At 69.5% G+C, this 50,878-nt stretch carries 54 protein-coding genes (1 of these 54 only partly in view); 9 read left to right on the top strand and 45 right to left on the bottom strand.

The window, feature by feature from the left end:
* Positions 1 to 362 precede the first annotated feature (362 nt).
* The 3 genes from AB0M95_RS21665 to AB0M95_RS21655 form a co-directional block, all read right to left on the bottom strand.
* Positions 363 to 1,640 (bottom strand): IS256 family transposase, encoded by a 1,278-nt coding sequence (locus AB0M95_RS21665; RefSeq protein ID WP_363767325.1) that lies wholly within the window; start codon positions 1,638 to 1,640, stop codon positions 363 to 365.
* A 382-nt stretch (positions 1,641 to 2,022) separates the two neighbouring features.
* Positions 2,023 to 2,370 carry a hypothetical protein gene (locus tag AB0M95_RS21660; RefSeq protein WP_363767313.1) on the bottom strand — a complete coding sequence of 116 codons (348 nt, stop codon included), beginning with the start codon at positions 2,368 to 2,370 and terminating at the stop codon, positions 2,023 to 2,025.
* Positions 2,367 to 2,825 carry a hypothetical protein gene (locus AB0M95_RS21655; protein WP_363767310.1) on the bottom strand — a complete coding sequence of 153 codons (459 nt, stop codon included), beginning with the start codon at positions 2,823 to 2,825 and terminating at the stop codon, positions 2,367 to 2,369. Before AB0M95_RS21655 ends, AB0M95_RS21660 begins: the two co-directional genes overlap by 4 nt.
* A 266-nt stretch (positions 2,826 to 3,091) precedes the next feature.
* Between AB0M95_RS21655 and AB0M95_RS21650 the strand changes: the two genes are divergently transcribed.
* Both AB0M95_RS21650 and AB0M95_RS21645 read left to right on the top strand, forming a co-directional pair.
* Positions 3,092 to 4,438 (top strand): transcriptional regulator, encoded by a 1,347-nt coding sequence (locus AB0M95_RS21650; RefSeq protein WP_363767307.1) that lies wholly within the window; start codon positions 3,092 to 3,094, stop codon positions 4,436 to 4,438.
* 42 nt (positions 4,439 to 4,480) lie between these two features.
* Positions 4,481 to 5,005 (top strand): NUDIX hydrolase, encoded by a 525-nt coding sequence (locus AB0M95_RS21645; protein WP_363767304.1) that lies wholly within the window; start codon positions 4,481 to 4,483, stop codon positions 5,003 to 5,005.
* 270 nt (positions 5,006 to 5,275) lie between these two features.
* Here the strand turns inward: AB0M95_RS21645 and AB0M95_RS21640 are convergent, their stop codons facing one another.
* The 4 genes from AB0M95_RS21640 to AB0M95_RS21625 form a co-directional block, all read right to left on the bottom strand.
* A complete protein-coding gene (locus AB0M95_RS21640) occupies positions 5,276 to 5,827 on the bottom strand; it encodes a PIN domain-containing protein (protein ID WP_363767301.1) in 552 nt (183 codons plus the stop codon).
* Positions 5,828 to 5,829: 2 nt separating this feature from the next.
* On the bottom strand, positions 5,830 to 6,294 hold the full coding sequence (locus AB0M95_RS21635; RefSeq protein WP_363767298.1) for an excisionase family DNA-binding protein: 465 nt from the start codon (positions 6,292 to 6,294) through the stop codon (positions 5,830 to 5,832).
* Positions 6,295 to 6,437: 143 nt separating this feature from the next.
* Positions 6,438 to 6,566 (bottom strand): hypothetical protein, encoded by a 129-nt coding sequence (locus AB0M95_RS21630; protein WP_363767295.1) that lies wholly within the window; start codon positions 6,564 to 6,566, stop codon positions 6,438 to 6,440.
* A gap of 68 nt (positions 6,567 to 6,634) precedes the next feature.
* Entirely contained in the window at positions 6,635 to 7,297 is a 663-nt protein-coding gene (locus AB0M95_RS21625) for a hypothetical protein (protein ID WP_363767292.1), read from the bottom strand.
* 62 nt (positions 7,298 to 7,359) lie between these two features.
* Between AB0M95_RS21625 and AB0M95_RS21620 the strand changes: the two genes are divergently transcribed.
* On the top strand, positions 7,360 to 8,085 hold the full coding sequence (locus AB0M95_RS21620; protein WP_363767289.1) for a MerR family transcriptional regulator: 726 nt from the start codon (positions 7,360 to 7,362) through the stop codon (positions 8,083 to 8,085).
* Between the two features lie 275 nt (positions 8,086 to 8,360).
* On the opposite strand, the gene AB0M95_RS21615 is transcribed toward AB0M95_RS21620, so the two are convergent.
* The 4 genes from AB0M95_RS21615 to msrA form a co-directional block, all read right to left on the bottom strand.
* Positions 8,361 to 8,777: a PIN domain-containing protein gene (locus AB0M95_RS21615; protein ID WP_363767286.1), complete on the bottom strand. Its 417-nt coding sequence runs from the start codon at positions 8,775 to 8,777 to the stop codon at positions 8,361 to 8,363.
* On the bottom strand, positions 8,753 to 9,064 hold the full coding sequence (locus AB0M95_RS21610; RefSeq protein WP_363767283.1) for a hypothetical protein: 312 nt from the start codon (positions 9,062 to 9,064) through the stop codon (positions 8,753 to 8,755). The genes AB0M95_RS21615 and AB0M95_RS21610 overlap by 25 nt, the downstream gene beginning before the upstream one ends.
* Positions 9,065 to 9,450: 386 nt before the next feature.
* The gene (locus AB0M95_RS21605) at positions 9,451 to 9,750 is read right to left on the bottom strand and encodes a hypothetical protein (RefSeq protein ID WP_363767280.1); all 300 of its coding nucleotides are present in this window, start codon (positions 9,748 to 9,750) and stop codon (positions 9,451 to 9,453) included.
* Between the two features lie 26 nt (positions 9,751 to 9,776).
* Entirely contained in the window at positions 9,777 to 10,439 is a 663-nt protein-coding gene (gene msrA, locus AB0M95_RS21600) for a peptide-methionine (S)-S-oxide reductase MsrA (protein ID WP_363767277.1), read from the bottom strand.
* 139 nt (positions 10,440 to 10,578) lie between these two features.
* On the opposite strand from msrA, the gene rarD reads away from it, so the two are divergent.
* Complete coding sequence (rarD, locus tag AB0M95_RS21595) at positions 10,579 to 11,499, top strand: EamA family transporter RarD (RefSeq protein WP_363767274.1); 921 nt, start codon at positions 10,579 to 10,581, stop codon at positions 11,497 to 11,499.
* A 98-nt stretch (positions 11,500 to 11,597) separates the two neighbouring features.
* Here rarD and AB0M95_RS21590 read toward each other — a convergent pair whose 3' ends face one another.
* The 17 genes from AB0M95_RS21590 to AB0M95_RS21510 all read right to left on the bottom strand — a co-directional run bounded on the left by AB0M95_RS21590 (position 11,598) and on the right by AB0M95_RS21510 (position 30,260).
* Positions 11,598 to 12,593, bottom strand: a complete 996-nt coding sequence (locus AB0M95_RS21590) for a polyprenyl synthetase family protein (RefSeq protein ID WP_363767271.1) — start codon at positions 12,591 to 12,593, stop codon at positions 11,598 to 11,600.
* Between the two features lie 13 nt (positions 12,594 to 12,606).
* The gene (gene nuoN / locus AB0M95_RS21585) at positions 12,607 to 14,166 is read right to left on the bottom strand and encodes an NADH-quinone oxidoreductase subunit NuoN (protein WP_363767268.1); all 1,560 of its coding nucleotides are present in this window, start codon (positions 14,164 to 14,166) and stop codon (positions 12,607 to 12,609) included.
* Positions 14,163 to 15,692, bottom strand: a complete 1,530-nt coding sequence (locus tag AB0M95_RS21580) for an NADH-quinone oxidoreductase subunit M (RefSeq protein ID WP_358517087.1) — start codon at positions 15,690 to 15,692, stop codon at positions 14,163 to 14,165. The genes nuoN and AB0M95_RS21580 overlap by 4 nt, the downstream gene beginning before the upstream one ends.
* Positions 15,692 to 17,611 (bottom strand): NADH-quinone oxidoreductase subunit L, encoded by a 1,920-nt coding sequence (gene nuoL / locus AB0M95_RS21575; RefSeq protein WP_363767264.1) that lies wholly within the window; start codon positions 17,609 to 17,611, stop codon positions 15,692 to 15,694. The genes AB0M95_RS21580 and nuoL overlap by 1 nt, the downstream gene beginning before the upstream one ends.
* Before the next feature lie 9 nt (positions 17,612 to 17,620).
* The gene (gene nuoK / locus AB0M95_RS21570) at positions 17,621 to 17,917 is read right to left on the bottom strand and encodes an NADH-quinone oxidoreductase subunit NuoK (RefSeq protein ID WP_114029756.1); all 297 of its coding nucleotides are present in this window, start codon (positions 17,915 to 17,917) and stop codon (positions 17,621 to 17,623) included.
* Entirely contained in the window at positions 17,914 to 18,813 is a 900-nt protein-coding gene (locus tag AB0M95_RS21565; RefSeq protein WP_358517091.1) for an NADH-quinone oxidoreductase subunit J, read from the bottom strand. The genes nuoK and AB0M95_RS21565 overlap by 4 nt, the downstream gene beginning before the upstream one ends.
* Complete coding sequence (gene nuoI, locus AB0M95_RS21560; protein WP_363767259.1) at positions 18,806 to 19,321, bottom strand: NADH-quinone oxidoreductase subunit NuoI; 516 nt, start codon at positions 19,319 to 19,321, stop codon at positions 18,806 to 18,808. The genes AB0M95_RS21565 and nuoI overlap by 8 nt, the downstream gene beginning before the upstream one ends.
* Positions 19,308 to 20,663 (bottom strand): NADH-quinone oxidoreductase subunit NuoH, encoded by a 1,356-nt coding sequence (gene nuoH / locus AB0M95_RS21555; RefSeq protein WP_358517095.1) that lies wholly within the window; start codon positions 20,661 to 20,663, stop codon positions 19,308 to 19,310. The genes nuoI and nuoH overlap by 14 nt, the downstream gene beginning before the upstream one ends.
* Positions 20,660 to 23,089, bottom strand: a complete 2,430-nt coding sequence (locus AB0M95_RS21550) for an NADH-quinone oxidoreductase subunit G (RefSeq protein ID WP_363767256.1) — start codon at positions 23,087 to 23,089, stop codon at positions 20,660 to 20,662. The genes nuoH and AB0M95_RS21550 overlap by 4 nt, the downstream gene beginning before the upstream one ends.
* Positions 23,086 to 24,375, bottom strand: coding sequence for an NADH-quinone oxidoreductase subunit NuoF (gene nuoF / locus AB0M95_RS21545; protein WP_358517099.1), 1,290 nt, complete (start codon positions 24,373 to 24,375; stop codon positions 23,086 to 23,088). Before nuoF ends, AB0M95_RS21550 begins: the two co-directional genes overlap by 4 nt.
* Positions 24,372 to 25,049 (bottom strand): NADH-quinone oxidoreductase subunit NuoE, encoded by a 678-nt coding sequence (gene nuoE / locus AB0M95_RS21540; protein WP_363767253.1) that lies wholly within the window; start codon positions 25,047 to 25,049, stop codon positions 24,372 to 24,374. The genes nuoF and nuoE overlap by 4 nt, the downstream gene beginning before the upstream one ends.
* Entirely contained in the window at positions 25,046 to 26,395 is a 1,350-nt protein-coding gene (locus tag AB0M95_RS21535; protein WP_363767250.1) for an NADH-quinone oxidoreductase subunit D, read from the bottom strand. Before AB0M95_RS21535 ends, nuoE begins: the two co-directional genes overlap by 4 nt.
* The gene (locus AB0M95_RS21530; RefSeq protein WP_363767247.1) at positions 26,392 to 27,081 is read right to left on the bottom strand and encodes an NADH-quinone oxidoreductase subunit C; all 690 of its coding nucleotides are present in this window, start codon (positions 27,079 to 27,081) and stop codon (positions 26,392 to 26,394) included. The genes AB0M95_RS21535 and AB0M95_RS21530 overlap by 4 nt, the downstream gene beginning before the upstream one ends.
* Positions 27,078 to 27,629: an NADH-quinone oxidoreductase subunit B gene (locus AB0M95_RS21525; RefSeq protein WP_114029748.1), complete on the bottom strand. Its 552-nt coding sequence runs from the start codon at positions 27,627 to 27,629 to the stop codon at positions 27,078 to 27,080. The genes AB0M95_RS21530 and AB0M95_RS21525 overlap by 4 nt, the downstream gene beginning before the upstream one ends.
* A gap of 39 nt (positions 27,630 to 27,668) precedes the next feature.
* Positions 27,669 to 28,028, bottom strand: a complete 360-nt coding sequence (locus AB0M95_RS21520) for an NADH-quinone oxidoreductase subunit A (RefSeq protein ID WP_203993453.1) — start codon at positions 28,026 to 28,028, stop codon at positions 27,669 to 27,671.
* A 92-nt stretch (positions 28,029 to 28,120) separates the two neighbouring features.
* Entirely contained in the window at positions 28,121 to 29,398 is a 1,278-nt protein-coding gene (locus AB0M95_RS21515; RefSeq protein WP_363767243.1) for a geranylgeranyl reductase family protein, read from the bottom strand.
* A gap of 127 nt (positions 29,399 to 29,525) precedes the next feature.
* Entirely contained in the window at positions 29,526 to 30,260 is a 735-nt protein-coding gene (locus AB0M95_RS21510; RefSeq protein ID WP_358517109.1) for a demethylmenaquinone methyltransferase, read from the bottom strand.
* Between the two features lie 78 nt (positions 30,261 to 30,338).
* On the opposite strand from AB0M95_RS21510, the gene AB0M95_RS21505 reads away from it, so the two are divergent.
* Complete coding sequence (locus AB0M95_RS21505) at positions 30,339 to 31,667, top strand: delta-60 repeat domain-containing protein (RefSeq protein WP_363767240.1); 1,329 nt, start codon at positions 30,339 to 30,341, stop codon at positions 31,665 to 31,667.
* Here the strand turns inward: AB0M95_RS21505 and AB0M95_RS21500 are convergent.
* Positions 31,664 to 31,864, bottom strand: a complete 201-nt coding sequence (locus tag AB0M95_RS21500) for a DUF4229 domain-containing protein (RefSeq protein WP_363767237.1) — start codon at positions 31,862 to 31,864, stop codon at positions 31,664 to 31,666. The two genes, AB0M95_RS21505 and AB0M95_RS21500, sit on opposite strands and share 4 nt — an antisense overlap.
* A gap of 284 nt (positions 31,865 to 32,148) precedes the next feature.
* Here AB0M95_RS21500 and AB0M95_RS21495 point away from each other — a divergent pair, with 284 nt between their 5' ends.
* Entirely contained in the window at positions 32,149 to 32,394 is a 246-nt protein-coding gene (locus tag AB0M95_RS21495; RefSeq protein WP_358517115.1) for a BldC family transcriptional regulator, read from the top strand.
* A 307-nt stretch (positions 32,395 to 32,701) separates the two neighbouring features.
* Here AB0M95_RS21495 and AB0M95_RS21490 read toward each other — a convergent pair whose 3' ends face one another.
* Together AB0M95_RS21490 and AB0M95_RS21485 are read right to left on the bottom strand one after the other, a co-directional pair.
* Positions 32,702 to 32,950, bottom strand: a complete 249-nt coding sequence (locus tag AB0M95_RS21490; RefSeq protein WP_358517117.1) for a hypothetical protein — start codon at positions 32,948 to 32,950, stop codon at positions 32,702 to 32,704.
* A gap of 10 nt (positions 32,951 to 32,960) precedes the next feature.
* The gene (locus tag AB0M95_RS21485) at positions 32,961 to 33,977 is read right to left on the bottom strand and encodes a hypothetical protein (RefSeq protein ID WP_363767233.1); all 1,017 of its coding nucleotides are present in this window, start codon (positions 33,975 to 33,977) and stop codon (positions 32,961 to 32,963) included.
* Positions 33,978 to 34,215: 238 nt separating this feature from the next.
* On the opposite strand from AB0M95_RS21485, the gene AB0M95_RS21480 reads away from it, so the two are divergent.
* Positions 34,216 to 34,521: a PLDc N-terminal domain-containing protein gene (locus AB0M95_RS21480; RefSeq protein WP_363767230.1), complete on the top strand. Its 306-nt coding sequence runs from the start codon at positions 34,216 to 34,218 to the stop codon at positions 34,519 to 34,521.
* A 58-nt stretch (positions 34,522 to 34,579) separates the two neighbouring features.
* Here the strand turns inward: AB0M95_RS21480 and ccsB are convergent, their stop codons facing one another.
* The 13 genes from ccsB to AB0M95_RS21415 all read right to left on the bottom strand — a co-directional run bounded on the left by ccsB (position 34,580) and on the right by AB0M95_RS21415 (position 48,022).
* Positions 34,580 to 35,533, bottom strand: coding sequence for a c-type cytochrome biogenesis protein CcsB (ccsB, locus tag AB0M95_RS21475; RefSeq protein ID WP_363767227.1), 954 nt, complete (start codon positions 35,531 to 35,533; stop codon positions 34,580 to 34,582).
* On the bottom strand, positions 35,523 to 37,106 hold the full coding sequence (locus tag AB0M95_RS21470) for a cytochrome c biogenesis protein ResB (RefSeq protein ID WP_363767224.1): 1,584 nt from the start codon (positions 37,104 to 37,106) through the stop codon (positions 35,523 to 35,525). Before AB0M95_RS21470 ends, ccsB begins: the two co-directional genes overlap by 11 nt.
* Positions 37,106 to 37,837, bottom strand: coding sequence for a cytochrome c biogenesis protein CcdA (locus AB0M95_RS21465; protein ID WP_363767221.1), 732 nt, complete (start codon positions 37,835 to 37,837; stop codon positions 37,106 to 37,108). The genes AB0M95_RS21470 and AB0M95_RS21465 overlap by 1 nt, the downstream gene beginning before the upstream one ends.
* 45 nt (positions 37,838 to 37,882) lie before the next feature.
* Positions 37,883 to 38,461 (bottom strand): TlpA disulfide reductase family protein, encoded by a 579-nt coding sequence (locus AB0M95_RS21460; RefSeq protein ID WP_363767218.1) that lies wholly within the window; start codon positions 38,459 to 38,461, stop codon positions 37,883 to 37,885.
* A 113-nt stretch (positions 38,462 to 38,574) separates the two neighbouring features.
* Entirely contained in the window at positions 38,575 to 39,216 is a 642-nt protein-coding gene (locus tag AB0M95_RS21455) for a histidine phosphatase family protein (RefSeq protein ID WP_363767215.1), read from the bottom strand.
* Positions 39,217 to 39,229: 13 nt separating this feature from the next.
* Positions 39,230 to 40,159, bottom strand: coding sequence for a LysR family transcriptional regulator (locus AB0M95_RS21450; RefSeq protein ID WP_363767212.1), 930 nt, complete (start codon positions 40,157 to 40,159; stop codon positions 39,230 to 39,232).
* Between the two features lie 50 nt (positions 40,160 to 40,209).
* Positions 40,210 to 41,526, bottom strand: a complete 1,317-nt coding sequence (hemL, locus tag AB0M95_RS21445; protein ID WP_358517134.1) for a glutamate-1-semialdehyde 2,1-aminomutase — start codon at positions 41,524 to 41,526, stop codon at positions 40,210 to 40,212.
* 59 nt (positions 41,527 to 41,585) lie between these two features.
* Positions 41,586 to 42,239 carry a bifunctional DNA primase/polymerase gene (locus AB0M95_RS21440; RefSeq protein ID WP_358517136.1) on the bottom strand — a complete coding sequence of 218 codons (654 nt, stop codon included), beginning with the start codon at positions 42,237 to 42,239 and terminating at the stop codon, positions 41,586 to 41,588.
* A 94-nt stretch (positions 42,240 to 42,333) separates the two neighbouring features.
* Complete coding sequence (gene hemB / locus AB0M95_RS21435; protein ID WP_363767209.1) at positions 42,334 to 43,320, bottom strand: porphobilinogen synthase; 987 nt, start codon at positions 43,318 to 43,320, stop codon at positions 42,334 to 42,336.
* A 76-nt stretch (positions 43,321 to 43,396) separates the two neighbouring features.
* Entirely contained in the window at positions 43,397 to 44,929 is a 1,533-nt protein-coding gene (locus tag AB0M95_RS21430; protein WP_363767322.1) for a uroporphyrinogen-III synthase, read from the bottom strand.
* Positions 44,930 to 45,054: 125 nt separating this feature from the next.
* Positions 45,055 to 45,990 carry a hydroxymethylbilane synthase gene (gene hemC / locus AB0M95_RS21425; protein ID WP_363767206.1) on the bottom strand — a complete coding sequence of 312 codons (936 nt, stop codon included), beginning with the start codon at positions 45,988 to 45,990 and terminating at the stop codon, positions 45,055 to 45,057.
* On the bottom strand, positions 45,987 to 47,330 hold the full coding sequence (locus tag AB0M95_RS21420) for a glutamyl-tRNA reductase (RefSeq protein ID WP_363767203.1): 1,344 nt from the start codon (positions 47,328 to 47,330) through the stop codon (positions 45,987 to 45,989). Before AB0M95_RS21420 ends, hemC begins: the two co-directional genes overlap by 4 nt.
* Positions 47,327 to 48,022, bottom strand: a complete 696-nt coding sequence (locus AB0M95_RS21415) for a redox-sensing transcriptional repressor Rex (RefSeq protein WP_358517144.1) — start codon at positions 48,020 to 48,022, stop codon at positions 47,327 to 47,329. The genes AB0M95_RS21420 and AB0M95_RS21415 overlap by 4 nt, the downstream gene beginning before the upstream one ends.
* A gap of 278 nt (positions 48,023 to 48,300) precedes the next feature.
* Here AB0M95_RS21415 and AB0M95_RS21410 point away from each other — a divergent pair, with 278 nt between their 5' ends.
* Complete coding sequence (locus AB0M95_RS21410) at positions 48,301 to 48,549, top strand: glutaredoxin family protein (protein WP_358517145.1); 249 nt, start codon at positions 48,301 to 48,303, stop codon at positions 48,547 to 48,549.
* A 7-nt stretch (positions 48,550 to 48,556) separates the two neighbouring features.
* Here AB0M95_RS21410 and AB0M95_RS21405 read toward each other — a convergent pair whose 3' ends face one another.
* Positions 48,557 to 50,218, bottom strand: a complete 1,662-nt coding sequence (locus AB0M95_RS21405; RefSeq protein WP_363767198.1) for an antibiotic biosynthesis monooxygenase — start codon at positions 50,216 to 50,218, stop codon at positions 48,557 to 48,559.
* A gap of 229 nt (positions 50,219 to 50,447) precedes the next feature.
* Here AB0M95_RS21405 and AB0M95_RS21400 point away from each other — a divergent pair, with 229 nt between their 5' ends.
* Positions 50,448 to 50,878, top strand: partial view of a sigma-70 family RNA polymerase sigma factor gene (locus AB0M95_RS21400; RefSeq protein ID WP_363767196.1) — the 5' portion only. The gene runs 169 nt beyond the window's last position; only the first 431 of its 600 coding nucleotides appear in the window; its start codon is at positions 50,448 to 50,450; the stop codon falls past the right edge of the window.

Genomic DNA, 50,878 nt, shown 5'->3' with positions numbered 1-50,878 from the left:
GCCGCGACCTTCTCGACCACGATGCCGCCTTCGCTGTCTACAACATCTGATCACGGGACGGATCGAGACAGAACAATTCCACGCCGGGGCCCTGGGAGTTGTAGCGATCCTTGGCGGCGCCGATCCCTTGTGTGCCGAACTCACTTCTCGGTACGCGATGGCACTCGGCGAGCCCATAGGGATTCCCGGTCGAGGCCAAGGCAGCGGATCGCTTTTCGATCGCCTTAATGTTGTTCAGAGGGGAAGCCGCGGCTCCGGCCGGTGGCTGTATCGAAGACTGAGGCGCCGAGATAGGGGTGATCATATCCGCTTGGAGCGCGGGGGTCTGTCCAGCCAACGGTGTAACTCGATGTTGATTGTTTCTATCGGGTGGTCGGGGTCATGCGGCCGTCGAAGGTGATGGCGAAGGCGTTGAGGGCGGCCTTCCACCGGGTGATCCAGCGTTTGCGGCCCTTGCCGGTCGGGTCCAGGCTCATGATCGCCATGTAGACGCACTTGAGCGCGGCCTGCTCGTTGGGGAAGTGGCCGCGGGCCTTGACCGCCCGGCGGATCCGGGCGTTCACCGACTCGATGGCGTTGGTGGAGCAGATCACCCGGCGGATCTCGACATCGAAGGACAGAAACGGCACGAACTCCGCCCAGGCGTCCTCCCACAGCTTCACGATCGCCGGGTACCTGCCGCCCCACGCCTCGGCGAACTCCATGAAGCGCTCCAGCGCGGCGGCCTCGGTGGGGGCGGTGTACACCGGCCGCAGCGCCTTGGCGATGGCATCCCAGTGCTGGCGGCCGGCGTACCGGAACGAGGCGCGCAGCAGGTGAACGATGCAGGTCTGCACGACCGTCCGGGGCCAGACCTGCTCGATCGCCTGCGGCAGCCCCTTGAGGCCGTCACAGACCATCATCAGCACGTCCCCGACACCACGGTTCTTGATCTCGGTCAGCACGTGCAGCCAGAACTTGGCGCCCTCACCGCCGTCGCCCGCCCACAGACCGAGGATGTCGCGCTCGCCGTCGACGGTGACCGCCAGGGCCACGTAGATGGGCCGGTTGGCGACCTGGCCGTCGCGCAGCTTGACGTGGATGGCATCGATGAAGATCACCGGGTAGACCGGGTCCAGGGGCCGGTTCTGCCACTCGGCCATGCCCTCCAGCACCTTGTCGGTGATGGTGGAGATGGTCTGCTTGGAGACCTCGGCCCCGTACACCTCGGCCAGGTGAGCGGAGATCTCTCCGGTGGTCAGCCCCTTGGCGGCCAGCGAGATGACCATCTCATCCACGCCCGACAGGCGCCGCTGCCGTTTGGCCACGATCTTCGGCTCGAAGCTGCCGTCGCGGTCCCGTGGCACGCTGAGCTCCACCGGGCCGACGTCGGTCAGCACGGTCTTGGAGCGCTTGCCGTTACGGGAGTTGCCGCTGCCATGGCCGGCCGGGTCGTGCTTGTCGTAGCCGAGATGGTCGGTGATCTCGCCTTCCAGCGCCGACTCCAGCACCAGCTTGGTCAACCGGCCCAGCAGCCCATTCTCACCGACCAGCTCCAGCCCTTCGGCGCGGGCCTGATCGACCAGCTTGGCCACCAGCTCCCGATCCGTGGGCTTGGGCTTGGTGTCCTTACCTGCCACCGCGGCGTCCTCCAGGTCCATCGCTGCCGATGCCTGGATCACAGTACTCATCAGAGGTGTTCTCCTTGATCAGGAGTTACACCGAAGACCGTACAGTCCCCCGCCTGGACTTCAAACCGCCCTGACATAACACCAGCCTTTGAAACTCTCTAGGCCCACCGAGCCCAACCGGTCGACCAGCACGGCGTCTCGTGCACCACTGGCCCGCCGTCGAGTTGCACGGTCCGGCGAATGAACGCCCGCCCGCCGCCCCGGCGCAGCTCATACACCGTTGCCCGGCAAAAGCTGGTCCACAAGATCGGACGCCCTCGCTCGTTCACGTGATGGGAAGCCGACCCGTCGAGCACTGCGTGACCGTGCTGATCTATGGCCACGTGTGGACCTACACACTCCGCGGGATCGCTCATAACGCGCGCCTTGGAGGCTGCGTTGGCTGCCGCTCGTGAAGACGGGTGCAGTGGAAGACGACGCGCCGCGCGGTGCGCTCCGTCTGGCCGACCTGCTGTGTGCCGTAGATCGGCCGACGTCGCTGGGCATCCCAGCCCGCGCACCACCAGAAGCGCTGCCCGTCGCACCACACGATCGCGGGACCGACCATCAGGAGTGCCAGCCCGTATCCCCCGTAGACCCTGGCGCCGATCCCGTGATGAGCGAGAGTCAGCCGCAGTTGTTCGGCAGCGCGTACCGCCGGAGTGTCCGGGAGCCGCAGCATGGCAGTGATCACGGGTGGCCGGTGCTGCTGTCCGATCATGGCGACGCCGGCGTCGTAGCTCGCGTGATCAAAGCCGCGACCCTTTCCGCTTCGTGTACCCTCACCGGCTCGGAGTCGTGGCTACCGTGCAGGACCAGCAGGTACCGGCCCGAACGTCGCTCGATGGTGACCGTGGCCGTGTGCTGGCCCTTGGCATCGGTCACGACCAATTCGGGCGGGTATTGCCTCGTCCACGACCAAGGGATCGTACGGTCTGGCCAAGCGGCGTCGTCGATCCGATGGGCGAACAACCCGAGACTGATCCTGTGATCGCGGCGGGAACCGATACCCCGCTCCTTGAGAAGCCGCTGCACCACGGCCAGGGCCCTGTCCTGCTTTTCCACCGCGGCCTCGGTGACCGCCCTGTCGTCGGTCGCGGGTCGGGCGGTGGGAGTGCTCATCTGAGGCTTGTCGGGTTCGTGTCGCTCGTCGTGGCCGGCTTTAAGGTTGTCCACGGATCGCACCTCCAGCGTGCGGTTGAGGACCCGTCGAACGAGTCGCGTCGCTTCGGCGGGTCCGCCTATTGTGCGGGTGCGGCCAGTGGAATGCCCGACGGCGTGGCGGCATAAGGGCGTGAGCAGCCCAGGCTGTGGGACTCGGTTCACACCCCGTGTGAAAGCGATCCAGTCGTGATGGACCACGCGGACGCGACGACCTGCCTCGTGCGTGACATTCTGATTACACTCCGTGGAGAGGTGGACGCCGACGTGGAGGCAGGCCGATGGGCGAGCCGAACATCCTGCTTGACGCGCTGCTCGCCGAAGCGGCGATATCGCACGCTGGGCTCGCCACTCGCATCAACGCGGCTACGGCCACCGCCCGGCGCCCGACACGCTACGACCACACCGCCATCGCCCGATGGATCAGGGACAGGGCCATCCCCCGCGGCAACGTGCCGGAGATCATTTGCCAGATCATCGGGAGTAAGGTCGGGAGGACTCTGACGCTCTCGGACATTGGCATGACTCGTAATCGGATCGAGCCGGACGAGCCAGGGTTGCCTCAGGCCATTGACCAGGCGGTCGCGTTGTGGCGCGGAGACCTCGTCGACAAGGCCTTCCTGGCGAGTGCCACGATGATCGAAGGACCGGCGGCCATCGCGCCCGTCTTCGAATGGGAGAACCCGCCTCATGAGCTGGACATCTCGCGCCGAGGACCGTACCCAGTAGGCAGGGACGACGTGCAGGTGCTCAAGGACGCGCGCGCTCGCTACGAGCAGATGTACCGCCGAGTCGGCGGTGTGCCCGTACGCCCGCGCATCGTGGCATTTCTCAACGCCAACGTGACACCGCTGCTCAAGGGCAGCCATGACGATCAAGCAGGACGAGAGCTGTTCCGGGCAGCCGGTGGCTTGGTCGCGCTCGCGGGCGTCTGCGCCTACGACTCCGACCGTCAGGCGCTCTCCCAGCGTTACCTGTTCCATGCTCTGCGCATGGCCAAGGCATCCGGCAGCCTGGCGTTCGGCGGCTACGTGGTCGCTCTGCTGGCCAACCAGGCCATGTCGCAGGCGAGGCACCGGTATGTGATCCAGTACGCCGAGACCGCGTTGCGGACAGCTCGCGATCATCTAAGTCCCGCTCTGGTGACCGACCTTCACATACTCCAGGCCAAGGCATACGCACGGGTCGGAGACCGGGCGAGCTGTCATGCGCACATGCGGCGATCGGAGACCACAGCGGCTCAGATCCGACAAGCGGAGGAACCACCCGAGACGGGCTACGTTCAACCGGGTCTGCTGGAATGCCAGCACGCCGAAGCGCTGCGGCGACTCGGTGATCTCATGGCGGCTCAGACCTACGCCGAGGAAGCGCTCAGGCACGCTGGCACCTGCCACCTACGCGGCCAGACACACCGGCTCGCCACCCTCGCCCTCGTCTTGGCCGAGCGTCGCGAACTGGACCGGGCCGTCGCCACCGCCGAGACCATGCTGGAGCGCGCGCAAGGCATGGAGTCCCAGCGCATCGCCGAACGAGTCGCCACCGTGGCCGACGCGCTACGCCCCTTCGACGCCCGTGTGGTCCAAGGCTTTCTGACACGGGTACGCCAGCAGGCACGCGTGCCCTTGTAGCGTGGGACCCCAGATCGGGCAACCACGCTGGGAGTACGCCGCATGCGCTGGCAGGTCAACTCCGAAGAGCCTCTCTACACCGACCCGTGGCTCGACATCCGGGTTGCGGATGTGGAGCTGCCCGACGGCAGGCATCTGGACCACCGGTTGATCCGCACTGCGCCCGGAGCCGGAGCTGTGGTCACCGACGAACGGCGCCGGGTGCTACTGATCTGGCGGCACCGCTTCATCACCGATTCTTGGGGATGGGAGATTCCCATCGGGAAGATCGAAGACGGGGAGGACCCGGCCAGCGCCGCGGCGCGCGAAGTCGAGGAGGAGACCGGCTGGCGGCCCGGGGTGCTGCGCCCATTGGTGAAAGTCCAGCCGACCAACGGCATCTCCGACTCCGTCCACCACATCTTCCATGCCAGCAGCGCCACCTACATCGGCCCGCCCACCGAGGGCTGGGAGGCCGAGCGCGTCGAATGGGTACCGCTGAGCGACGTGCCCCGGCTGGTCGGCAAGGGCGAACTCGTGAGTGGCACCAGCATGGCCGCGCTGCTCTACGCCCTCACCGAGATATAGGAGTCGGCCAAAGTCCGGAACGAGCCGACCCGGCAGGCGATTTGCGGATCAGGGCCAGGCAGCAGGTCGGCTCACGCCCAGGGGTTGAGCGCGAGCCGTACAGCGAGACCTGTGGAACTACTCCTCGGTCGAGACCAGGCCCGTCTGGCAGGCGCCCCACTCGGATGGGTCACCTAGCTTGACGTTGGTACGCAGTTCAGCGTGGCCCGACGGCGGCTCTGGTTGACTACAGTCCCGAACACTTGAAGGCCTGGTTCAGGTCGGACGCACTCAACCGAATCGCAACGCGGCAGCGCTCTCTACCAACCCGCCACGCTCAAGTTGCCTCAACACTTCATCCAGAGTCTCGGGTGGGTTGATCCGCTGGTCAACTATTTGCTGCACACAGGAGAAGACAACCCTGTCGGCGATGTCGATAAGGTCGAGAAGAAACTCGTCTGGAGACTTGGCGACGATACCCCATGAACTGAGCACCTCAGCGGGAAAGTCCTGGAGGTTAGACGTGACGATGATCTCCGCTCCAGTCTTGATCGCCGCGGCCAGCACGTGCCTGTCATCCGGATCCGGCAGCTTAAGACCGTCGATCAAGGGTTCGAAGTCGGTGACGAGACAGTCGGCCACCGCCTGGAGCATCAGCGTCCGCAGTCGTTGACGCTTAGCGTCCGTCGCGGCCGGCCGCTTCGCCAATGCACGGTCGAGCTCATCAAGGATCTGATACGTCCATCTGGGCTGCACGAGACGTGCCCGGCCAACTCGAATGAGCAAGTCCCGCACGGTGTTGCCGTACAGCGCACATGCATCGTAGACAACCACCGGAACCATGATCAGTCGTCACCAAGTTCCTGACCGAGCCGCGACAGCTCGTCCACGACACTTTTGCGCTTGAGATCGTCGTGACGCATGTACTCCATCACAGCATCGAACCGGATCCGCCTGTGGCGACCGACGCGTCGATAGTCGATCTCACCACGTTCGAGCAAACCAATGAGATAAGGACGGGAGACGTTGAGGAGATCTGCGGCTTGCTGCGTCGTGAGTTCAGCGTTGAGTGGGAGGATCTGGACGCCTTGCCCCCGAGCCATCGCACCGAGGATGTAGGCGAACATCTCCACCGCCTGGCGAGGCAACACCAAAGCCTGGTCACCGCCGCCTTCCACAAGGATCTCGAACTCATCGGTGTCACTTGCGCTATGGACCAGATAGTCATTGATACGGCGCAGTGCTCTCGCTGCTTTCTCCGGGTCCACGGCTCCAGGTGATACCGAGCCGACCTGCGTGATGGGAGTCACAGTCATCCACCTCCTATCGCAGTATCCGCAATATTCGACGAGGACGCAACCGTTGATCCTACTCCCCAACAGCGAGCAAGCGCATGGGAAGAGTCAATCACCGGCTTTGATCACCTGACCAGCTCCCCGCGCCACCATGCCTGCTACCCCCTCAGGGCCGCCGCGGCGAGCGCGTTGCGAAAGCCGGTCACCTCCCCACCCAACGGGTAGCCGGCCTCGGGGTTCTCCAACAGCAGGGGGATCTTCTTCGCCCAACCGGCTGGAGAGGTCACCTGGCTCGCGGTCGGTGCCTCGCTCGGAGCCGCCCAGGCAGAAGGGCGTACAGGTTCACGGGCGCCAGTCACCGATTACGCAGGTACCGCAAGCCCAGCGCCCCGTACCAAATCATGATCGGCAGGTGGAGGGCGTACCCGAGCTGTTCCAGCGCCACCGTCGGCCCATCGGTCCCGGTCGTCCACGGAAGCGCGACCGCGGCCAAACCTGAGATCGCGGCGACCGCACCGGCGATGCGGAGCCCTGTCGGCATCGGGACGCCGACCGCTGCGGCGGCGGTGGCGGCGACCCACAGCAGCCCGGCCAGGTTGACCGCCCACTTGGCGGTGAGCAGTACCACCCAGGCCACGGTGACGACCGCCGGGGCGGTGGGGTCGGCGGCCAACTGGGTCAGCGCCAGGTTCCCGGCGTCATGAAGCAGGCCTGCCAGCCCGGCGGCGGCCAGCAGTCCGCCGGCCAGCGTCACCAGGTGCGGTCCGGGGGCCTGGGCGGAGCGAGCGGACATCACGAGCCCGGCCGCGGTCAGTGCCAGCCAGCCCAGCACGTCGAAGGTCAACTCGGTCAGATGCAGCCCGAACTGCTCACCCACCGCGGCCAGCACAGCATCGGGGCCGGCTGAATTCAGGGTCAACCCCGATGGCACCACGATGGCCGCACCGGCGATCATGGCCACCAACGAGGTCAACAGCAGGACACCGGTAAGCCGGGTCCGAGGGTTCGAATCGGTCATGGACGGTGACGGTAGGACCTTGCCGCAGGGACAAAGTCAACATGCCGGGGAGAGGAGCCAGGGTGTGGCGGATCGGGCAACTGGCGCGCATGGTCGGCGTATCCGAACGGACCCTGCGCCATTACGACAAGATCGGACTGCTGCCTCCTGCCACGGTAGACCGATCCACCGGCTATCGCCGGTACGCTGTGGCCGAGCTGTCACGATTGGAACGCATCCGCGGCTTGCAACGCCTCGGCCTGCCGTTACGCCAGATCGCCGATCTGCTGGACGCTCCTGAGGCACAGCTGCGGCAGGCCCTGGCCGAGATCGTGACAGGCATCAAGCATGACATCGCCGCCCTTGCCGCCGCCGCGGCTCACGCCGAGGACCGCCTTGCCACACCGATGTCGATCCTGCCCCAGGAAACTACATTGGGCTCTCGCCGCCTACGCGTACGCCGTTTGCGCCTCGATCATCCATCCGAGCTCGCCGCCCTATGCCCGGCACCGCCGGCGACCCTGCTGACCTGGCTGCGCGGGCAGCCCACCGACGGGTTCACGGCGGCGGTGACCACCGATCACGACGGCGAGCGACTCACCCTGCCCGCTCGCGCCGTCGTGCGAGCCGTCGTTCCGCCTTCCACAGCCGTGGTCCGCGCCGGGCAGGACCTGTTCGGCTGGTTGCACCGCCACCACTTGGCCATCACCGGCCCCACCGTGGAAGAACACCTCGTCGACGCCGACGGCGCCCACGCCGTCGTCCTTGAAGTATCCGTACGCCCCCAACGACACACCCCCTCGGCCTGACCGCTCCGCACACGCCTCCCGCTCGCCGAACCGGGGCCGGATAGCCGGACGGCTCACGCCCAGGAGTTGAGCGCGAGCCCTCCGGCGAGATCTGTGAAGCTACTCCTCGGTCGGGACCAGGCCCGTCTGGCAGGCGCCCCACTCGGACGGGTCACCTAGCTTGACGTTGGTACCGCCGAGGCCGCAGTAGCCGTTGGGGACCTTGTGCAGGTACTGCTGGTGGTAGCGGTCGCTCTGAGGCAGCAGGTGCTTAATCCCCTACGCACGAAGGCTGGTCAGACGCTCACGATCCTCACTGTCTTGCCGCACAGCTTCAGCAAATCGTCTTCATCTGAGGTCAGGACTATGACCGGTTTGACCGATCGCAGCGCGGTGGCCGCCACGACCGCGTCGATCGCGTACTTGTGCCCATGGAGACCGCTGGCGCGGAGCAGTTCAAGGGCGTGCAGAGAGATCTCCTCCGTGACGGCCTCGACCCGAAGCCTGGACAGGTGCCACCGGAGCCGATCGTTCTTCACCCGGATGTCGAAAGCCTCGATTGGTGTCATCGCACTGACAACGACGCGAAAGTCGTTGCTCTGCGCCTCTCGCACGATCGCCGTGACCCGCTGGTCCGCGGCACACCACTTTGACAGCCCCTCGGAGTCCAGGAGTACCGTGCCCGCACTCAGATTGCTTCGCGCCCGCGCCATTCCTCCCCCTCCTGGAGTTCAGTAGCGGACTTCACGCTACGGAACAGCTCGGCTGCCTCGTCCCGGAAGGCCTGCGGGATAGGACCCGCCTCACTCTCGTTGACTTGCAGCGCCTCCTCCAGCAGGTCTCGCTCGATCTGACGCTCGACAGCCGCATCCACGTAGGCAGAGAAACCACGCGCACCGACGCGCTCTCGTACAGCTCGCACGTTACCGGCACGCAAGGAGACGCTGACCTTCGTAGCAGGTCCCTCCCCAAGAGGGAATTCCAATTCGGACTCACTCACCCCTTCATCTTACTACTTCAAGTAGCAAATGAGCTCGCCATGCCCCAGAGAGCGAGATGGGCGCGTCACCGACACGGCCTGAGGACGAAGCACCTCATCTGGCCCCCCAGGACCGAGAGCCGCAAATGTCAACCCACCTTCCTATCCTTGGCACCATGAAGATCCGCTCCGACTGGGCACTCGAACGCCTGTTGGAGCAGGCCCGTCACAGAGCAGGCACAGATGACTTGCGTCACGCGGTGGCAGCAGTCCTGGAGTTCATCACCAGCGCACCTAAGACCCGATTTCGGAGAGCCGCAGCCCGGCCCGCCGACCGTCTGGAGCGCGCGGCAGGCCGCGAAGCGGGCTGCCCTAGACCATGTAGAGAAGGTTCTCGCCGTCGTTACTCACCGTAACTGGCACTCTTCGGGGGTATCGCTCATGATCAGTTCGGCGATGTGTAGCCAGCGTGCGGCATAGATGCGGCCTTCACGTCGGCGAAGTCGTGGGACCAACGCACGTAGGTCACGCGCGCACTCCCGGACGATGCGAAGTTGATCAGCGTCCAACACGCCTCGCCTGTGACCTACGTAGCTGGTCACACACCCCGCCAAGTCGTTGTCGATCAACAGCATGGGGTACCCGTAGATCTCCACGCTGATCAGATCATCGGGGTAGCTCAGTCCGCACTGCTCGGCGAACAGCACGGAGACCTCGTTGAAGACCTCCCGGTTCACTCACCCGCAGGCGCGATGCCCACCGGGCAGGAGACCCCGGTACCTCCCACCCCGCAGTAGCCGTTCGGTACCTTGAACAAATACTGCTGGTGGTACTCCTCGGCGAAGTGGTAGTCGGGGGCGGGCTTGATCTCTGTGGTGATCTCGCCGTAGCCGGCCTGGGTGAGGACGGTCTGGTAGGCGTCGCGGGAGGTTTCCGCGGACTTCTGCTGCTGGGGGCCGTGGGTGTAGATGGCCGAGCGGTACTGGGTGCCGACGTCGTTGCCCTGGCGCATGCCCTGGGTCGGGTCGTGCGCCTCCCAGAAGACCTTCAGCAGTTCCTCGTACGAAACCCGGTTCGGGTCGAACACGACGCGGACGACCTCGGTGTGACCGGTGCGGCCGGTGCAGACCTCCTCGTACGTCGGGTTCGGGGTGTAACCGCCCTGGTAGCCCACCGAGGTGGAGACGACGCCAGGGGTCTGCCAGAACTTGCGCTCGGCCCCCCAGAAGCAGCCCAGGCCGAAGTCGGCGATCTCGGTGCCCTCGGGGTAGGGCGGGGCGAGGGGGGCGTCCAGGACGGCGTGGCGTGCGGGGACGGGCATCGTCACGCTGCGTCCAGGGAGCGCTTCCTCGGGGGAGACCATCGAGGTCTTGTTGTTACCGAAGAGCCAGCCCATCGTGCACCTCCGTCGAGTGTTCGTGCAGACACGGCAACCATGGGGGCCGCCGCCTTGTTCCCTCTGGTTAGCATCTCTTAAGAGACAGTAAAGACCTACTTATTTGTGATAAAGGCTGTCAGTAGTGAAAATGGGCTACATGCCTGATTCGCGCCGTGGGGTCCTGTACGGCATCGCCGCCTACACCATGTGGGGGCTGTTTCCCCTCTACTGGCCACTGCTCAAGCCCTCCGGGGCGGTCGAGATCCTCGCCCACCGGATGGTCTGGTCGCTGGTCGCGGTACTCGCCGTCCTGGCCGTACGACGCCACTGGTCCTGGTTCCGCGGACTCATCAGGCAGCCCAGGAAGCTCGCGCTGCTGACGCTCGCCGCCGCGGTCGTGTCCGTCAACTGGGGCGTCTACATCTACGCGGTGAACGCCGGACACGTGGTCGAGAGCGCGCTCGGCTACTTCATCAATCCCCTGGTCAGCGTCCTGTTCGGGGTGATGGTCTTCCGGGAGCGGCTGCGCCCCTGGCAGTGGGTGGCCGTGGGGCTCGGCGCGCTGGCCGTGATCGTGCTGACCGTCGACTACGGCCGCCCGCCGTGGATCGCACTCGTGCTCGCGGTGAGCTTCGGCACGTACGGCCTGGTCAAGAAGTCGGCGAACGTGGGCGCGGCCGAGAGTCTGACGATCGAGACGCTGGTCCTGCTGCTCCCGGCGCTCGCGTACCTGATCTTCCTGCAGGCGCAGGGGACGTCGACGTTCGGGCACGAGGGACTCGGGCACGCCGCGCTGCTCGCGGGCGCGGGCCTGGTGACGGCGGTGCCGCTCATGGCGTTCACCGCCGCCGCGATCAGGGTGCCGCTCACCGTGATCGGGCTTCTGCAGTACATCGCCCCCATCCTGCAGTTCCTCTGCGGTGTGCTGGTCGCCCACGAGACGATGCCGCCCAGCCGGTGGGTCGGATTCGTCATCATCTGGCTGGCGCTGGCCGTGTTCAGCTGGGAAGGCCTGCGCAACGCCCACGCGGCCCGGCGGCAGGCCGCGAGCGGGACTCCAGCCCTGGAGTCCGTCTGAGTACCATCTGAGCGCCCTGCACCTGGGCCCGCAACAATGCGAGCCGGCTCCAGGAAGGCCGCAGAACGGACGCGAAAGCCGTAGAACCCCGTAACCGATCAGCCCGAGCGGTCCGCCACGTACGTGCACAGGGCCAGCAAGGCCTCGCGCGCCGGGATGTCCGGCAGGGCGGAGAGGTCGGCGCGGGCGCGTTCGACCCACGACATGAGCTCGGCCCGCGCCCGGACCATCGCCGGGTTGGCGCGCAGCAGAGTCACCGCCTCGTCGATGTCCTCCTCGGCCACCGGACCGGCGAGCAGCTCACGCAGCCGCGCGTCCTCGGGCGCCGTGGACTCCAGCGCGTAGAGAACGGGCAGCGTGCGGATGCCCTCCTTGAGGTCGGTGCCGGGCGTCTTGCCGCTCTCGCCGGCGGAGGAGGCGACGTCCAGCAGGTCGTCGCCGAGCTGCCAGGCCACGCCGATGGCCTCGCACGCACTGGTGAGACGCGCCACGACGTTCTCGGGCGCGCCCGACAGCATCGCGCCGAACCGCCCGGAGGTGGCGATCAGGGAGCCCGTCTTGTCGGCGAGGACCTCGATGTAGTGGGTGACGGCGTCGACGCCGGGACGCGGCCCGATGGTCTCGCGGATCTGCCCGCGCACGAGCCGTGAGAACGTCTGGGCCTGGATGCGGACCAGCTCGGGCCCGAGGTCGGCGAGGATCTCCGACGCCTGGGCGAAGAGGTGGTCGCCGGTGAGGATGGCCACCGTGTTGTCCCACCGGGCGTTGGCGGACGGCGAGCCGCGCCGCACCCGCGCCTCGTCCATGACGTCGTCGTGGTAGAGGGTGGCCAGGTGGGTGAGCTCGATGACGACGGCCCCCGGCACGACGCCGGGGGCGCTCGCGTCACCGAAATGGGACGCCAGGAGCACGATCATCGCGCGGAAACGCTTGCCCCCGGCCAAGATGAGATGCCGGGACGCCTCCGCGACGAAGGCGTCCTCGCTGTCGGCGGCCGAGCGGAGCAGTTTCTCGACGGCATCGAGACCGCTCGCGATATCCGCGGCCAGCCCTTCGTCGATGAAAGGCAGGTCGACTACGGGCGGCGCGGCCATGAAGCATGTACTCCTAACGAACGAACAGCGACTGCGCGGCCGAGTGCGCGAGGTCGAGCACCGGCTGCGGGAACACCCCGAGGACTACGGTAGCCGCAGCCGCCAGCGTGACCACAGCCGCGGTACCCATGCTGGGCAGGGCGATGGTCGGGCCCTCGGGCGCCGGGTCGCTGAAGAACATCAGGACGATGACGCGGACGTAGAAGAACGCCGCCATGGCGGAGGTCACGACACCGACGATGACCAGGCCGACGCCGCCGGCGGCGACCGCCGGGGCGAACACGGCGTACTTGCCGAAGAAGCCGGAGGTCAGCGGGATGCCGGCGAAGGCGAGCAGGAACAGCGCGAAGATGCCCGCGAGGGCGGGCGACCGCTTGCCGAGCCCGGCCCAGCGGGACAGGTGGCCCGCCTCGCCTCCGGCGTCGCGGATCATCGTGACGACCGCGAACGCGCCCACCGTGGCGAACCCGTAGGTGACCAGGTAGAACAGGATGCCGGACAGGGCGTTGACGTTCTGCGCCTCCTTGCCGGTGGCGACGACGGCGGTGAGCAGGAAGCCGGTGTGCGCGATCGACGAGTAGGCGAGCATGCGCTTGATGTCGGTCTGCGTGATCGCCAGCACCGCGCCGATGATCATGGTGAGGATCGCCACCGCCCACAGCACCGGCGTCCACTGCGTGTCCAGGTTGCCGAGGGCCACCCAGAAGACGCGCAACAGCGCGCCGAAGGCGGCGATCAGCGTGCCGGACGCCATGAGCGCGGTGATGGGCGTCGGCGAGCCCTGGTACACGTCGGGCTTCCACGCCTGGAACGGAGCCGCGCCGATCTTGAAGAGCAGGCCGACGCCGAGCGTCGCGGCGCCCATGTACAGCAGCGCGTCCTGGCCGCCGACCGTGGCCAGGGCCTTGTCGATGGCCGACAGGTCCACCGACCCGGCGAAGCCGTACAGCAGGGCCGTGCCGTACAGGAAGAACGCCGACGAGAAGGCGCCGAGCAGGAAGTACTTCATCGCCGCCTCCTGCGAGAGCAGGCGGCGACGGCGGGCCAGGCCGCACAGCAGGTACAGCGGCAGCGACATGACCTCGAGGGCCACGAACATGATCAGCAGGTCGTTCGAGGCGGGGAAGAGCATCATGCCGCCGACGGCGAACAGCACCAGCGGGTAGATCTCGGTGTGCGCGCCGCCCTCGGAGATCGCCTGGCCCTCCTCGGCACTGCCGGGGACGGCGGAGGCCTGCGCGACGAACTGGTCGTCGTCGTTGATGAGCAGGACGCAGACGATCGCCAGCAGCAGGATGGCGCCCCAGATGAACAGGGAGGGCCCGTCCACGGCGACGGCGCCCATGGCGGCGGCACTGCGCACGCCCTGGGTGCCCTGCCAGATGGTCAGTGCCAGCGCGCCGACCATCGACAGGATCGTGATCGGCATCTGGATGGACTTGCGCAGGTAGCGCGGCGTGAACGCCTCGACGAGCACGCCGATGATCGCCGCCCCGAAGACGAGGAGCATCGGCGCGAGCTCCCCGTACTCGATCTTCGGCGCCTCGATGGTGGCGGCGGCGAGCGTGCTCACTGGCCTGCCCCCTTCTTTTCAGCGGTGACTGGTATTGCGGGGGTGAACTGCGGCGCGTGCACGGTGGTCAGGGTCTGGTGCACGGCCGGGTTGACGACGTCCAGCAACGGCTTGGGGAAGAACCCGAACAGGACGAGCAGGGCGATCAGCGGGGCCACGACGACCTTCTCGCGGAGGTTCAGGTCGGGCAGCGCCTTGACGCTCTCCTGGGTCGGGCCGCCCATCATGCGCTGGTACATCCACAGGATGTACACGGCGGCGAGCACCATGCCGGACAGGGCGATGATCCCCGGTACGACATAGTTCTCGAAGGTGCCGATCAGGACGAGGAACTCGCTGACGAAGGTCGACAGGCCCGGCAGGGACAGTGAGGACAGTCCGGCGATCAGGAAGGTGCCCGCCAGCACGGGGGCGACCTTCTGCACGCCTCCGTAGTCCGCGATGTACTGCGAGCCTCTGCGGTGGATCAGGAACCCGGCGAGCAGGAACAGCGCGCCGGTCGAGAAGCCGTGGTTGACCATGTACAGCGTCGCGCCCGCGCCGGCGTCGGCGCTCATGGCGAACACGCCCATCGTGATGAAGCCGAAGTGCGAGATGGAGGTGTACGCGATGAGCCGCTTCATGTCGGTCTGGCCGATGGCGACGATCGCGCCGTACACGATGCCGATGACGCTGAGCGTGAGGATCAGCGGCGTGAAGAACTTGGCGGCGTCCGGGAACAGCTCCAGGCAGAAGCGGAGCATTCCGTACGTGCCGACCTTGTCCAGGACGCCGACGAGCAGGACTGCGGCCCCGGCGGGCGCCTGGGCGGCGGCGTCGGGCAGCCAGGTGTGGAACGGCCACACCGGCGCCTTGACCGCGAAGGCGATGAAGAAGCCGAGGAACAGCCACTTCTGCGTGGTCGGGTCCTTGATCGCACCGAGCAGCTCGGGCTGCAGGAACGTGCCCTTGGCGGCGATGGCGTAGAGCGCGATCACGGCCACGAGCATGAGCAGGCCGCCGAACAGCGAGTACAGCAGGAACTTGACGGCCGCGTACGACCGCTGGGCTCCGCCGTAGGACCCGATCATGAAGTACATCGGGATCAGCATCGCTTCGAAGAAGACGTAGAAGAGGAAGACGTCGGTCGCCGCGAAGACGCCGATCATCATCGCTTCCAGCACCAGGATCAGCGCGAAGTACGTCTTCACCGACCGCTTGGCCTCGGGCCGGTCGGCGTCGTGCCAGGAGGCCAGGACCACGATCGGTACCAGCACCACCGCGAGCGCGATCAGCACCAGCGCGATGCCGTCGACGGCCACCGCGTAGTGGACGCCGAACGACGGGATCCAGTCGTGGACCTCGCTGAACTGGTAGCGCGCCCCGGACCGGTCGAACTGGGCGGCCATGGCCAGTGTGAGCACCAGCACGACGAGCGAGACACCGAGCGTGAGCTGCTTGGCGAGCTTGTCGTTGCCCTTGGGCACCGCCGCGACCGCCAGCGCGCCCACCACGGGCACGCCCATCAATATCGAGAGCCAGGGCATCACAGGTTCCCTACGACGAACCATGCGCCGACCAGGAGGGCGGCACCGAAGAATATCGACAAGGCGTACGACCGGACGAAGCCGGTCTGGACGCGGCGCAGCCGGCCGGACGTGCCGCCGATCAGCGCCGCCAGCCCGTTGACCAGGCCGTCCACGCCGCGGTTGTCGAAGAACACGGCGAGGCGGGTCAGCCACTGGCCGGGACGCATGAACAGCGCCTCGTTCAGCGCGTCGCCGTACAGGTCACGGCGGGCGAAGGTGGTGAGGAACGAGCCGCGCGGGGCGACGGCCGGGACCTCGGACCTGCCGTAGCGCATCCACGCGTAGGCGACGCCGACGGCGACCAGTGCCAGCGTGGCCAGGCCGGTGGGGGCGAACGGGTCGAAGTGCGGCATCTCATTGGCCCGAGGGCTGCCGACGGCCGGGGCGAGGAACTCCATGAACCGGTTGCCCGCGATGAGGAACGCGCCGGCGAAGACCGAGCCGATCGACAGCAGGATCAGCGGCCAGGTCATCACGGCCGGGGACTCGTGCGGGTGGGCGTCCTTCTCCCAGCGGGGCGTGCCGTGGAAGGTCATGAAGAACAGGCGCGACATGTAGAAGCCGGTGATGCCCGCGCCGATCACGGCCAGCCAGCCGAGGATCGGGTTGTGGTGCATCGCGGTCTCGATGATGCCGTCCTTGGTCCAGTAGCCGGACAGCAGCGGGAAGCCGATGATCGCCAGGTAGCCGAGCCCGAACGTCGCCCAGGTGATCCGCATCTTCGACGCGAGGCCGCCGAACCTGCGCATGTCGACCTCGTCGTTCATGGCGTGCATGACCGACCCGGCGCCGAGGAACATCGAGGCCTTGAAGAAGCCGTGCGCGATGAGGTGGGCGATGGCGAACGCGTACCCGACCGGGCCGAGGCCCGCGGCGAGCATCATGTAGCCGATCTGCGACATCGTCGAACCGGCGAGGGCCTTCTTGATGTCGTCCTTGGCGGTACCGATGATCGCACCGGCGAGCAGCGTGGCGACGCCGACGATGGTGACGACGAGCTGCGCGGTCGAGGCGGCCTCGAAGATCGGGCCGGATCGGACGACCAGGTAGACGCCGGCGGTGACCATCGTGGCCGCGTGGATGAGGGCGGAGACCGGGGTCGGGCCCTCCATCGCGTCCAGGAGCCAGGACTGCAGCGGGAGCTGGGCCGACTTGCCGCACGCGCCGAGCAGCAGCGCGAGGCCGATGAGCGTCAGCGTGCCCTGGGAGGCGCCGCTTTGGGCGGCGGGCAGGACCTGGTTGAAGGCGATCGTGCCGAACGTCGTGAAGATGACGAAGATGCCGAGCGCGAGGCCCATGTCGCCGACGCGGTTGACGATGAACGCCTTCTTGGCCGCGGCGGCCGCCGTGGGCTTGTGCTGCCAGAAGCCGATGAGCAGGTAGGACGCCAGACCGACGCCCTCCCAGCCGATGTACAGGCCGAGGTAGTTGTCGGCCAGCACCAGCAGGAGCATCGCGGCGACGAAGAGGTTCAGGTAGGCGAAGAACCGCCGCCGGCCCGGGTCGTGCGCCATGTAGCCGATCGAGTAGATGTGGATCAGCGACCCGACACCGGTGATCAGCAGGACGAACGAGATCGACAGCGGGTCCAGCAGCAGGCCCATCTTGACGTGCAGCGAGCCGGACGGCAGGAAGTCGTACAGCTCCACCACGCGGCGGCGCTGGTCGGCCCCGAACCCGAGCAGCTCGAAGAAGACGAGCACGGCCACCACGAACGACGCCAGGGACATGGCGACGCCGAGGAAGTGGCCCCAGCGGTCGGTGCGCCGGCCGCCCAGCAGGAGGATCGCCGCGCCGAGCAGGGGCAAGGCGATCGTCAGCCAGGAGACACCGATCACTCCACCGGAGTGCTGGACGAAGTCAGCAGCGGTTTCCACGGCGCCCTCTTAGTACTTCAGCAGGTTGGCGTCGTCCACCGACGCGGACCTGCGGGTTCGGAAGATCGTCACGATGATCGCGAGACCCACGACGACCTCGGCGGCGGCCACGATCATCACGAAGAAGGCGATGATCTGGCCCTGGAGGTTGCCGTGCTGCCGGGCGAAGGTGACGAAAGCCAGGTTGCAGGCGTTGAGCATGAGCTCCACGCACATGAACACCACGATGGCGTTGCGGCGCACCAGCACGCCGACCGCTCCGATGGCGAACAGCAGCGCGGAGAGCACGAGGTAGTGGGTGGTCACTTGCCTTCCTCCTCGACGGGGCCCTCGGTGCGGCCCTCGGCGGGCAGACCGGCGGCCTGCGAGACCGGCGGCCGGTCGTCGGCCGGGACGCCCGCCTCGGGCTCCTCGGCCACGGCCTGGACGACCTTCGGCTGCTCGGCGGCCGGGCCCTTGGCGACGTTCTTGAGGGCCTGGGCGAGCCGCGGGTTCTCCGGGAGCCGCCCGCGCTCGACGTCGTAGCGGGCGATGTACCGGTTGACCGACAGCTCCGAGACCGAACCGTCCGGCAGCAGCGCGGGCATGTCGATCGCGTTGTGCCGCGCGTAGGTGCCGGGGCCGGGCAGCGGGGTCGGGTGGTCGCCGAGGAAGCGGGCGCGCGCCAGGTCCTTCTGCGTGGGCTTGGGCGCGGTGCGCTCGCGGTGCGCCAGCACCATCGCGCCGAGCGCGGCGGTGATGAGCAGCGCCGAGGTGACCTCGAACGCGAAGACGTACCGCGTGAAGATCAGCCTCGCCAGCGCGGGGACGTTGCCGCCGTCCGCCTTCACGGCCTCCGCGAGACCGGCGGGCTCGCCGACGACCGCGTTGCCGATGCCCACCGCGATCAGGACGGCGAAGCCGAGGCCCGCGATGATCGCCCAGAAGCGCTGGCCCTTGATCGTCTCGACCAGGGAGTCGGACGAGTCGACGCCGACCAGCATCAGGACGAACAGGAAGAGCATCATGACCGCGCCGGTGTAGACGATGATCTGCACCACGGCGAGGAACGGGGCGTCCTGCACGGCGTAGAGCACCGCCAGCGAGAGCATCACCACGCCCAGCATGAGCGCGGAGTACACCGCCTTGCGGCTGAAGACGAGCCCGAACGCCGCGGCCACGGAGACGACCGCGAGCACCCAGAACGTGATCGTTTCACCCATTGCTACGACCCAACCGGTAGTAGTCCTCTTCGGTGTCGCCGAGGCGCATCGGGTGCGGGGGCGTCTCCATGCCGGGACCCAGCGGCGCGAGCAGCATCTCCTTGGTGTAGATGAGGCTCTCACGGCTCGCGTCGGCGAGCTCGTACTCGTTGGTCATCGTGAGCGCGCGTGTCGGGCACGCCTCGATGCACAGGCCGCACAGGATGCACCGCAGGTAGTTGATCTGGTACGTCCTGCCGTACCGCTCACCCGGGGAGTAGCGCTCCTCGTCGGTGTTGTCGGCGCCTTCCACGTAGATCGCGTCCGCGGGGCAGGCCCAGGCGCACAGCTCGCACCCGACGCACTTCTCCAGCCCGTCCGGCCAGCGGTTCAACTGGTGACGCCCGTGGAAGCGCGGCGCGGTCGGCCGCTTCTCCTCGGGGTAGTTCGTCGTCACCGGCTTCTTGAACATGTGATGGAAGGTGACGCCGAACCCCTTCACGGGGTTCAGGAAATCAGTTAGTCCCACTGGGGACCTCCTTGCGTCCGTTGACGCCGTGGTAGTGCGGCAGGTCCAGCGCCGGAACCGGGAACCCGCCCGCGGTGGGCTCGGCACGGAGCTGCTCGAACTCCGCCTGGACCTCGGCGGCCCGCGCCTCCCTGCGGCGCTGGTTGACCGTGTCGAAGCGGAAGTAGATCGCGAGGCATCCGACGACGACCACCGCCGCGATCACCATCACGAGCGTCTTGTCGGCGCCCTCGACGCGGGTCGCGCGCACGGTGGCGACCACGAGGATCCACGCCAGGTTGAGCGGGATGAGGATCTTCCAGCCGAAGGCCATGAGCTGGTCGTACCGGATGCGCGGCAGCGAGGCGCGCACCCAGATGAAGAACGCGAAGACCAGCACGAGCTTGAGGAAGAACCAGAGCATCGGCCACCAGCCGACGTTGGCGCCGTCCCACAGGGAGATGGGCCACGGGGCGCGCCAGCCGCCGAGGAACAGCGTGATGCACAGGCCCGACACCGTGAACACGTTGGCGTACTCGGCCAGCATGAACATCGCGAACTTCAGCGACGAGGAGTACTCGGTGTGGAACCCGCCGACCAGCTCGCCCTCACCCTCGGGGAGGTCGAACGGCACGCGGTTGGTCTCGCCGAGCATCGTGACCACGTAGATCAGGAACGACGGGATCAGCAGGATCGCGTACCAGGACGGGAGCGGGATGCTGATCGAGCCGATGTCCCACGTGCCGCCGGACGCCTGCTTGGCCACGATCTCGGAGGTGGAAAGCGTGCCGGCGAACAGGAACACCGCCACGAACGACAGGCCCATCGCGATCTCGTAGGAGATCACCTGCGCGGTGGAGCGCAGGCCGCCCAGCACGGCGTACGGCGAGCGCGAGCCCCAGCCCGCGAGGACGATGCCGTAGACGCCGATCGAGGCCATGGCCAGCACCACCAGCACCGCGACCGGCAGGTCGGTGAGCTGCAGCGGCGTCCTCACCCCGAACATCGAGACCATCGGCCCGAACGGGATGATCGAGTATGACAGGAAGGCCGGCACCGCGATGATGATCGGGGCGAGGATGTAGATGACCTTGTCGACGGTCCTCGGGAGGATGTCCTCCTTCAGGCCCATCTTCAGGCCGTCGGCCACCGACTGCAGCAGGCCGAACTTGCCCGCGCGGTTAGGGCCGTAGCGGTGCTGCATGCGCGAGATGAGCTTGCGCTCGGTCCACACGCCGAAGAGCACGCCGAGCATCAGGAAGACGAAGATGAACAACGCCTTGATGATGGAGATCCACAAGGGATCCTTGCCGAAGTCGGCGAGGGTTGGCGCCCCTGCCGGGTCGGCGAGAAGAGCTCTCATGACTCGCTCCCGATCTTGACGACGTCGCCGGCCACGGCCCGCAGGTCGCGGGTGACCGAGCAGCCCGCCGAGTGCGCCGGCACCCACACCACGCGGTCGGGAAGGTCGGCCACCCGGACGGGCAGCGTGACCGAGCCGCCCTCCGTGGTGATGGTGACCTTACCGCCGTCGAGGGCGCCGATCTCGGCCGCCGTGGCCTCCGACACCAGCGCTTCCACCGCTCGTCCCGTGCCGGCCAGGAACGGTTCGCCGTCCTGGAGGCGGCCGGAGTCGAGCAGCAGGTGCCAGGTCGCGAGCAGGGCCTCGCCGGCGCGCGGGGCGCGGTGGGCGCCGCCCGTCACGCCGGGGCCATTGGGACGGGCGCCGCGCCAGGCGCCGAGCGCGGCGAGCTCGCGCCGCGCGGCGGCCGGGTCGGGCAGCCCGATGTGGACGTCCATGTGGTCGGCGAGGGCGGCGATGGCGCGCAGGTCGCTCATCACGCCCGGCACCTCGATGGCCCGCTCGAAGGAGCGGCCGCGGCCCTCCCAGTTCACGAAGGTGCCGCTCTTCTCGGACACCGCCGCGATCGGCAGGACGACATCGGCGCGGTCGGTGACGGCGCTGGCGCGCATCTCCAGCGAGACGATGAACGGGGTGTTCTCCAGGGCCGCGAGGGCGGCCTCGGGGTCGGGCAGGTCGTACGGGTCGACGCCGCCGACCACCAGGGCCTCCAGCTCGCCATCGAGCGCGGCGACCAGGATGGCGGAGGTGTCGCGTCCCTCGGCCTCGGGCAGCGCCGTGACGTCCCAGGCGTGGGCGACCTCGGCGCGGGCGGCCGCGTCGGTGACCGGGCGGCCGATCGGCAGCAGGTTCGGCAGCGCGCCGGCCTCGACCGCGCCGCGCTCGCCGGCCCGGCGGGGCACCCAGGCGAGCCGGGCGCCGGAGCTGGCTGCCAGCCGGATGACCGCCGACAGGGCGCCGCGCGAGGTGGCGAGCCGCTCGCCGACCAGGATGATCGCGCCGGGCTGCCGCAGCGCCTCGGCCGGGGCCGTGGAGCCGGAGACCAGGTCACCGAGCGCCTCGGCCTCCTCGCCGGGGAGCGTGCGGATCAGCGTGCCGCCCATCTTGGCGAGGCTCGGCGTCGCGAACGGCGCGAGCGTGAAGACCTTCAGGCCGCGCTTGCGCCACGCCTTGCGCAGGCGCAGGAAGACGATCGGCGACTCCTCCTCGGGCTCGAACCCGGCCAGGAGGACGGCGGGCGCCTTCTCCAGGTCGGTGTAGGAGACCTCGATGCCCTTGCCGGCGACGGCGTGGGCCAGGAAGACGGCCTCCTCGCCCGACAGCGGGCGGGAGCGGAAGTCGATGTCGTTGGTGCCGAGGGCGATGCGGGCGAACTTGGAGTAGGCGTAGGCGTCCTCGACCGTGACCCGGCCGCCGACCAGCACGCCGGCCTTGCCGCGGGCCCGGGCCAGCCCTTCGGCGGCGGCCGTCAGGGCCTCCGGCCAGGAGGCGGGGCGCAGGTAGCCGTCCTCGTCGCGGACGAGCGGGGTCTGCAGGCGGTCCGGCTGGGTGGCGTAGGTGAAGGCCCAGCGGCCCTTGTCGCAGTTCCACTCCTCGTTGACCTGCGGGTCGTCCCCGGCGAGGCGGCGGGTGACCTTGCCGCGCCGGTGGTCGGTGCGCAGCTCGCAGCCGCTCGCGCAGTGCTCGCAGGCGCTCGGCGTGGACACCAGGTCGAACGGGCGGGCGCGGAAGCGGTAGGCGGCGCCGGTGAGCGCGCCCACCGGGCAGATCTGCACGGTGTTGCCCGAGTAGTACGACTGGAGCGGCTCGCCGTCGGCGACGCCGACCTGCTCGGAGGCGCCGCGCTCGAAGAAGTCGATCAGCGGGTCGCCGGCGATCTCATCGGAGAAGCGGATGCAGCGGGCGCACTGGACGCAGCGCTCGCGGTCGAGCAGCACCTCGCTGGACAGCGCGATGGGCTTCTCGAAGGTGCGCTTGGTCTCCTCGAACCGGGACTCGCCCTGCCCGTTGGACATCGCCTGGTTCTGCAGGGGGCACTCGCCGCCCTTGTCGCAGACCGGGCAGTCGAGCGGGTGGTTCAGCAGCAGCATCTCCATGACGCCGCGCTGGGCCTTCTCGGCGACCGGCGAGGTGAGCTGCGTCTGCACGACCATGCCCTCGGCGACCTCGATGGCGCAGGACGGCTGCGGCTTCGGGAAGCCCCGGCCGTTGCCGGCGTCGGTGATGTCCACCAGGCACTGGCGGCAGTTGGCGGCCGGCGCGAGCAGCGGGTGGTCGCAGAACCTCGGGATCTGGACGCCCAGCATCTCGGCCGCCCGGATGATCAGGGTCCCCTTGGGCACGCTGATCTGGAAGCCGTCGATGGTGAGGGTCACCAGATCGACCGGCCGGTCGACCGATCCCGCCGAGGGTGTCTGTACTGTCATGCCTTACCCCACACAGTTGACGCGGCGTGATCGAACGGGCAGCCGCCGATCTCGAAGTGCTTGAGGTATTCGTCCCGGAAGTGCTTCACCGACGAGTGGATCGGGCTGGTGGCGCCGTCGCCGAGTGCGCAGAACGACCGGCCGAGGATGTTGTCCGCGATGTCGGTGATCGTGGCGAGATCGTCCTCGGTGCCCTGGCCCTTCTCCAGCCGCCGGAGCACCTGCTTGAGCCAGTAGGTGCCCTCCCGGCAGGGGGTGCACTTGCCGCAGGACTCGTGGGCGTAGAACTCGGTCCAGCGCAGCACCGCCCGGACGACGCATGTCGTCTCGTCGAAGATCTGCAGCGCGCGGGTGCCGAGCATCGAGCCCTTGGCGCCGACCGACTCGAAGTCGAGCGGGACGTCCAGGTGCTCCTCGGTGAAGATCGGCGTGGACGAGCCGCCGGGCGTCCAGAACTTCAACCGGTGGCCGGCGCGGATACCGCCCGCCATGTCGAGCAGTTCGCGCAGCGTGATGCCGAGCGGCGCCTCGTACTGGCCGGGACGGGTGACGTGGCCGCTCAGCGAGAAGATGCCGAAGCCCTTGGACTTCTCGGTGCCCATCGAGGCGAACCAGTCGGCGCCGTTGGCGATGATGCTGGGAACGCTGGCGATCGACTCGACGTTGTTCACCACAGTGGGGCAGGCGTACAGGCCGGCCACGGCCGGGAAGGGAGGCTTGAGGCGGGGTTGACCTCTGAAACCTTCCAGCGAGTCCAGCAGCGCGGTCTCCTCGCCGCAGATGTACGCGCCGGCGCCGCTGTGCACGACGACCTCGAGGTCGAAGCCGGAGCCGAAGATGTCGGTGCCGAGGTAGCCCTTCTCGTAGGCCTCGCGCACGGCCGCCTGAACCCGGCGGATGACGTGCAGCACCTCGCCGCGCACGTAGATGAAGGCGTGGTTGGCGCGGATCGCGTACGACGTGATGATGACGCCCTCGACCAGCGCGTGGGGGTTGGCCATCATGAGCGGGATGTCCTTGCAGGTCCCCGGCTCGGACTCGTCGGCGTTGACGACCAGGTAGTGCGCCTTGCCGTCGCCCTGAGGGATGAAGCCCCACTTCATGCCGGTCGGGAAGCCCGCGCCGCCGCGGCCCCGCAGGCCGGAGTCCTTGACGGCCTTGATGATGGCGTCAGGGTCCATGCCGAGGGCCTTCTTGGCGGAGTCGTACTCGCCGTAGCCGTCGAGGGTGAAGGCGTCCGCGCGGTCCCAGTTCGCGGTGAGGACCGGCGTCAGCGTGGTGGTCATTCCGAGGCCCCCTTCGAAGGCGCCGGGGCGGTCCAGCCGTTGGACTTGGCGAGCTTGAGACCTTCCAGCGAGGCGCCGGCCGCCGTCGGGCCGTCGCCCGCCTGCCCGTCCGGCAGGCCCGCGAGCACGCGCGAGGCATCCTTGAACGTGCACAGCCGGCCGGGGCCGCGGGTGGGCTTGACGTCCTTGCCGGCGCGCAGGTCGTCGACGAGGCGCTTGGCCGAATCGGGGGTCTGGTTGTCGAAGAACTCCCAGTTGACCATCATGACCGGCGCGAAGTCGCAGGCGGCATTGCATTCGATCCGCTCCAGCGAGATCTTGCCGTCGCCGGTGGTCTCGCCGTTGCCGGCGCCGACGTGCTCGCTGAGCTCGTCCCAGATCTGGTCGCCGCCCATGATCGCGCACAGGCTGTTGATGCAGACGCCGACGTGGTAGTCGCCCGCGGGCTGACGCTTGTACATCGTGTAGAACGTCGACACGCCCACGACCTCGGCCTTGCTCAGGCCCAGTATCTCCGCGCAGAACTCGTGCCCGGCGTCGGAGACGTAGCCCTCCTCGGACTGCACGAGGTGCAGCAGCGGCAGCAGCGCCGAGCGGCTCTTCGGGTAACGGCCGATGATCTCTTTCGCGTCGCGTTCGAGACGCTCGCGGACTTCCGGCGAGTAGCTCGTCACCGGTCCACACCTCCCATGACCGGGTCGATCGATGCGACCGCGGCGATCACGTCGGCAACCATGCCGCCTTCGCAGGTGGCCGGCACCGCCTGCAGGTTCGTGAAGGACGGGTCGCGGAAGTGCACGCGGTAGGGGCGCGTGCCTCCGTCGCTCACGACGTGCGCGCCGAGTTCGCCGCGCGGCGACTCGACGGCGGCGTACGCCTGCCCGGCAGGCACCCGGAAGCCCTCGGTCACCAGCTTGAAGTGGTGGATGAGCGCTTCCATCGAGGTGCTCATGATGTGGGCGATGTGGTCGGGCGAGTTGCCGAGCCCGTCCGGGCCGAGCGCGAGCTGCGACGGCCAGCCGATCTTCTTGTCCTCGATCATGACCGGCTTGCCCTTGAGCTCGGATCCGGAGAGCCGGTCCAGGCACTGGCCGATGATCTTGAGGGATTCCTCCATCTCGGCCACGCGCACGAGGTAGCGGCCGTAGACGTCGCAGGTGGTCTGGATCGGCACGCCGAAGTCGTAGGTCTCGTAGCCGCAGTAGGGCTGCGACTTGCGCAGGTCCCAGGGCAGGCCCGCGGCGCGCAGCATGGGCCCGGTCACGCCGAGGGCCATGCAGCCCGTGAGGTCGAGGTAGGCGACGTCCTTGGTGCGCCGGGTGTAGGCGGGGTTCTCGTCGAGCAGCTTGCGCATCTCCTGGATGCGGCCCGGCATGACCTTGAGGAACTCGCCGATCTTGTCGACCGCGCCGGCGGGCAGGTCCACCGAGACGCCGCCCGGGCGGACGTACGCCATGTTCATGCGCAGGCCGGTGATGTACTCGAACAGGTCGAGCACCATCTCGCGCTCGCGGAAGCCGAACAGCATCGGCGTGGTGGCGCCGAGCTCCAGGCCGAAGGTCGCGATCGCCACCAGGTGGGAGGAGATGCGGTTGAGCTCCATCATCATGACCCGGATGGCCTGCGCGCGGGCCGGCACCCGGTCGGTGACGCCGAGCAGCTTCTCGACCGCCATGCAGTACGCCGTCTCGTTGAAGATCGGCGACAGGTAGTCCATGCGGGTGACGAACGTGACCCCCTGGGTCCACGTCCGGAACTCCATGTTCTTCTCGATGCCGGTGTGGAGGTATCCGATCCCCACCCGGGCGTCGGTGACGGTCTCGCCGTCGAGCGTCAGCACCAGCCGCAGCACGCCGTGCGTGGAGGGGTGCTGCGGGCCCATGTTGACGACCAGGCGCTCCTCCGCGGACTCGCTGATCGCGCCGACGACGTCGTCCCAGTCCTCGCCGCCGACGTTGTAGACCCGGCCCTCGGCGGCCTGCTCGGTGCCGGCGGTCTCGCCGTCGTGGATGGCGGTCATGCGTACGACCTCCTCTGGTCCGGCGCGGGGATGGTGGCGCCGCGGTACTCGACCGGGATGCCGCCGAGCGGGTAGTCCTTGCGCTGCGGGTGGCCTTCCCAGTCGTCCGGCATCTGGATGCGGGTCAGCGCCGGGTGGCCGTCGAAGACGATGCCGAAGAAGTCGTAGGTCTCGCGTTCGTGCCAGTCATGGGTCGGGTAGACCGAGACCGTGGACGGAATGTGCGGATCCGCGTCGGGACAGGAGACCTCGACCCGTACACGCCGGTTGTGGGTGATCGAGCAGAGGTGGTAGACCGCGTGCAGCTCCGCGCCCGCGTCCTCGGGGTAGTGCACGCCCGAGACGCCGAGCGACAGCTCGAAGCGCAGTGCGGGGTCGTCGCGCAGGTGGCTCATCACCGCGGGGAGGTGCTCGCGGGCCACGTGCAGCGTCAGCTCGCCGCGGTCGACGACGACGCGCTCGACCATGCCGGCGTAGGACTCGCCGGCGACGGCCTCCAGGGCGTCGGCGACCTCGTCGAAGTAGCCGCCGTACGGCCGGGCGCCGGACAACTTCGGCGCGCGGCGCACGACCAGGCGGCCGTAGCCGGAGGTGTCGCCGGAGTCGGAGGCGCCGAACATGCCGTGACGCGCGACGGGCTCCTGCGGGACCGCCGGAAGGTTGTCGGGGCGGTTCTCAGTGCTCATTTCGGGGTCCCCTGATCGATGAGCGGCAGCGACCGCAGAGCCTGAAGCTCCAGCTCGTCGATCTGCTTGGCCCGGTGGGCGCCGAACTTCATGTTCTGGATCTTGTCGTGGAGCTTGACGATCGCGTCGATGAGCATCTCGGGGCGCGGCGGGCAGCCGGGCAGGTAGATGTCCACGGGCACGACGTGGTCGACGCCCTGCACGATCGCGTAGTTGTTGAACATGCCACCGCTGGAGGCACAGACGCCCATGGCGATGACCCACTTGGGCTCCGCCATCTGGTCGTAGATCTGGCGCAGCACGGGCGCCATCTTCTGCGAGAGCCGGCCGGCCACGATCATCAGGTCGGCCTGGCGGGGAGACGCCGACGCGCGCTCCATGCCGAACCTGGCCAGGTCGTGGTTGGGGCCGCCGGTCGCCATCAGCTCGATGGCGCAGCAGGCCAGGCCGAACGTCGCCGGCCAGACGGAGTTCTTGCGCGCCCACCCCGCCGCCTGCTCCACGGTCGACAGGATGAACCCGCTGGGCAATTTCTCTTCGAGACCCATCTCAGTGCTTCCTCTCGCGCGCCTCCGGCACGCTGCCTCTCAGTCCCAGTCCAGGCCGCGGCGACGCCAGACGTAGGCGTACGCGACCAGCACGGTGACGATGAACAGCACCATCTCGACCAGTCCGAAGACCCCGAGCTGATCGAAAGCGACCGCCCACGGATAAAGGAAGATGATCTCGATGTCGAACACGATGAAGAGCATCGCGGTGATCATGTACTTCAGAGGGAACCGGCCACCGCCGACGGGCTGCGGAGTCGGCTCGATGCCGCACTCGTAGGCGTCGAGCTTCGCGCGGTTCCAACGCTTCGGGCCGGTGAACGGGGCGATGCCCACGGAGAAGACGGCGAAACCCGCCGCGAGGACCGCGAGCACCAGAATCGGTACATACAGTTCCATCGCTATGCGTCCCCTCTGAGCGCTGGCGCGTCGGTCAATCGGTTGCTGAGTCTAAGCAGGGCGATCATCGATCTTCGTTCCGGGTGCTGTTGTCATGCCGGCGGCGTGACCTTGGACAGGGCGTTGATGATCCGGTCGGACGCGTCGCCCCGCCGGTCGTCCGTGAGATTAGCAAGGAGTTTCAGAGCGAACCGCATCAGAGTGGGATGTGGCAGACCGTGCCGTGTGAGGAAGCCCATCACACCCGGCTTGCCGATGGCCTCGACGAAGAGCCGCCCCAGAGTGAAGTAGCCGCCATAGGCGTCCTTGAGCGTCTTCGGATACGCGCGCAGCACGCGCTCGCGCTGCGCGGGGGTGCCGGCGGACAGGGCCGTGGTGATGGCGTCGGCCGCGACCCGGCCGGTCTCCATCGCGTAGGCGATGCCCTCGCCGTTGAAGGGGTTGATCATGCCGCCGGCGTCGCCGACGAGCACCAGGCCGCGGGTGTAGTGGGGCTGCCGGTTGAACGCCATCGGCAGCGCCGCGCCGCGCACGGGGCCGGTCATGTTCTCTTCGGTGAAGCCCCATTCGGCGGGCATGTTCCTCACCCAGCGGCGCAGAAGGTCGCGGTAGTCGAGGTTCTGGAACGCCTCACTGGTGTTGAGCAGGCCGAGGCCGACGTTGCTCGTGCCGTCGCCGACGCCGAACACCCAGCCGTACCCGGGGAGCAGGCGCGCGGAGCCGTCCGGCTCGGTGTCCCACAGCTCCAGCCAGGACTCCAGCCAGTCGTCGTCGTGCCGGGGGCTGGTGAAGTACGTGCGCACGGCCACGCCCATGGGGCGGTCGTCGCGTTTGTGCAGGCCCATCGACAGCGACAGGCGGGTGGAGTTGCCGTCGGCGGCGACGACCAGGCGGGAGCGGTAGGTGACCGGCTCGCCGTCGCTCTTGGCGGTGACGCCGACGATGTGGCCGCTGCGCTCGTCCAGCACGGGGCCCGTGACGTTGACGCCTTGGAGGAGCCGGACGCCGGCGCGCTCGGCGTTGGCGGCGAGGATCTGGTCGAAGTCCAGGCGGGTGCGCACCAGGCCGAAGTCGGGGAAGCTGGACAGCTCGGGCCAGGCCAGCTCCAGGCGCAGCCCGCCGCCGACGACGCGCAGGCCCTTGTTGCGGATCCAGCCGGGGGCGTCGATGTCAACGCCCATGGCGATCAGTTCCTTGACGGCGCGCGGCGTCAACCCGTCCCCGCACACTTTCTCGCGCGGGAATCGGGTCTTCTCCAGCAGCAGGACGTCATAGCCGGCCTGCGCGAGGTAGAAGGCCGTGGTCGAACCCGCGGGTCCGGCGCCGACGACGATGATGTCGGCGTCCGCCGCGGGGGCTGACTCGCTCACGGGACCTGTCCTGTCCTAGGTGTCGAGGGCCTTGGGGCTGGGGCCTTCGTTCCTTTGTGAACCACTTCACAAACTTGTCGGCGGAAGTCTAACCCTTTTTCCCTGCCCGCTGTCAGATGGAGCTTACCTAGTGCCCCACGGTCGGTTTAACAGCCCGGTGCAGGGCCACGATGCCCAGGGAAAGATTGCGCCAAGCGATGCCTTCCCAGCCCGCCTCCCGCAGAAGCCGGGAGAGTCCGGCCTGATCAGGCCATGCGCGGATCGACTCCGCGAGATATTCGTAGGAGTCGGGATTGGAGCTCACCGCCCCCGCCACGAGAGGCAGCAGCCGCATCAGGTATTGGGTGTAAACGACATCGAACGACCTCAGCGTGGGCCGGGAGAACTCGCAGACCACCAGCCGCCCGCCGGGCCTGGTGACGCGCAGCATCTCGCGCAGCGCCTTTACCGTGTCGTTGACGTTTCGCAATCCGAACGAGATGGTCGTCACGTCGAACGTGTCGTCGGCGAAGGGCAGCCGCAACGCGTCGCCCCCGATGAACGTGACCCCGGACGGCCCGGCGCCGTCCAGCCCGGACCCTCCCCGCCTGGCGGCGCCCGTGCGCAGCATGCCGAGCGAGAAGTCGCAGGCGATGGCCCGCGCCCCGAGGCCGGTGAACGTTTCACTGGAGGTGCCGGTTCCGGCGGCCAGGTCGAGGACGAGCTCACCCGGACCCGCGTCGACGGCGGCGGCCGTGGCTTTGCGCCACAGGCGGTCCTGGCCGAGGGAGAGGACATCGTTGACCAGGTCGTAGCGCCGGGCCGTGCGGTCGAACATCGCCGCCACCTCATGCGGCTGCTTGTCCAGGGATGCACGCGTCATGCGGACAAGCTTAGTGGGCATGCGTTCTTCCACCCAAAGTAGCCGCTTCATTACCGAGCGTCTGCTAGGACTTGGTGCGTGCCAGTCCGAACGCCGGCCCTGAAGCCGGCCTCCACAGCCCTGTGCCTGATCTCGGTGCTCGCCGGAGGGCTCGTCCTGCTCCCCTGCGCCCCCGCCTCCGCCGGCACCGTCGCCCACCCGCGCGTGGTCTCCGCCCGCCCCGTCGCCACCACTCCCCACGTGCTGGACGGCATCGTCAACGCCTTCGCCCTCGTCGGCAGGACCGTCGTGGTCGGCGGCGAGTTCGGCGAGGTCCGCGAGGCCCGGGGCACCACGACCCTGCGCAGGAGGAACCTGTTCGCCTTCGATCTGGTCACCGGCCGCGTCGACCCGCGGTTCGCGCCCGAGGTGGACGGGCCGGTGCGCGCGCTGGCGGCCGGCCCGGGCGGGACGGTCTACGTCGGGGGCGGCTTCGCCTCGGCCGGCGGGCCGGGTTCGGGCCCGGACTCCGGCTCCGGCTCGGGTTCCGGTGACACCCAGAGCCTGGCCCGGCTCTCGGTGGCCGACGGCTCGCCGGCGCCGGGCTTCGCGGGGCGGATCCGCGGCGGCGAGGTGTCGAGCCTCGTCCTCCAGGGCTCCAAACTGTACGTCGGTGGCGACTTCGACGGCGTCGGCCAGACCTCCCGCCCGGCGCTCGCCCGCCTGGACGCCGCCACCGGCGAGCTCGACCCGGCCTTCACCGTCACGCCGGGCGGCCCGCGCGGCGGAACGCTGAAGGTCTACGCGATGGCCGCCACCCGTGACCGCCTCGCCGTGGACGGCTCCTTCACCACCCTGGACGGGCGGCGCCGCCCCCAGGTCGGGCTCATCGACATCGGCGCCGCGCGCCCGGCGGTCGCCCCCTGGCACACCGAGGCGTACGCGGACGCGTGTAAGGACGCCTTTCCGTCTTACGTTCGGGGCCTTGATTTCTCACCTGACGGGGACTATTTCGTCATTGTGACGACAGGGGGCGCCAAGGGGACGTCCAAGCTCTGCGATTCCGCGGCACGCTTCGAGACCTATTCACGCGGCGCGGCGATCCGCCCGACTTGGATCAACTTCACCGGCGGCGACTCGCTGTACTCCGTGGCCGTGACGGGGGCCGCGGTGTACGTCGGGGGCCATCAGCGCTGGCTCGACAACCCGCGGGGGTCGGACACGGCCGGGCCGGGCGCGGTGTCGCGGCCGGGCATTGGCGCGATTCACCCCGCCACCGGCAAAGCGCTCACATGGAACCCGACTCGCGACCGCGGCATCGGTGTCAAAGCGTTCCTGGCTCACAAAGGCGGCCTTCTCGTCGGAAGCGACACCACGCACCTCGGACACGAGTACCATGCCCGGGTCGGCATGTTCCCGCTGCCTTAACCCCTGCGGCCCTTGCTGATCTGTTCACTCACCGCGTCTCGCTGCCTGGACAGCAGCACGTAGCTGGCCATGCCGCTGATCACGAAGCTGATCACGATCAGCCAGAAGACGTTGTGGATGCCGATCAGATAGAGCACACCGAGGGTGACGGCGAACAGGCCGATCCGTGACGCGGTGTAGACGAGAAACGGTCGCACAACCTCGAGGTTACGCCACCGGCCCGATGGAGCGGTCTAGGGCACCCCTGGACGGCCGCCCATTAAGACCCCGGAGCTTTACCGGCTCACTTCGCATCGGGCGCGAGCACTGCTAGTGTTCCCAACACGGCGCTTTTGTAAAGAAACACCCACGAGCGCCCCAAAGAGGCTCTATCATATAACAAACGGGCAGTCAGCTGATAACAACCCGTGATCTTTCGATGTAAATCACGGATATATCAGATTTGGCTCGGCAAACTGGATACCTGTCCGCCCGCTTCAGGATGCGGGATGCGAGGGGGGAGATTGTGGAGAGTAGCAGCGAACGTCTGCTGACCCCTGGAGAGGTTGCCGCCCTCTTCCGGGTCGATCCAAAAACAGTGACGCGCTGGGCAGCGGCAGGCCGTATCAGCAGCATCCGCACCCCCGGAGGGCACCGGCGTTTCCGCGAGTCGGAGGTGCACGCCCTCCTGCGTGGCGAGGAAGTCCTCACGGGCGATCGGCCAAACGGCGACTCGCCGCGCGTCTGATGTGCAGGTGAGAGCACACCGGGCCTGGCGAACCTCGCGAGGCGCGGTGAACTCGAAGCCGCGATGCGCCACCCGGTGATCCTGCGTGCCCCCGGAAGCCGCAGGGTCACTGTTCTTTATAGGCACGCCATAAATGCATTTACGGATCTGAATGTACGTCGGCCGACGCGTCGTGCACATGATCGGCACGACCCGGCACCGCGGGAGCCACGACCCGCGGCCCGGCGAGCACCCGATCATGGGTAGTGAACGCCCGGTCACCGGTAGGGGGGCGGCCGAGGGCTTAGGGGTCGGCTCAAGGGCCGGCTCAGCGGTCATAGCCCGGCTGCGACTCCTTGAACGCCAGGAACTCGCGCTCCAGCTCGTCGTTCCCCTCACGCCAGCGCCGGCGCCGCTCGGTGTCCTGCTCCTCGGTGACGGACTCGGGCAGCCACCGGTCGTAGTCCGGGTCGCCCGGCTCGATCTCGACGTAGGCGTTGCCGATCAGGCGTCCGTCGTCGCTGGTCAAGGACTGCGGTATGCGCAACCTCCCGTCCGCGAGCCGGATGACGTACATGACGGATCACCTAGATTCCGTAGCGCCGGTTGAAGAACAGCATGACATCCAGCGCGGCCCGCGTGTCTCCGTTCAGCATGTCCACCAGCGCGGGACGCTGCCGCGAGGCGATCGCCGCGAAGGCGTCGGCGAAGAACTCCTTGCGGCCGAGACCGCCCGGCTGCCGGTGGAACGTCGAGGCGAACAGCGGCGCGCACTGGTTATAAAGGGCCATGAACTCCGGGGAATCGGACACCCATTCGCCCGGCGCCGCGTCGATGTCGTCCAGGGCGTGGCCCGTCTCGTGCATCATCACGTCGGGCGTCGGCGACGGCCGGTCCCCCACCACGATCTTGCGGTCGCCGTACGCGCCGGCGCAGACGTCCCAGGTCGCCTTGCCCGAGGGCAGCGGCGCGCCCCGCAGATAGCCCATGTCGTCCAGATCGGGGACCCCTCCGGCCCCGATGTAGATGCCGTCGAGCCCGACCGCCAGGAGGGCCTTCAGGCGCTCCGGCAGACGGCACAGGCTGTCGACGGCGCGGACCGCGTCCGCCGAGGGCGGCCCCTCGGCCGCGTCCCACTGCCGGTAGAGGATCTGCTCCAGGGGCCCGCAGTGCTTCAGCCCGTCCCCGTAGTCGGGGGTGTCCGGCGAGTTCGGCTGGGCCAGCGGCGGCTCGTCGTCCAGCTCGAAGTCACGCCAGATGTACTGGGGCCGGTCCACGACCGGCGCGGTGACCGCGCCGGGGACGTCCACGCGCCCCTGGTCGCCCTCCCAGAAGGAGTCGGCCCGGCTCTCGCGGCGGTTGGCCCTGCGCCCGCTGTCGCGGTACTCGGCGCGGCCCTCGCGCGGCTGGCGGCGGGCGTCGCCCCTGCCCTCGCGGGAGCCGTCCGTACGGCGCTCGGCGCCGGCGTCGGGACGCCTGGCGTCCGTGGGCTCCTGCGCCCCCTCACGCGGGGTCTCGCCCCGGTAGGGGAAGGCGTACGGCCCGCGCTGCCGCCAGCGCGACGCGCGGCGGTGGCGACCCCTGTCGCCGGGCTGGCCCGTCACCGCGATGGCCAGAGGGCCCGAGCGAGCGCGAAGTTCAGCACGCAACCTCTCCCGTCCGCGAGCGTGGTCACGGTCCACCGTACGACGAGGCCGCGCGGGAAGCCATCTGTAATGTCCGACGGAGATGGCCCGCGAAAATCTACGGGGGCCCGTGGAGCAGGGCGCCCAGCCCCTTATCGGCCCGGGGCGCCGTCCCCCCGGAGACACGATCTACCGGCGAATGGCTTACGCTGCGGACATGCCTAGCGTGCTTCTTGGCCTGGCGTTGTTGGCCTTCTGGCTGTATTGCCTGTTCGATGTGATCACCACACCCGAGGAGGACGTGCGGAACCTGCCGAAGCTGCTGTGGGTCCTCATCGTCGTGCTCCTGGCCGACATCGGCGGCCTGCTGTGGCTGCTCCTCGGCCGCCCCCTCAGAGAGCAGGCCGTGCGGCGGCGTGTGGCCCGCCCGGGAGACCACCGGCCGCCCGTGGCCCGCGGCCCCGACGACGACCCCGACTTCCTCCGCGACCTCGACCGCCGCCTCCACCGCGAGGACGACTGACCGCCCCGAACCCGCCGCGCCCCGAACCGCCGAGCCGGAGGCGCGGCCATAGGAACAGCTAGGGGACCTGCGCGTACGAGTGCAGGCCCGACAGGAAGATGTTCACTCCCACCAGGTTGAAGATCAGGCAGCCGAAGGCGATGAGCTGGACGATCGTCGCGGCCTTGCCCTTCCACCCGGCGGTCGCCTTGGCGTGCAGGTAGGCCGCGTAGGCGATCCAGGTGATGAACGACCAGACCTCCTTGGGGTCCCAGCCCCAGTAGCGGCCCCAGGCCTTGTCCGCCCACAGCGCGCCCGCGATCACGGCGAACGTCCAGATCGGGAAGGCGATCACGATGGCCTGGTGGGCGACGCGCTCCAGGTCGGCGCGCGAGGGCAGCCGCGAGGGGCCCTCTTTACGGACCAGAAACAGGATTCCGGCCACCCCGGCGAGGATGAAGAGCCCTGCCGCGAGGATCGCCGCCGTCACGTGGATGGCGATCCAGTAGGACTTCAGCGCGGGCACGACCGGCCCGGCCTGCACGTGCAGGTAGCGGACGGCGAACCCGAGCCCGAGGGCCGCCGCGAGCGACACGAACGCGCCGAGGAAGCGGACGGGCTGGCGGATCTGCATCACCAGGAACGCCGAGACGGCGGCGAAGCAGATGGCCACCACGAACTCGTACATGTTGCCCCACGGCCAGCGCCCGACCGCGAGGCCGCGCGCGACGATGGCCCCGAGGTTGGCGGCCCAGCCGAGCCAGCTCAGCGCCACGGCCGCGACGGCGGCGCGCGCGGCCCAGGCGGGCGGCTCGGGCCCCTCGGCCCGCGCGGATGGGCTCTCGGGGGCGCTCTCGGCCGCCCCGCCGGCGCCTACCGCGACGAGCTTCCGGGCCGGGACCACCACCGCCGCGCGGACGCGGCCGAACCCGAGGTCCAGCGCGTAGCCGATCATGGCGAACACGTAGAGCAGGACGGCGGCCAGGACGAGCTGGTCGCTGAGCGTGGCGAGCCCGGACATCTCAGTGGGCATGGTTCGCTCCTTCACGCGAATCGGCCTCGGCGGCCTCGCGTCCTCGAAGGGTCGTGACGATCGTGGAGAACTCGTCGGCGAAGACGGCGCCGCCGTCGGTGCGCGTCAGCCCGCCGACCTCGACCTCCTCGCCGTTCTCCGCGGTGCCGACCCGGACCCAGACCCGGCGGCGGCGGACGGTGAGCGAGAGGACCAGGCCGAGCACGGCCAGGGCGGCGGCGACCAGCGCGGGTCCCCGGCCGGGGTCGTAGGCGATCTGGAGGCTGATCCACTCGCGGACGCCGGTGAGCTGGATCGACCCCGCGCCGCCGGGCAGCGGCAGGGTGTCGCCGACGGCGAGCGGCTTGGTCTTGTTCCCCATGACGAGGGGCTTGAGGTCGGTGGTGTCGAGCTGGTACACCGACTGCGGCTGCCCGGACTTCAGCCCGAGGTCGCCGGAGAACGCGAACACCTGGGCCGTGGGGTTGGCCGCGCCCGGGAAGATCGACACCCAGGACCCGTCTGCGGCGGGCACCGTGGTCGGCAGGAAGCGCACCAGGAACCCGAGCTGGGACGGCTGCGCGTCCGGCACCTTGATCACGCACTCGGAGGTGTAGGTCATCTGGTCGGCGGTCAGGCACGGCACCGCGCCCTCGAAGGCGACCTGCCCCTTGCCGTCCAGCACCTTGAACGCGGGGGCGTACCCGTGGCCGAGCAGGTAGGTCTGCGTGCCGTTGACGTCCAGGGGCTCGTTCACCCGCAGGTCGTACGGGCGTTCGGGCGCGCCGGGGCGGTCGGCGACCTTCAGCCGGGCCGAGAAGTCCAGCGGCTGGCCGCGCCGGTCGCCGGCGGCGACGTAGGTGGCCTGGAAGTCGTCCAGGTGGAAGGAGAACGGCTCCAGCGACTCGGCCGAGACCCGCTGGCCGGGGATGTACCGGTCGTAGGCGGCGACGGTGTTGGCGAAGCCGTTGCCCTCGACCAGCAGCACGTTCCCCCGGTACCCGTACAGCGAGCCCACGCCGACCGCGACCAGCAGCGCGAGCAGTGCGGTGTGGAAGAGCAGGTTGCCGGTCTCGCGCAGGTAGCCCTTCTCGGCGGCGACCCAGCCGGGGCCGGTGACCGTGCGGAAGCGCTTGGCGCGCAGCAGCGCGGCGAAGTCGTCGACGGTCCTGCCGGGCGCGGCGAAGGACGCGTGCTGCGGCAGCCGGGACAGGTTGCGCGGGGCCGCCGGGGGCTTGCGGCGCAGCTCGCGCCAGTGGGCGGCGGCCCTCGGGATGACGCAGCCGGCCAGCGAGAGGAACAGCAGCAGGTACGTCGCGGCGAACCACGGCGAGGTGAACACGTCGAACAGCCACAGCCGGTCCAGCCAGGCGGCCATGCCGGGGCTGTCCTTGAAGTACTGCGCGACCTTGTCGGGGCTGATCGACCGCTGAGGGTAGATCGACCCGGGCACCGAGGCCAGCGCGAACAGGAACAGCAGGATCAGCGCGGTGCGCATCGAGGTGAGCAGGCGCCAGGCCCAGCGCAGCCACCCCACCGGGCCGAGGCCGGCCGGGCGCACCGGGTCGGCGCGGACGTCTTCGGTCAGCGTCATCAGATCACCGGCTCGAATCCGCCCACCCAGCCCTGCATGTTCGCGATGATCTGCCCCCAGAGGCCGGTCACGAGCAGCACGCCGACCAGGACCAGCATGGCCCCGCCGACCCGGGTGATGAGCCGGGAGTGGCGGCGCACCGCCGTGAACGTCTTGAGGGCCTTGCGGTAGGCGAGGGCCGCGACGACGAACGGCAGGCCGAGCCCGAGCGCGTACGCGAACGCGAGTACGGCCCCGCGGAGCGCGCTGCCCTGGTCGAGGGACAGCGTGAGGACGGCCGACAGCGTCGGGCCGATGCAGGGCGTCCAGCCGAGGCCGAAGACGACGCCGAGCAGGGGGGCGCCCGCGATGCCCGCCGCTGGGAAGCGGTGGATGCGCACGTCCCGCTGCAGTCCGGGCACCAGGCCGAGGAACGCCAGGCCGAGCACGATCGTCAGGGCGCCGAGCACGCGGGTGATCACGTCGGCGTTGCCGAGCAGCAGCGCGCCGAGACCGCCGAACAGGGCGCCTCCGAGCACGAACACCAGCGAGAAGCCCAGCACGAACAGGGCGCTGCCCGCGATCATGCGGCCGCGCCGGGGGTCGCCGCTCATGCCCGTGACGTACGACAGGTAGCCGGGCACCAGGGGCAGCACGCATGGGGACAGGAACGACACCAGCCCCGCGGCCACCGCGATGGGCAGCGCCACGAGCAGCGAGCCCGCCGCGATCGTGGTCGTGAGATCGCTCACGGCGCACCCGGCCCGGTCGGGACGCGGGCGCCGCGGGCGCGGGCCCTACTTCTCATCGCCGACCTTGGTCACCACGTCGAGCAGGTCGGAGTACTTGACCTCGCCGAGGGCGCGCGCCGCGACGCGCCCCTGGCGGTCGAGCACCAGAGTGGACGGGATCGCCGCCGGGTTCACCATGCCGTGGAAGGCGAGCGCCACCTTGCCCGGCTGGTCGAACAGGCTCGGGTAGCCGGGCTGCTGGGTGCGCTGGAAGGCCACGGCCTGCGCCTTGTCGTCCTTGAAGTCGACGCCGAGGAAGCTGACGCCGCGGTCCTTGGTCTTGGCGGCGACGTCCTTGAGGATGGGCGCCTCGCTGCGGCAGGGCGCGCACCACGAGGCCCAGAAGTTGAGCACCAGGACCTTGCCCTTGTGGTCTGCCAGGGCGGCGGCCGTGCCTTCGAGGGTCTCGCCCTGGACGTCCGGGGCCGCCTGGCGCTGCGCGGCGGGGACGACGAGCATGCTGCCGTCGCCGGCGACGTAGCGCGTGTCACCGGACTGCGGCTGGGTTCCCTGGGTTCCGGCGCAGCCCGCCAGAGCCGTCATGGCGAGCACGACGGCGACGAGGGCGCGTGGCTTCGCGGACACCGAGAAGGGTCTCCTTGTACTCACGACGTACTACGACCGGTAGAGCTTCAAACCCTATCCAGCACGCCGCGCGCCCCCGAAATCGGGGCGGTACCTGTGCAGGTGTGGGGTGACTACCGCCGATTGGCCGATTTGAGCATTTTAGACGGTTTGACGAGTGCGCCGGCCGGTTCGCTGTACCCGACGCTCGCCAGCCGGTCCCCCTCGAACGTGAGGCTGGTCACGCTGGCCAGCGCGCACTGGCGGCGGCGCGGGTCGTGCCAGAACCTGCGGCCCTCGGCGGCCAGGCGGATGATCCAGATCGGGAGCTGGTGGCTGACCAGCACGACCTCGTGCCCCCGCGCCCCGGCCCGCGCCTGGTTGATGATCGACCGTATGCGATCGACGATCTCGGTGTACGGCTCGCCCCACGAGGGACGCGCGGGGTTCCACATGTGGCGGAAGTTGCTCGGCGTGCGGAACATGCCGCCGATCACCAGGCCCTCGAAGACGTTGTCGGCCTCGATCAGCCGGTCGTCGGTCTGGACGGGCAGCCCGAAGGTCTGCGCGAGCGGCACGGAGGTCTCCTGGGCACGCTCCAGCGGCGAGCTGTACAGCGCGGTGACGTCGCGGCCGGCGAGCGCCTTGGCCACCATCTCGGCCATCGAACGGCCGTTCTCGGAGAGGTGGTACCCGGGCAGCCGTCCGTACAGGAGGCCCTGGGGATTGTGCACCTCTCCATGACGGAGCAGGTGAACAATGGTGCTTTCAGTCATGACGGACACCAGCCTACTGGCCCGAACCGGCCGCGGCCGTGAGGCCGGGCGGGGGTGTCATCTTGCGCAGCACCTCGACGGCCGCGCGGATGGCCGGGCGGCGCGCGGCGTCCGTCCGCCACACCGCGAAGATGTGCCGGATGGGCCTCGGCTTCAGCGGCACGGCCCGGACGTCCGGCGGCAGCCCGCCGCGGCCCAGGCGCGGGATCAGCGCGCAGCCGTGACCGGCCCCGACCAGCGCGACCTGCGTCGGGTACTCGTCGGCGATGCACGAGAAGTCGGGCTCCAGCGACGCCCGGCGCAGGGTCAGCACGAGCCAGTCGTGGCACAACGTGCCCGGGGACGAGCCGATCCACCGCTCGCCGGTCAGCTCCGCCAGGTCGATCTCGGGCCTGCCGGCCAGGGGGTGGTCGGCGGCGAGGACGACGTCGGCCGGGTCCTCGAACAGCGGCGCGCGCGACAGCCCCTCGGGGACGGCCATCGGCCGGTTCTGCCAGTCCTGGACGATGGCCAGGTCCAGCTCGCCGCGCGCGACCTCGCGCACCTGACGCTCGGGCTCGCGCTCGTACATCATCAGGTCCAGCTCGGGGTGGCGCCGCTTGAGCTCGCCCAGCGCGTGCGGCATGACCCCCCGGGCCGCCGTCGGGAACGCGGCGATCAGCAGGCGCCCGACGACCGTGCCGCGCAGGGCCTCGAAGTCGGCCTCGGCGGTCTCCACCAGGGCGAGGATGCGCTCGGCGTGCTCGGCGAGCAGCCCCGCGGCGTCGGTGAGCTTCACGCCGCGCCCGTTGCGCTCCAGCAGCGTGGAGCCGGTCTCGCGCTCCAGCTTGGCGAGCTGCTGGGAGATCGCCGAGGGGGTGACCATGAGCGCCTCGGCGGCGGCGCCGACCGAGCCGTACACCGAGACCGCGTGCAGGGCCTTGAGCCGGTGGAGATCCAACATATAGCGATGCTAAACGATGGCCGACCAAAAGTCGCGAGTGAGCTGAAGCTTCACGACCCCTGTCCGGCCTCCTGGGACGCGGCGGCCGCGGCCTTGGCGGCGGCGGGCAGCGCCTCGGCGACGCGGGTCAGCGCCTCCTCGTCGTGCGCCGCCGACAGGAACCACGCCTCGTACGCCGACGGCGGCAGGTAGACGCCCTGGTCCAGCATGGAGTGGAAGAACGCCCGGAACGCCCCGGTGTCCTGCGCGCGGGCGCCCGCGAAGTCGGTGACGGGATCGGCCGTGAAGAAGATCGAGAAGAGGTTGCCCGCGCGCTGGAGGCGGTGGGGCACCCCGGCGGCTGCCAGCGCGTCCGAGGCGGCGCGGCCGATGATCAGCGCCGCGGCGTCCACGCGGTCGTACACCTCGTCGTCGCAGGCGCGCAGCGTGGCCAGCCCCGCCGCGCACGCCAGCGGGTTCCCCGAGAGCGTGCCCGCCTGGTACACCGGGCCCTCGGGGGCGAGCCTGTCCATGATCTCGGCCCGGCCGCCGAACGCCGCCGCAGGCAGCCCCCCGCCCATGACCTTGCCGAACGTCATCAGGTCGGCCTCGACGGGGTCCAGGCCGTACCAGCCGGACGCCGAGACGCGAAAGCCCGTCAGCACCTCGTCCATGATGAGCAGGGCGCCCGAGGCCGTGCACAGCTCGCGCAGCAGCGCGTTGAAGCCGGCGGCCGGGGGCACGACCCCCATGTTGGCCGGGCACGCCTCGGTGATCACGCAGGCGATCTCGCCGCCGTACGCCGCGAACGCCTCGCGCACCGCCTCGGGCGAGTTGTACGGAAGGACGATCGTGTCGGCGGCCGACGCGCCGGTCACGCCGGGGGTGTCGGGCAGCCCGAAGGTCACGACGCCCGACCCGGCGGAGGCGAGCAGCGCGTCCACGTGCCCGTGGTAGCACCCGGCGAACTTGACCACGCGCGAGCGGCCGGTGAAGCCGCGCGCCAGCCGCACCGCCGACATGGTGGCCTCGGTGCCGGAGCTGACCAGGCGGACCTTCTCGACCGGGCCCACCCGCGCCACGAGCTCCTCGGCCAGCTCGACCTCGCCCGGGGTCGCGGTGCCGAACGAGGTGCCCCGCGCCAGCGCGGCCGTCAGGGCCTCCACCACGGCGGGGTGCCGGTGGCCGAGGATCATCGGCCCCCACGAGCACACCAGGTCGACGTAGCGGTTGCCGTCGGCGTCCACGACGTACGGCCCCTCGCCGGACTCCATGAACCTCGGGGTGCCGCCGACGGCGCCGAACGCGCGCACCGGGGAGTTCACCCCGCCGGGGACGACGGCGCGGGAACGGCCGAACAGGGCCTCTGAGATCTTCGTACGGCTCACGGACCCAGGCTAGTGCCCGGGGCGCGCGCCCGGACGGCCGCCTCCGGGCGCGAGCGCGGTCATTCGCAGGCGTCGGCCAGGTGGTCCAGGACGTGCAGCGGGTCGGGCAGGGGACGGCCGTCGGGTGGGCGCAGCCAGCGGGCCTGGCTGCCGTCGACCAGCGACGACGGCGGGGCGAGCACGTAGCTGTCGCGGCAGTGCCAGCGCAGGCCCGGGGTCTCCTCGATGGTCTCGGGCCCGTAGTCGAGGTGGCAGGACCACCACTCGTCCTCGTCCTCGGGGGCGCCACGTGTGGCGACATAAAAAAGGGCCCGGTCGCCATTCGTGGCTACCGGGCCCGTCGCGAAGCCGGATTCCTCCATCGCGAGCAGTGCCGTATGTCCGGCGGAGGCCGGCACGTCGAACACGTCGAACACCCTGCCCGTGGGAAGAATCACGTTCGCCTCGGGATTCTGCTCCCACCATCGGGTCAGCAGCGCGGCGTCCGTGGTCGCCATCATCTGCCAGGCCGGGGACAGGGGATGCGCCCCTGGATCCGGACAGCCCACGCGGTCGCACGAACAGGCGCGCCTTCCCTCGCGCAGCGGATGCGCGCCCAGGCAGCTCGCCCAGCCCAGCTCGGCGTATTCGAGCACCGAGGTGATCGTCTGTACTCTGCCATGGGCACGGCCTCGCTTTTTGGCCCTGCGGGCCGCCAGCGGCACCCCCACCATCGTGTTCCTCCCCCACCCTCGCCTTCCCCCGATGATGCCCGATGGCGTGCGGACCAGGTGACCCGACCCCCGGAAACCCCCGGAAAATGGCCCGTCAGGGTAGTCTTCTGGCCACTTCCGTAGCCCAGTAGGTGAGGATCATGTCCGCCCCGGCGCGCTTGATCGCGGTGAGCGACTCCATGATGACGCGGTCGCGGTCGATCCAGCCGTTGGCCGCCGCGGCCTCCACCATCGCGTACTCCCCGCTCACCTGGTAGGCCGCGACCGGCACGTCCACCGCGTCGCGCACCTGGCGCAGGATGTCCAGGTAGGCCAGCGCGGGCTTGACCATGACGGCGTCGGCGCCCTCCTGGAGGTCCAGGCGCACCTCGCGCAGCGACTCGCCGATCGGACCGGCCGGGTCCTGCTGGTAGGCGCTGCGGTCGCCGAACTGGGGCGCGCACTCGGCGGCGTCCCGGAACGGGCCGTAGAACGCCGAGGCGTACTTCGCCGAGTAGGCCAGGATCGGGATGTGCGCGAAGCCTTCCGCGTCCAGGGCCGCGCGGATCGCGCCGACCTGGCCGTCCATCATGCCGCTCGGCGCGATCACCTGTGACCCGGCGCGGGCCTGCGCCACGGCGATCGAGGCGTAGCGCTCCAGCGTCGCGTCGTTGTCGACCTCCCCCTCGGGGGTGAGGATGCCGCAGTGCCCGTGGTCGGTGTACTCGTCCAGGCAGGTGTCGCTCATGACGACGATGGCGTCGCCCAGGTCGGCGCTCAGCTCGGCCAGCGCCTTCTGCAGGATGCCGTCCGGGTCGTCGGCCGCCGAGCCCCGGGCGTCCTTCGCCGCCGGGACACCGAACAGGATCAGCCCGCCGACGCCCGCCTCCGCCGCCTCGCCGGCGGCCTTGCGCAGCGAGTCGAGGGTGTGCTGGACGACCCCGGGCATGGACGCGACCGGTTGCGGGTCGCTCACGCCCTCCTTGACGAACATCGGCAGCACCAGCTCGGCCGGGTGCAACCGCGTGCCCGCCACCAGGCGGCGGATCGGCGTGTTACGGCGCAGCCTGCGGGGCCGCGCGACCGGAAAGCCCGCGTTCATCGTGTCTCCCCTCCCTGACCTCGCGACCGGCCGCGCGCGGCCGGTCGCGATGGGGATCTCTACTGGTTGTGGTGGGTCACCTGGCCCGGCGCCGCGCTCCCCTGCGGGTCTGCGAGGGCCGTCGGGGGACGTCGCCGGCGGCGAGGGCCGCCTGACGCTGCTTGGCACCGTACTCGGCGAGGGCGGCGGCCAGGGCTCCGGCCGAGGGGTTGTCGGCCATGATGTCCACCCGCAGGCCGAACTCCTCCGCCGTCGTGGCGGTCTGCGGCCCGATCACCGCGATGACCGTCACGTTGTGCGGCTTGCCGGCGATGCCGACGAGGTTCCTCACCGTGCTGGACGAGGTGAACAGCACCGCGTCGAACCCGCCGCTCTTGATCGCCACGCGGGTCGCCTCGGGCGGCGGGGCCGCGCGGACCGTCCGGTAGGCCGTCACGTCGTCGCACTCCCAGCCGAGCTCGGTCAGCCCGGCGATCAGCGTCTCGGTGGCGATGTCCGCGCGGGGCAGCAGCACGCGGTTGATCGGGTCGAGCATCGAGTCGTACGGAGGCCACTCGGCGAGCAGCCCCTCCGAGGAGTGCTCGCCCACGGGCACGAGGTCCGGCTTGACGCCGAACGCGATCAGCGCCTGTGCCGTCGCCTCCCCCACGGCCGCGACCTTCAGCCCGGCGAACGCCCGCGCGTCCAGGCCGTACTCTTCGAACTTCTCGCGGATCGCCTTGACCGCGTTGGCCGAGGTGAACGCCACCCACTCGTAGCGGCCGGTCACCAGGCCCTTGATCGCACGATCCATCTGCTGCGGCGTGCGCGGCGGCTCGACGGAGATCGTCGGCACCTCCTCGGGCACCGCGCCGTACGACCTGAGCTGCTCGGAAAGCCCGGCCGCCTGCTCCTTGGTGCGCGGCACGAGCACCCGCCAGCCGAACAGCGGCTTGTTCTCGAACCAGGACAGCCGGTCGCGGGTGGTCACGGCGTCCCCGACGACGATCACCGCGGGCTCGGCGATGTCGGCGTGTTTCAGATCGGCGGCGAGCCTGCCGAGCGCGGAGACCACGGTGTACTGCTCGGTCGTGGTGCCGCTCTGCGTCACGGCCACGGGCGTGGTGTCGGGGCTGCCGCCCGCGATCAGGGCCTTGCCGATCGCCACCGCGTCCTGGACGCCGTTGTAGATCACCAGCGTGCCGTCGCAGGCGGCGTGCGGCGACCAGTCGTCCACACGCGTGGCATCCACGATGCGGAACTCGGACGCGGACGCCGCCGGGGCGATGCCCGCGTAGGTGAGCACGGCCGTCGCGGGCGTCACGCCCGGGACGATCTCGAAGTCGACGTCCGCCTTCGCGCAGGCCGCGACCTCCTCGCTCACCGAGGAGAAGAAGCCAGGGTCGCCCGCGCACAGGCGCACGACGTGACACCCGGCCTTGGCGTGCTGCACGGCTTTCAGCGACACCGCGCCCGATTCGCCGGCGACGTCGACGACCGTCACGTCCTCGGCGCAGTGGCGCAGCAGCGGGGCGTACGCCTCCTGGTCCAGGACGACGACGTCGGCGCGGGCGAGCAGGTCGGCGCCACGCAGGGTCAGAAGGTTCTCGTCGCCGGGGCCCGCCCCCACGAACGCGACGAAACCGGCGCGCCGCCGCCCGGCGTCATGGCCGGTCTCCTCGGGCGCGCCGCTCGTCGTGCCGGGCGTCTCAGGCTTGCCCGTCTCGGCGGTCTTGCTGGTCTGGCTTCCGGAGCTCAATGGGTCCGCTCCCCCATCAACGTGCCGGCCCCCTCGGCGATCATGGCGGTCGCGAGATCGCGGCCGAGCTCCATGGCGGCCGAGGGATCCCCGGCGGTGGACTTGCGCACCGACCGCGTGCCATCAAAGGCCACCACGGCGGCGGTCAGGTTGAGAATGTGCCCGTCATCGGAGGCGTACGCACCTACGGGCGCGCTGCACCCGGCCTCCAGCGCGGCGAGCACCTCGCGCTCGGCGGTCACCGCCGCGCGCGTGCGCGCGTCGTCGAGGACGGCCAACAGGTCGATCAAGACGTCGTCCCCGGCGCGGCACTCCACGGCGAGGGCGCCCTGGCCCGGCGCGGGCAGCATGTCCGCGACGTCGAACAGCTCGGAGATCTCGGCCGTGCGGCCGAGGCGGCCGAGCCCGGCGGCGGCGAGCACGACGGCGCGCAGTTCGCCGGAGGCGACCTTGCCGATGCGGGTGTCGGCGTTGCCGCGGATCGCGACGTACTCCAGGTCCGGGCGCAGGAGGCGGAGCTGGGCGACGCGGCGCGGGGAGCCCGTGCCCACCTTGTCGCCGGGGCGCAGGTCGGCGAGCCTGGCCGGGCCGACCAGGGCGTCCCTGGGGTCGTCGCGGGGCGTGATCGCCGCGACGACGACGCGGGGATCGGGCTTGGTGGGAAGATCCTTGAGGGAGTGGACCGCGAAGTCGATCTCGCCCTCGATGAGCTTGTCGCGCAGGGCGCTCACGAAGACGCCGGTGCCGCCGAGCTGGGCGAGCTGCGCCTTGGTGACATCGCCGAAGGTCGTGATGCCGACGAGCTCGACGGGACGGCCGGTGAGCATGGTCAGCCGGTCGGCCACCTGCTGGGACTGGGTGGTCGCCATCAGGCTGCGGCGCGTGCCCAGCCGGAGGACGCGCGGGCTCGCCATCAACAGGCCCTCGCTCATTCGTCCTCCTCGCCGGATCGCCCGGTCGTGTCCGTCTCCACCTCGGCCACCTCGGCTCTCGTCACTGCCTCTGGCACCTTCGGGTTCAGGTCGAACAGCTCGCGCAGCGCCTCAGCATAATGATCGCCCGCCGGCGACGCCGCCAACCGCTTGACACGCACGGTCGGCTCGTGGAGCAGCTTGTCCACGACCCGGCGGATGGTCTGGGAGATCTCTCCGCGCAACCGCCCGTCGATCTCGGGAACCCGGGTGACCAGGCGCCCGATCTCGGTCTCGACGACGTCGGCCGCCTTGGCGCGCAAGGCGATCACCGTCGGCGTGACCTTGGCCGCGCGCTCGGCCCGGAGATACTCGCACACCTCGGCGGACACAATCGAGCGGACCGCGGCGACCTCGTCGGAGGCGCCGCCGTCCTGACCGTCACCGAACCCGGCCTCCTGCATCGACTCGAGATCGACGAGGGTGACGCCGGGCAGCGTGCGGACGCCCGGATCGACGTCGTGCGGCAACGCGAGGTCGAGCAGGAATAGCGGCTTGCTCCGCGCCGCCCGCCCCACCATCTCGGTGCCGATGACAACGCTACCCGCTCCCGTGCAGGAGATGACGACATCGGCCGAGGTCAGCTCCCTCTCGACGTCCGCCAGCTCGACCGCGCGGCCGCCCACGCTCTGCGCCAGGCGCGCGGCCCGCTCGAAGGTGCGGTTGGCGACGACGATGTCGGTCACCCCGGCCCTGCCCAGCGTCACGGCCGACAGCGCGCTCATGGACCCGGCGCCCACCACCAGCGCCCGCCTGCCCTGGAGCGGCCCGAGCACCCGCTCGGCCAGCGTCAGGCCGAGCCCGACCAGAGAGGCCCCCACGCGGTCGATGCCCGTCTCGGTGTGGGCGCGCTTGCCCACCCTCAGCGCCTTCTGGGCCAGCTCGTTCAGCGTGGGGCCCGCGGTGCCCTGCTCCTGGGCGAGCCGCAGCGACTGGCGCACCTGGCCGAGGATCTGGCCTTCGCCCAGCGCCATCGAGTCGAGCCCGCACACGACGGTGAAAAAGTGCTCGACCACGCGGTCCTCATAGTGGACGTACAAATGGCGCGTCAACTGCTCCTGGGGGACGCCCGAGTGCGCGCTGAGCATCTCGGTGACCGCCGTCACACCTCCGTGGAAGCGGTCGACCTCGGCGTAGACCTCGACCCGGTTGCACGTGGAGACGATCATCACCTCGGACACGTGCTCATCGCTTCGCAGGTCGTGCAGCAGCTTCACGAGGGCGTCACCGGTGACCGCGACGCGTTCGAGCAAGGCCACGGGCGCCGTCCTGTGGCTGAGACCCACGGTCAGAAGACTCATGCGTCCATCGCCTCCGCCAAGTTCTCCGCCATGATGGGGCTCCCTGATTCACGATCCGCCTTGCGCTGCTCATGGAACGCGAGGATCTGAAGTTCGGTCGATAGGTCAACTTTGCGGACATCGACTCCGTCAGGCACATTGAGCACAACGGGGGCGAAGTTCAAGATACTGGTGATGCCGGAGGCGATGACCCGGTCGGCCACCGGCTGGGCGGCCGCCGCGGGCGTCGCGATCACCACGATCGAGATGCCGCGCTTGCGGATCACGTCCTCGAGTTCGTCGATGTGGTCGACGGCCATGCCGACCAGGCGCTCCCCCACGACGGACACGTCCGCGTCGAACAGCGCGGCCACCCGGAAGCCCCGCGACACGAACCCGCCGTAGTTGGCGAGCGCGCGGCCGAGGTTGCCGACGCCGACGATGGCGACGGCCCAGTCCTGGGTGAGGCCGAGCTCCCGGGAGATCTGATAAATGAGGTACTGGACGTCGTAGCCGACTCCGCGCGTGCCGTACGACCCGAGGTGCGACAGGTCTTTGCGGAGCTTCGCGGAGTTCACCCCGGCCGCGACGGCCAGGTCCTCCGAGCTGACGGTCGCGGTTCCCCGCTCCGCGAGCCCGTTGAGGGCGCGCAGATAGAGGGGCAGCCGTGCGACGGTCGCATCGGGGATGCCACGTTCACGCGCTTGGGACATGCGGCGGATCACTTCGGCCGGGACTCCAGGGGACGGGCGGCCGGTGCGCCCCGGCCGCGCTCGCGGTTGCGACGGATGTCGAGGAGAGGGCGCAGGCTTCCAGGTTAATCCCTTTGTGAAGACATGCACAAAGTGTGAGAGCCCACTCTCGGGTGTTCACTCTCCCAGTTAAGGGTGGCGGTCCGGGATCCGCCCCAGGCCCCGCGAACCCGTACGGGGCCGCGCCATGGGCGTTCCGGGAACGTATCAGTCCAGGCGGGGGCCGCTAGGCTGGGCGCATGGCGCCGCGAGACCACACGATCACTCTGCTGGGCAAACCAGGATGCCATCTGTGCGACGACGCCAGGGCCGTCATCCAGCGCGTCGCCGCGGAACTGGGCGTCACCTGGGAGGAACGCGACATCACCGCCTCCGAGGCCGATCAGAAGGCGTACTGGGACATGATCCCCGTCACACTGATCGACGGCGTGCAGCACGACTTCTGGCGGGTCGACGAGACCCGCCTGCGCGCCGCCCTCGGCGCCTGAACCCTCCCTACACGCGATAGGCGGTGGGCAGCGGGACGACCTTGGCGGCGTTGACGTTCAGCTCGATCACGTTGGCGGCGAGCACGTGGGCCACCCGCTCGCGGGCGAACCGCTCCATGTGCGCCTGGCGCTGGTGCTCGGTGAACGCCACCTCGTCGCGGTAGATCTCGTACACGATGCGCTGCAGCGGCGCCGACTTGACCGCATGGCAGATGAAGATCAGGGTGTCCGGCTCGCTGCGGCGCACGGCCTCGACCGTCTCGTCGGCCAGGCGGTCGAACGCCTCGCCCGCGCCGTCCATGAGCGTGAAGACGGTGAGCAGCCCGTAGATGCTGGTGGACGGCTTCGCCGAACCGCCGGCCGGCGCGGACGCCACGCCCCGGGCCCCGCGTCCCCCGAGCCCCTCGGGCGCGGCCGGCGGATCCGGGCGCCCGAAGGCCTGCTGCGCCTCGGCGCCGGAGAAGAGCACGCCCGTGGCGGGCATCGAGAATTCCGGCTGCCCGGGCGCCCGGTGCGACCCGTTCGGCCCGTTCGGCCCGGGGAAACCGGCCTCGACCGTCGCGTCGTAGCCGCCGTGCCGGCCGAACTGTTCCTGCTGCTGCCCGGGCTGCTCGGGCCGTCCGTACGGGGACTGCTGCCCGTACGGGGGCTGCTCGCCCTGCGGGCCCTGGTAGCGGCCCGGCTGGTTGAGCCGGCCCGGCGGCGGGCCGGGTTCCATGAACTCGCCGGTCCTCGGGCCGCCGTGGCCCTCGAACTGGCCCTCGGAGCCGCCGGACGGCTGCATGCGCGCGGCGAAGTCGACCTCGCCCGGGTCGCCCGCCCGGTACTCGGCCACCAGGTCACCGAGACCGGAACGGCGGGGCGGCGGCATGGCCGGGGCGGCGACCGGCATGGGGCCGGACTCGGGGGAGGTTCCGGACGGCTCGGGGGCGCGGCGCCTGCTGGGCCTTTGCTCCTCCTCCCAGACGTCGTCGGTGTCGTCGCGCTCCTCGTCGTACGGGGCGAGCGGTCGCGCGACGGCATACCACACGGCCCCCACCATGAGGGTGATCAGCAGCGCGGCGAACACGCCGGGGATGGCGAACCGCACCGCGCCGACGATGGCGAAGCCGGTCGGGGTGAGCACCACCCCGGCGTGCATGTTGTCTGCGTCGGAGTCGTCGCCCCCGCGCCAGCGCAGGACCGCGAGGATCAGGCAGCCGATGAGGATCAGGTACGTGGCGGCGTGGGCGGCGGTCAGCAGGGCGGTCGGGATGATCGTCCAGTGGGTGTCCCCGAGGGGCAGTACCTTGCTGCTGAGTTTCTCGGTCGCGCTGATCGGGTCGACGGCCAGGATGACGAGGGTGACCAGCGTCAAGGCCGCGCCGAACAGCCAGGCGGCGAACTTGCCGGCCGTGCCGCGCGCGAGGAGCTGGACCATGCCGATGGCCAGCCAGAACGGCGCCAGGAACGCCCCGGTGATCTGGTAGACGCGGAAGGTCGCGGGACCGAACCCGATGAGGTGCCCGATCGCGACCGAGCTGAGAGCCAGGCAGAGCGACGCGGTGGTGATGGCCCAGGCGAGGAGCCAGCCGGTTCTCTGCTCCCGGAGGCGTCCCACCAGGATGCCGGTGGTGATGGCGGCGAACACTGCACCGGCGAAGGCGGTGACGGCAACGACGGCTTCCATGATGGCTCAACTCTGCCGGACATTACCTCCAAACCGGTAGCCGATGCCCGAGGTGCCGCATCACTCCTGTTACGCGAGGTACTTACTGAGGCAAAGTGGATTGTGCAATTTCCCTATGATTTCTAGAGTGTTGCCGCACGCACCCGCCCTTCCCTTTCCTCCCCAGGGTTACCGGATGTCGAACTCATGGTCGGTCGCCGGGCTTTCCCCACCAGGATCGGCCGACACAGTGAACTCCACGCGCGCCGCCGCTGACCAGCGCGAGCGTCCCTCTCCCGAGAGCGATGAGCTCCGGAAGGTGGTGCTCCGCGCCAAGACCGGCGACGCCGACGCCTTCGCGGCGCTCTACGACCGTTATGTGGATCTTGTCTATCGCTATGTCTACTTCCGGGTCGGCTGCCACGCGCTCGCGGAGGATCTCACCAGTGAAACGTTCCTGCGCGCCCTCGGGCGCATCGGCCACTTCACCTGGCAGGGCAGGGACGTCGGCGCATGGCTGGTGACGATCGCCAGGAATCTCGTGACCGACCACTACAAGTCCGGCAGGTACCGCATGGAGGTGTCCACGGCCGAGGTGCTGGACACCCCGCTGGACGGCGCGCACATCCCGGAGAACGCCGTTGTCGCCACCATGATCACCGAGCGGGTGTTGCGGGCCGT

The sequence above is a fragment of the Sphaerisporangium sp. NPDC051017 genome (assembly GCF_040683095.1).
Lineage (GTDB): Bacteria > Actinomycetota > Actinomycetes > Streptosporangiales > Streptosporangiaceae > Sphaerisporangium.
The sequence above is the reverse complement of the archived record's forward strand: the minus strand, read 5'-3'. Positions and strand labels throughout refer to the sequence as shown.

Excerpts from the sequence above, each read along its gene's own strand:
- AB0M95_RS21440 (WP_358517136.1), bottom strand. The coding sequence starts at position 42,239 with ATGGTGGGGGTGCCGCTGGCGGCCCGCAGGGCCAAAAAGCGAGGCCGT.
- AB0M95_RS21525 (WP_114029748.1), bottom strand. The coding sequence starts at position 27,629 with ATGGGTCTCGAAGAGAAATTGCCCAGCGGGTTCATCCTGTCGACCGTG.
- AB0M95_RS21520 (WP_203993453.1), bottom strand. The coding sequence starts at position 28,028 with ATGGAACTGTATGTACCGATTCTGGTGCTCGCGGTCCTCGCGGCGGGT.
- AB0M95_RS21495 (WP_358517115.1), top strand. The coding sequence starts at position 32,149 with ATGCGGGATGCGAGGGGGGAGATTGTGGAGAGTAGCAGCGAACGTCTG.
- AB0M95_RS21455 (WP_363767215.1), bottom strand. The coding sequence starts at position 39,216 with ATGACTGAAAGCACCATTGTTCACCTGCTCCGTCATGGAGAGGTGCAC.
- AB0M95_RS21530 (WP_363767247.1), bottom strand. The coding sequence starts at position 27,081 with ATGAGCACTGAGAACCGCCCCGACAACCTTCCGGCGGTCCCGCAGGAG.
- ccsB (WP_363767227.1), bottom strand. The coding sequence starts at position 35,533 with ATGCCCACTGAGATGTCCGGGCTCGCCACGCTCAGCGACCAGCTCGTC.
- AB0M95_RS21625 (WP_363767292.1), bottom strand. The coding sequence starts at position 7,297 with ATGACCGATTCGAACCCTCGGACCCGGCTTACCGGTGTCCTGCTGTTG.
- AB0M95_RS21550 (WP_363767256.1), bottom strand. The coding sequence starts at position 23,089 with ATGACAGTACAGACACCCTCGGCGGGATCGGTCGACCGGCCGGTCGAT.
- AB0M95_RS21615 (WP_363767286.1), bottom strand. The coding sequence starts at position 8,777 with ATGGCGCGGGCGCGAAGCAATCTGAGTGCGGGCACGGTACTCCTGGAC.
- AB0M95_RS21645 (WP_363767304.1), top strand. The coding sequence starts at position 4,481 with ATGCGCTGGCAGGTCAACTCCGAAGAGCCTCTCTACACCGACCCGTGG.
- AB0M95_RS21480 (WP_363767230.1), top strand. The coding sequence starts at position 34,216 with ATGCCTAGCGTGCTTCTTGGCCTGGCGTTGTTGGCCTTCTGGCTGTAT.
- AB0M95_RS21640 (WP_363767301.1), bottom strand. The coding sequence starts at position 5,827 with ATGGTTCCGGTGGTTGTCTACGATGCATGTGCGCTGTACGGCAACACC.
- AB0M95_RS21650 (WP_363767307.1), top strand. The coding sequence starts at position 3,092 with ATGGGCGAGCCGAACATCCTGCTTGACGCGCTGCTCGCCGAAGCGGCG.
- AB0M95_RS21420 (WP_363767203.1), bottom strand. The coding sequence starts at position 47,330 with ATGAGTCTTCTGACCGTGGGTCTCAGCCACAGGACGGCGCCCGTGGCC.
- rarD (WP_363767274.1), top strand. The coding sequence starts at position 10,579 with ATGCCTGATTCGCGCCGTGGGGTCCTGTACGGCATCGCCGCCTACACC.
- AB0M95_RS21665 (WP_363767325.1), bottom strand. The coding sequence starts at position 1,640 with ATGGACCTGGAGGACGCCGCGGTGGCAGGTAAGGACACCAAGCCCAAG.
- AB0M95_RS21490 (WP_358517117.1), bottom strand. The coding sequence starts at position 32,950 with ATGTACGTCATCCGGCTCGCGGACGGGAGGTTGCGCATACCGCAGTCC.
- AB0M95_RS21510 (WP_358517109.1), bottom strand. The coding sequence starts at position 30,260 with ATGACGCGTGCATCCCTGGACAAGCAGCCGCATGAGGTGGCGGCGATG.
- AB0M95_RS21535 (WP_363767250.1), bottom strand. The coding sequence starts at position 26,395 with ATGACCGCCATCCACGACGGCGAGACCGCCGGCACCGAGCAGGCCGCC.
- msrA (WP_363767277.1), bottom strand. The coding sequence starts at position 10,439 with ATGGGCTGGCTCTTCGGTAACAACAAGACCTCGATGGTCTCCCCCGAG.
- AB0M95_RS21410 (WP_358517145.1), top strand. The coding sequence starts at position 48,301 with ATGGCGCCGCGAGACCACACGATCACTCTGCTGGGCAAACCAGGATGC.
- AB0M95_RS21565 (WP_358517091.1), bottom strand. The coding sequence starts at position 18,813 with ATGGGTGAAACGATCACGTTCTGGGTGCTCGCGGTCGTCTCCGTGGCC.
- nuoH (WP_358517095.1), bottom strand. The coding sequence starts at position 20,663 with ATGAGAGCTCTTCTCGCCGACCCGGCAGGGGCGCCAACCCTCGCCGAC.
- nuoF (WP_358517099.1), bottom strand. The coding sequence starts at position 24,375 with ATGACCACCACGCTGACGCCGGTCCTCACCGCGAACTGGGACCGCGCG.
- hemB (WP_363767209.1), bottom strand. The coding sequence starts at position 43,320 with ATGAACGCGGGCTTTCCGGTCGCGCGGCCCCGCAGGCTGCGCCGTAAC.
- AB0M95_RS21660 (WP_363767313.1), bottom strand. The coding sequence starts at position 2,370 with ATGATCGGACAGCAGCACCGGCCACCCGTGATCACTGCCATGCTGCGG.
- AB0M95_RS21590 (WP_363767271.1), bottom strand. The coding sequence starts at position 12,593 with ATGGCCGCGCCGCCCGTAGTCGACCTGCCTTTCATCGACGAAGGGCTG.
- AB0M95_RS21415 (WP_358517144.1), bottom strand. The coding sequence starts at position 48,022 with ATGTCCCAAGCGCGTGAACGTGGCATCCCCGATGCGACCGTCGCACGG.
- AB0M95_RS21580 (WP_358517087.1), bottom strand. The coding sequence starts at position 15,692 with ATGCCCTGGCTCTCGATATTGATGGGCGTGCCCGTGGTGGGCGCGCTG.
- AB0M95_RS21405 (WP_363767198.1), bottom strand. The coding sequence starts at position 50,218 with ATGGAAGCCGTCGTTGCCGTCACCGCCTTCGCCGGTGCAGTGTTCGCC.
- AB0M95_RS21470 (WP_363767224.1), bottom strand. The coding sequence starts at position 37,106 with ATGACGCTGACCGAAGACGTCCGCGCCGACCCGGTGCGCCCGGCCGGC.
- AB0M95_RS21450 (WP_363767212.1), bottom strand. The coding sequence starts at position 40,159 with ATGTTGGATCTCCACCGGCTCAAGGCCCTGCACGCGGTCTCGGTGTAC.
- hemC (WP_363767206.1), bottom strand. The coding sequence starts at position 45,990 with ATGAGCGAGGGCCTGTTGATGGCGAGCCCGCGCGTCCTCCGGCTGGGC.